Origin of the sequence: Proteus sp. G3927, from assembly GCF_963894685.1 — a bacterium.
In the GTDB taxonomy this organism is placed as follows: domain Bacteria; phylum Pseudomonadota; class Gammaproteobacteria; order Enterobacterales; family Enterobacteriaceae; genus Proteus; species Proteus mirabilis.
Window position 1 is genome coordinate 1 of the sequence record NZ_CAWQGX010000030.1, and the last position, 57,671, is coordinate 57,671.

Consider the following 57,671-nt stretch of genomic DNA (forward strand, 5'->3'; position numbering starts at 1 on the left):
AAGCCAGTCGAAGATACCAGCTGGCTGCAACTGTTTATTAAAAACACAGCACTGTGCAAACACGAAAGTGGACGTATACGGTGTGACGCCTGCCCGGTGCTGGAAGGTTAATTGATGGGGTTAGCGCAAGCGAAGCTCCTGATCGAAGCCCCAGTAAACGGCGGCCGTAACTATAACGGTCCTAAGGTAGCGAAATTCCTTGTCGGGTAAGTTCCGACCTGCACGAATGGCGTAATGATGGCCAGGCTGTCTCCACCCGAGACTCAGTGAAATTGAACTCGCTGTGAAGATGCAGTGTACCCGCGGCAAGACGGAAAGACCCCGTGAACCTTTACTATAGCTTGACACTGAACATTGAGCCTTGATGTGTAGGATAGGTGGGAGGCTTTGAAGTGTGGACGCCAGTCTGCATGGAGCCAACCTTGAAATACCACCCTTTAACGTTTGATGTTCTAACCTAGGCCCATAAACTGGGTCGGGGACCGTGTCTGGTGGGTAGTTTGACTGGGGCGGTCTCCTCCTAAAGAGTAACGGAGGAGCACGAAGGTTGGCTAAGCATGGTCGGACATCATGCGGTTAGTGCAAAGGCATAAGCCAGCTTGACTGCGAGAGTGACGGCTCGAGCAGGTACGAAAGTAGGTCTTAGTGATCCGGTGGTTCTGAATGGAAGGGCCATCGCTCAACGGATAAAAGGTACTCCGGGGATAACAGGCTGATACCGCCCAAGAGTTCATATCGACGGCGGTGTTTGGCACCTCGATGTCGGCTCATCACATCCTGGGGCTGAAGTAGGTCCCAAGGGTATGGCTGTTCGCCATTTAAAGTGGTACGCGAGCTGGGTTTAGAACGTCGTGAGACAGTTCGGTCCCTATCTGCCGTGGGCGTTGGAAGATTGAGAGGGGTTGCTCCTAGTACGAGAGGACCGGAGTGAACGCACCACTGGTGTTCGGGTTGTCATGCCAATGGCATTGCCCGGTAGCTAAGTGCGGAAGAGATAACCGCTGAAAGCATCTAAGCGGGAAACTTGCCTCGAGATGAGTCTTCCCTGTCGCTTTAAGCGACCTAAAGGAACGTTTAAGACTAAGACGTTGATAGGCTGGGTGTGTAAGCGTAGCGATACGTTGAGCTAACCAGTACTAATGAACCGTGAGGCTTAACCTGACAACACCGAAAGTGTTTTGTCAGAGAGACGAAACGATAAAGTCAGCTTGTTCAAGATTGAATTACTGGCGACTTACCGAAAGGAAGGAAGCGAGTGATTAAAACCGAATTTGCTTGGCGGCCATAGCGCGGTGGTCCCACCTGATCCCATGCCGAACTCAGAAGTGAAACGCCGTAGCGCCGATGGTAGTGTGGGGTCTCCCCATGTGAGAGTAGGGAACTGCCAAGCATTAAATTAAAGCCTTAATGTAAAAAGACATTAAGTGCGTAAAGAATAAGCGGAGCGGTAGTTCAGTTGGTTAGAATACCTGCCTGTCACGCAGGGGGTCGCGGGTTCGAGTCCCGTCCGTTCCGCCAACACATAAGAAAACCTAAGTCTAATGACTTAGGTTTTTTTTTGTTTAAAATTTAAAGTTGTCTACATTACCAGTGCTTATTTCATAATAATTCACCATTAAAGCTATTTTTTACAAAAATAGTTACACTTATTTATCATTATATTCTTTAAAAGGGTGAGGGGAGATCCCAGCTTTGGTATACTAGATAGGTAGCAAGAGATCCTATTGGTTATCTGAGGTTGCTTAATGGCGAAAAAACCGACTTATTCAGTACGTTTTGTAGCAGGTCAACCTGTAGAAAGGATTGAACCTAGTCTACCTTTAGGCCAAATAGAAGAGATGCTACCGATTGGGATGCCACTATATACAGAAGGCACTTTAAAAATTGCTGTTTGGAATATTTACAAACAGCAACGGGTCAATTGGCGTAGTATGCTGGAAACGCTTGCCACCGATACTCAACTATTACTTTTACAAGAAGCGCAAACAACACCTGAATTAGTTCGTTTTGCGGGTAAAAACCATTTAATTGCTGATCAAGTTCCTGCTTTAGCCTTTCAACAGCACCCTGCGGGTGTTATGACCTTATCAAGTTCTCATCCTATCTATTGTTGCCCATTAAGAGAAAAAGAGCCTTTTTTAAGGCTTGCTAAATCTGCATTAATTACGGTTTATCCACTTATTACTGGTGAGCATTTAATGGTGATAAATGTACACGCGATCAATTTTAGTTTCGGTGTTGATGTTTATCAAAGACAATTAAACAGCTTATCGACTCATATCATCGATCATAAAGGGCCTGTTATTTTGGCGGGGGATTTTAACGCCTGGAGTCGTCCAAGAGTTAATGTGTTAAAGCGTTTTGCTAGAAGATTAAAACTTAAAGAAGTGATCTTTGAAAAGGATTTACGCACTCGCGCTTTTGGTAAGCCACTTGATTATATATTTTATCGTGGATTATCACTAAATAAAGCGGAAATCTTAATCACAGATGCATCTGATCATAATCCTTTGGTGGCGACATTTTCTTAACTCGTGATGATAACATTCGTTAATATTAAAATATAAATATTTTAATATAATATGATTGTATTTATTATTGATTAGTATTATTACTCTATATTTAATTTATCTATCTATTTAATCTATTTGTTATATTAACGCGCTTTACTATACTTTTTTTGTCTATCTAATTCCCTACAAATATAGGAAATAATATGGCAACAAAAAATATAGTTATTATTGGCGGTGGTACGGGGGGTACTATTCTCGCTAATATCTTAGCTAAAAAATTAAATGATGAAATATTTTCAAAAAAAATAAAAATTACGCTTATTTCAGATAATCCATACCATTATTACAAACCTGCATTTATGTATATTGCATTTAACCTTTTCTTAAAAGAAGAGTTAATGCGATCACAAAGAAGTTTATTAAGACCAGAAATTGAATTTGTTATAGATAAAGCTGAAAGTTTCGATTTTAATAATAAAACAGTTTATTGTTGTTCTAAGAAAAAATATCACTATGATTTTCTCGTATTAGCCACAGGATGTGTTCCTCGTCTTGATAGAATTGAAGGTTTAGCTGAAGCTGGAAATCATTTTTATCAATATGAAGCTGCACGAAAATTAGCAGATAAAATTGCTACCATTGAAAAAGGGCGTGTATTTATCACGGTAACTTTCCCTGAAACGCCAAATGTACCTCACCAATGTGGTATTGCACCAATGGAAACAACCTTGATGCTGGATGAATTTTTACGTCAGCGACGGGTAAGAAGTAATATAGAAATTGTTTATACCTATCCTACCGTAGCTCAACTATTAAGAAATTGTCTTTTTATGCAGCAAGAAGTTTGTGAAGTACTTCCTGCGGTCTTTTCTGAACGAGATATCAAAGCAAAGCGTGGTTTTACATTAAGTCATGTTGATCCTGATAAGAAAATCGCCTATTCGAAAGAAGGAGAAGCAGAGCCTTTTGATATCTTAATGAGCACACCTCCTATAACAGCGGTAGAAGCCATTCGTAATACAGGATTAAGTGAATATAACAATGGTGAAGGCTGGCTACCGACCGACCCTGAAACATTACAGGTATATGGGTTAAATCAAGTTTATGTGTTAGGTGATACGGTTGATTTGCCTATTAGTAAGGCCGGTGGTAGCTGTCATAACCAAGCGGGTGTTATAGCTAATAATATTTGTGGTGAACTGCGTTATGGTTATCCGGCTGCAATTTATGATGGTCGAGTACAAGCTGTTGCCCAAATGGGATTATCAGCGGGTATGCCATTACAGTATGACTATAAACATGATGTTATTCCAACACCTCCAACAAAACTCGGTGGCATGTTACGTAACGGTTATAACCGGGGCTTATATTGGGCAACGGTCAGAGGATTATTGTAGGGGAATAAAATAATGAGTGAAAATAATTTAAGCCCAAATGAAAAACCGTTGTTATCTAATGAAGATAAAATTCATTTAGAACATTTACTAGAAAAAATAAGGCCTTTATTAGCATTAAAGCGCCTAGACAATATTGTTGATTTATTATCTTTAGCCTCAGATACCGTCGATATTATGGATAACGCAACGGTAGAAAAATTGGCGGTTGCTTTTGAAGAAACATTAATTCCGGTTTGGGAATTAACTACGGCCTTTAATATGGCTAAAAAAGAATCTCTTTATCAGGATAAAAAATATACCTTAGGTGCGACTTTTTCATTATTAAAAAATCCTGACACCTTAAAAGGATTAACTATTGTATTAAGGACATTACAAATTATTGGGGAAAATAATCAGAAAATAGAAGTTTAATTAATGTCAAGGAGATATAATGACGCAAAGTAATAAGTGTTTTAATACTCAAGCAATACATTATGGCTACTCTCCGTTAGATTATCAGGGGGCATTAGTGCCTCCTGTTTTTCAAACGTCCACTTTTGCATTTCCCACGGCTCAATATGGTGCTGATTGTTTTGCTGGGAAAGAAAAAGGGCATTTTTATACTCGTATATCTAACCCTACATTGGATTTATTAGAAAAACGATTAGCTCAGTTAGAGCAAGGAGACGCTTCTGTTGTTTTTTCTTCCGGTATGGGAGCTATCACTTCAACATGTTGGTCATTATTGCAGCCAGGAGATGAACTCATTGCTGATATGACCGTTTATGGTTGTACTTTTACTTTCTTTAATCATGGGCTGGCTAAATTTGGTATCACTATCAAACATGTTGATTTAACCGATCCTGAAAAATTAGCCGAAGCAATTACAGATAGAACAAAGCTTATTTTCTTTGAAACACCGGCTAATCCTAATATGCGGGTTAGTGATATTGAAAAGATCGCTAATATTGCGCATCAACATGATGTTTTAGTCATGGTTGATAGTACTTACTGTTCGCCTTATTTACAAAAGCCACTAACCTTAGGCGCGGATATTGTCGTACATTCTATGACTAAATATTTATCAGGTCATGGTGATGTGATGGCGGGCGCAATTATCACTAATTATCAATTAGCAGATAAAATTCGCGTTGAGGGCTTAAAAGATATGACGGGGGCTTGTTTATCACCTCATGATGCAGCACTCGTCTTAAGAGGGATAAAAACGCTTAGCATTAGAATGGAAAAAATTTGCCAGAATGCGCAGCGTATTGCGCAATTTCTTGAAAATCATCCTAAGGTGGCAACGATTTCATATCCCGGATTAAATTCTTTTCCTCAATATGAACTAGCCAAAAAGCAGATGGCGTTACCTGGTGGCATGATAAGTATGGAGTTGAATGGTGGAATAAAAGCTGGCAGAGAATTTCTTAATCGCTTAATGCTTTTTACTCGAGCAGTGAGTTTAGGTGACTGTGAATCATTGGCTCAGCATCCTGCGACTATGACTCATGCGACATACAGTGCACAAGAGCGTCAACGCCATGGTATTAGTGATGGATTAATTCGTTTATCAATCGGTCTTGAAGACGTTGATGATTTAATTGCTGATTTAACCCAAGCGCTAGCCTAATTGTATTGAGCGTAGATAATGGATAAAGAAAAGGCTGTGAATGACTCACAGCCTTTATTTTTCTTGATAACAGTAGATTATTTCTGCGTTATTCTTGGTTTGATACCAATATAGTAACCAACAGTTAAAATAGCCACCCATACTAACCCAACGATTAATGCCATTCGGGTTGATTCAAAGTAGCCTAAAATTGCTATCACAAATGCCATAAAAATAATGGTAATGGCGGGTGCTATTGGCCAAAATGGTACAGGGAATTTTAGTTTTTTCGCCTCTTCAGCACTCATTTGGCGACGCATAGCCACTTGAGAAAGTAAGATCATCAACCAGACCCATACAGTGGCAAATGTCGCGATAGAGGCAATAAGTACGAAGATTTTTTCTGGAATAAGATAGTTAAGCACAACCCCTAATAATAGCACTACTGACATCACTAATACGGTCATCCAAGGTACACCGTTACGCGTCAGTTTCATAAAGGATTTAGGTGCTTGCCCTTCTTGTGCCATGCCGTACATCATGCGACCAGCACCGAAAATATCACTGTTTATCGCAGAGATAGCGGCGGTGATCACCACAAGATTAAGAATGTTAGCGGCTGAATTGATACCCAGATTGGAAAAAATTTGTACAAATGGACTACCGTTATGGCCAATTTGTTGCCATGGGAAGATGCACATTAAAATAAAAATGGTCAGTACATAGAATAGTAAGATACGAAATGGCACCGCATTGATAGCTTTAGGGATCGTTTTTTCTGGATCTTTAGCTTCACTGGCGGTAATACCAATAACCTCAATACCACCAAAGGCAAACATCACAATGGCGAGTGAGGCAATAATGCCTTCTATACCATTTGGCATAAAGCCGCCAAACTCCCATAGGTTAGAAATACCAATTGGATGTTCTGTTTGCTGACCAAAGCCGTAGATCATTATGGCAACACCACCGATAATCATGGCAATAATCGCAGTCACTTTAACGATAGAGAGCCAAAATTCCATTTCACCAAATATCTTCACATGACATAAATTTAAGGCACCAATAAAACAGACTATGCCTAATACCCATATCCATTGGTCGACATCGGGAAACCAAAGTTTCATATAAAAACCAAATGCGGTGACGTCTGCAAGACAAACGATAAGCATTTCAAAAACGTAGTTCCAGCCAGTTAAAAATCCGGCTAATGGTCCCATATAATGGCTAGCATATTGTGAAAAAGAACCCGCCACTGGATGATGGACCGCCATTTCCCCTAATGCGCGCATAACCATAAATACTGCGGCACCACCAATAAGATAAGCAAGAAGTACAGCGGGGCCTGCTTTTTCAATCGCCGCGGCTGAACCATAAAAAAGCCCTGTCCCAATAGCAGAGCCTAGCGCCATGAAACGAATATGCCGCCCTGATAGTCCTCGTGAAAGTTTATTCTCTTTTTGCATCTAAAGTGTTTCCCATCTCTGTCCAACCGAAAAATCGGCTCTCTTTTTTTCAGTGTCTTTTCGCACGTTAGCTATCCAAAACAAAGCATGTACCTTATCATAAAGCCTCTTACGGTGAGACAGTTATCTGTAATAATCATCAGCATTCATTGGATATCAGAGTTTCTTATGCAATACCCCATTAATGAAGTGTTTCAAACCTTGCAAGGTGAAGGTGTTTTTACTGGCGTTCCTGCGCTTTTTGTTCGATTACAGGGATGCCCTGTAGGATGTAGTTGGTGTGATACCAAACATACTTGGGAAAAAGAAGAGAGCAAGAAAGTCCCTCTTGGAGATATTCCCATTAAAACACAAGAAAGTGATACTTGGGGTATAGCCACTGTCGAAGATATTTTATCACTTTTCCGGCAACAACGTTATAGCGCAAAGCATGTGGTGATAACGGGAGGTGAACCTTGCCTTTATGACTTACGGCCGTTGACGGAAGGCTTAGAAAAAGCAGGTTTTGATTGCCAAATAGAAACCAGTGGCACGCATGACATCCTCTGTAGTGAAGCAACATGGGTAACACTTTCGCCGAAAGTTGGTATGCGAGGTGGATTGAGTGTTTTATCTAGTGCGATTAATCGTGCCAATGAAATTAAACACCCTGTTGCTCGTGAAAAAGATATCGAAGCACTGGATGATTTACTGCGATTAAGAACTCAACAACCTATGGCGATCGTTGCCTTACAACCAATCAGTTGTAAAGAGAGTGCAACAGCGTTATGTATTAAAACCTGTATTGAGCGTAATTGGCGTTTTTCAATGCAAACACATAAATATTTAAATATCGCCTAGTGTGTCATTTATCGTTAAAAAAAATCAGCCTATGAGTGGCTGATTTTTTTAGGTGAAAATTACTCACCACGATAAATACATCCTGCGGTACATGTCTCTTTAACCATCACGGCGGATAACAGGGGGAGTGATGGTTTAACTTGTTGCCAAATCCATTTTGCCAGTACTTCGCTGGTTGGATTTTCTAAACCTTCAATGTCATTAAGATAATAGTGGTCGAGCCTATCAAGAGTCGGTTTAAATGCGGCTTTCACATCAGCAAAATCAATTAGCCAACCTGACTGCGCATCTACTTCACCAGTGATTTCTAATCTCACTAAAAATGAATGCCCATGTAAACGTCCACATTTATGGCCTTTGGGAACATGGGGTAAGTGGTGCGCAGCTTCAAACTGAAAATCTTTAAAGATGGTGGTTATCATCAAAACTCTCTTGACTTAAATAGTAAAAAAATACAGATAAAACGGTGTCTATTTAGTGTATCTGATTTAGTGTGTTACGCCTAATCGCTTAACCTTAGCGACTTATTATATTCTTTTTCGTTTATTCATTATATCGATAAAGGAAATCGGTAAATAAATTTAGTCTTTAAGGTTATTAGATAGAGCAAACCAGTCTTTAAGTCGTGCTCTGATCGTGCGATACCCTCTTATTCATTAAAAAAGTCCAACCACAATAACAGCACCGATGCAGTGCAATGTTTTTTTAAGGCAGGATCGATGAGCAATCAACCCCCATTATTATCAATGCTTCCATTAACACAGGAGCAATTGAATAAATTACAGGATGTGACGAAAGACTTAACTCCAGCCCAATTTGCTTGGCTTTCTGGCTATTTTTGGGGGCAATTCAATCAGCATTCATCCACTAAAGATGAACTGGTAAGTGTACAAAGTCAGGTTCCCCAACAAGAAACCATCACCGTGATATCAGCATCACAAACTGGCAATGCACGTCGTTTAGCTGAACAATTACGCGATAAATTGGTTGGTAATCAACTTAATGTTGAGCTCTATAGTGCGAGTGAATATAAATTTAAGCAGATCCACAAAACGACAACCTTAATTATTATTACCTCAACACAGGGGGAAGGTGAACCTCCTGAAGAAGCCATCGCATTTTATAAATATTTGCACTCTAAAAAAGCCGCGCCAATGAAGCAAACGGCTTATGCTGTACTGAGTCTCGGCGATAGTAGCTATGAACATTTTTGCCAAGCAGGTAAAGATTTTGATCATCAACTGGCGCAACTTGGCGCGACCAGTCTATTAGAAAGATTAGATGCAGATGTTGATTATCAAGCTGACGCTGATAAATGGATAACTCAGCTGACTGATATTTTAAAAATACGTGTACCTGAGCAAAACACTCAAGTATTGCAACAAACACAATCAGGAACAACCGACAGTGTCGATACCGCACGCTACCATCGTGATGCACCTTTTAGTGCCACTTTATTAACTAATCAGAAGATCACCGGTCGACATTCAGATAAAGATATCCGTCATATTGAAATCAGTCTAGCAGGCTCTGAATTGCAATATCTTCCCGGAGATGCACTAGGAGTATGGTTTAAGAATTCGGAAGAAAAAGTGGATGAGCTTATTACCCTATTATGGTTAACGGGGGATGAGCAGGTAAATGTTAAATCACAAACATTAACGTTAAAAGAAGCATTATTGCATCATGTTGAATTAACTCAAAATAGTGCACCAATTATTAAAGCGTATGCCCAATTATCCCGCCACGAAGAGTTATTATCGCTGGTGGTTGATAAAAGCAAACTTCAGCAATATGCGCAAACCTACCCAATTAATGAAATGGTACGTCAATATAGTGCGCAACCTAATGCTCAAGAGTTTATTGATATATTGCGCCCATTAACTCCACGTCTTTACTCCATCGCTTCATCACAACAAGAAGTTGATGATGAAGTTCATCTTACCTTAGGTGTTGTTCGTTATAACGTCGATCAGCGTGCTTATACAGGAGGTGCCTCAGGGTTCTTAGCTGATCAACTTCAAGAAGGCGATACAGTAAACGTTTTTATTGAACGTAATGATCATTTTCGTTTACCTGAAGATAATCAAGTCCCTGTGATTATGATTGGCCCGGGGACGGGGATTGCGCCTTTTAGAGGGTTTATGCAACAACGTGAAAGTGAAGGTGCGACGGGGAAAAACTGGCTCTTTTTTGGCAATCCTCACTTTGTAGAAGATTTCCTTTATCAAGTGGAATGGCAACGTTATGTCAAAAGCGGGTTGTTAACACGTATTGATTTAGCATGGTCGCGTGATCAAGCCGATAAAATTTATGTGCAAGATAAATTACGGGAGCAAGGTCAGGAAATTTGGCAATGGTTACAGCAAGGTGCTTATCTCTACGTTTGTGGTGATGCATCAAGAATGGCTAAAGATGTTGAACAAACATTGTTAGAAATAGTAATGACCCATGGCAATAAAAATATTGAACAAGCAGATGATTATTTAAGTGAGCTACGTTTAGCACGTCGTTATCAGAGGGATGTTTATTAAAATGAAATCACAAACTCAAGCGCCCTTAGTGGTTGAAGGAAAACTATCTGATAGTGAACGTATGAAAAAAGAGAGTAATTTCTTACGAGGCACTATTAGTGATGATCTACAAAATGGTCTAACCGGTGGTTTTGAGGGCGATAATTTTTTATTAATTCGTTTTCACGGTATGTACCAACAAGATGATAGAGATATTCGTGCCGAGCGTGCCCAACAGCTACTAGAGCCTCGTCATGCCATGATGTTACGTTGTCGTTTACCGGGCGGTGTCATCACACCAAAGCAGTGGCTAAGTATCGATAAGTTTGCTAGTGAAAATACGCTCTATGGCAGTATTCGTATTACTAATCGTCAAACTTTTCAATTTCATGGCATTTTAAAAGGCCATGTTAAACCGGCTCACCAAATGCTAGCGTCAACAGGCCTTGATGCTCTTGCAACCGCCAATGATGTTAATCGAAATGTGCTATGTACCTCAAACCCTGAACAATCTTCATTGCATCAAGAAGCTTATGAATGGGCCAAAAAACTATCCGAGCATTTATTGCCACGCACCCATGCCTATGCAGAAATTTGGTTAGATAAAGAGAAAGTGGCGACAACGGATGAGGAGCCTATTTTAGGTGAAACCTATTTACCTCGGAAATTTAAAACATCGGTGGTGATCCCCCCTTATAACGATGTTGACTTGCATGCCAATGACATGAATTTTATTGCCATCGCAGAAAATGGGCATTTGGTTGGTTTTAATGTGCTAGTCGGTGGCGGCCTTGCGATGACCCATGGTGATAAAAAAACCTTTCCGCGTTTAGCTAGTGAATTTGGTTATATTCCTATTGATAAAACATTAGCAGTCGCTGAAGCGATTGTGACGACGCAACGAGATTGGGGCAATCGTACTGAACGTAAAAATGCCAAAACCAAATACACCTTAGAGCGTGTTGGTATTGAAACATTTAAACAGGAAGTTGAACGTCGCTCAGGCGTTATGTTTGATATGATCCGACCGTATCAATTTACTCACCGTGGTGATCAAATTGGTTGGTTAAAAGGGGTTGATAACAAATGGTATCTAACCTTATTTATTGAAAGTGGTCGATTAATCGATAAACCTAATGCGCCGTTAAAAACGGGGGTTGCTGAAATTGCCAAAGTGCATCTTGGTGACTTTCGTTTAACAGCTAATCAAAATTTGATTGTTGCTGGTGTACCAGAGGCACAGAAAGAGCAGATTGAGGAGATAGCGCGTCAATATGGTTTAATTAATGATGAGGTTACACCGCTGCGTAAACATGCCATGGCGTGTGTTTCATTTCCAACTTGCCCATTAGCCATGGCAGAAGCGGAGCGTTTCCTTCCCGCATTTACCGATACCCTTGATAATATCATGGCTAAATACGGAGTCAGTGATGAGCATATTGTTGTACGTGTAACAGGGTGTCCTAACGGTTGTGGTCGTGCGATGTTGGCGGAAGTCGGACTGGTGGGTAAAGCCCCCGATCGCTATAACTTACATCTAGGAGGAAACCGCATGGGGACTCGCATTCCTAGAATGTATCGTGAAAATATTTCATCACAAGAAATCATTGAAATTCTTGATACTTTAATTGGTCAGTGGGCTATTTCACGTGAATTAAATGAAGGTTTTGGTGATTTTCTTATTCGCACTGATGTTATCAAACCCGTTGTTAATTCAGCCATTGATTTTTATGAAGTGCAGGAGGTGATATGAGTCGATTATCACTTTCTCAGTTGGTGTTGCTATCGATTGAAGAGCAGCGACTGGCGCTTGATGAAATCAACCAACAATTAGAGCAAAAAACGGCGATAGAGCGGGTGATTTGGGCTTTAGAACATCTACCTAACCAGTTTGTTTTAAGCTCAAGCTTTGGTATTCAAGCGGCAGTTTGTTTGCATTTGCTCACCAGACAATATCCCGATATACCTGTAATTTTGACAGACACAGGTTATCTCTTTCCCGAAACATATCAATTTATTGATGAATTAACCTCTTCACTACAACTTAATTTAAAAGTATATCGCGCTGAAATATCTTCATCTTGGCAAGAAGCACGCTACGGCAAACTTTGGTTGCAAGGGATTGAAGGTATCGAACGTTATAACCAAATAAATAAAGTTGCGCCAATGGAAAAGGCATTAAAGGAGTTACAGGCGAAGACATGGTTTGCAGGGCTACGACGCCAGCAATCAAAAAGTCGAGAGCATTTACCTGTTTTATCCATAGCGAAAGGTATTTTTAAGTTACTACCGATAGTCGATTGGGATAATAAACAAATTTATCAATATCTTAAACAGCATAATTTACCTTACCATCCATTATGGGAACAAGGTTATCTGTCTGTGGGTGATACGCATACGACACGCAAATGGCAAGAGGGAATGAGTGAAGAAGAGACGCGATTCTTTGGCTTAAAACGTGAGTGTGGATTACACGAATAATATTATTATTCATTATTAATATCGCTATTTATTTTGAGTGGGCAATAGAGTCATCTGTTGCCCTCTTTGCCGTGAGTAAAATAATAACCATTTGAAATTATTATATTTTTGCTTATTCCTTTCTGTTCCATCACATAGCTTTTTGTCATTTCATAACCCCGAATGCACCTTTTATAGTCGTTATTCATATAAGTAAACAATAAAAATGTGAGATACGCGTATGGATTACCTACCCTTATTTGTGGAATTAAAACAGCGCCCAGTATTACTGGTTGGCGGTGGGCATGTCGCTGCGCGTAAAGCCGTACTGTTATTAAAAGCGGGCGCTCGGTTACGTGTTATCGCGCCACAGTTATGTGATGAATTGCATCTTGCTTATCAGCAAAATCAAATTGAGTGGATTGCTGGGCAATATCAGGCAGAGCATTTACTTGGCATGATGTTGGTGATCGTGGCAACAGACGATAAGGTATTAAATCAACAAGTGTATCTAGATGCGCAAGCACGCCACATTTTTGTCAATGTCGTCGACTCTCAACCCCAATGCTCTTTTATCTTTCCTGCCATTATCGATAGAAATCCGATATTAATTGCCATTTCATCAGCGGGCAAAGCCCCTGTTTTAGTTCGTATGATACGGGAAAAGCTAGAGGCATTATTGCCTACCTCATTAGGGACTATGGCGACTATTGCGGGGAAATGGCGCAATAAAGTGAAACAAAAACTGACTGGTTTTCAAGCACGTTGCCGCTTCTGGGAGCAAGCGTTTAGCGGCAAATTTGCCTCATTAGTGGCAAGTGGTCAATTAATACAAGCGCAAGCACAGCTCGAACAACAACTGTCTCATCCAGATAGCCCACAAGGTGAGCTTGCTTTAGTGGGAGCTGGGCCGGGTGATGCCGGGTTATTAACCTTACGAGGTTTGCAAGTTATCCAGCAGGCCGAGGTGGTACTTTATGACAGTTTAGTCAGTGCAGACATCTTAGAACTGGTACGCCGTGATGCTGATAGAATTTGTGTGGGTAAAAGAGCGGGGCAACACAGTACGTTGCAAGAAGAAATCAATCAATTGATCGTGAAATATACTCAGCTTGGTAAACGAGTTGTCAGACTAAAAGGGGGCGATCCTTTTATTTTTGGACGCGGAGGAGAAGAGCTTGAAATTGCGGTACAACATGGCATTCCTTTTCAAGTTGTTCCCGGTGTTACCGCAGCTAGTGGGGCCAGTGCTTATGCGGGTATTCCATTAACTCATCGTAACTATGCGCAAAGTGTCACTTTTATGACTGGGCATTGCCAATCAGGGGGGATAGAGCCAGATTGGCAAGCTTTAGCGCAAGCTAATCATACGTTAGCAATTTATATGGGAACGACGAAAGCAGAACTTATTAGCCAGCGTTTAATTGAGCAAGGTCGTTCACCACTCACCCCTATTGCCGTCATTAGTTGCGGTACACGCCATGATCAACAGATCTTAACGGGAAATTTAACACAATTAGCGCAATTAGCTAAGCAAGCTCCCACCCCGGCATTATTAATCGTTGGAGAAGTTGCTGCATTACATCACCAACTTGCGTGGTTTGGTGATAGACAAACTCAACATACCTCTGCCATCCACTCATCTTTGGTTCATTTTGCCTAAACGAGGTTGTTATGAATGAAACACAATTAACTCATCTTCAGCAATTAGAAGCAGAAAGCATTTATATACTGCGTGAAGTTGTCGCTGAATTTGAAAATCCCGTCATGCTTTACTCAATAGGCAAAGATTCTTCGGTGATGTTGCATCTAGCACGTAAGGCTTTTTATCCGGCGAAATTACCTTTTCCTCTTTTACATGTTGATACGGGTTGGAAATTTCGTGAGATGTATGAGTTTCGCGATAAAACGGCCAAAGAGTATGGTTTTGATCTCAAAGTTTATCGTAATCCCCAAGGGGCACAATTGGGGATCAATCCCTTTATTCATGGTAGCGCCAAGCATACAGATATCATGAAAACAGAAGGTCTTAAGCAAGCTCTGGATAAATATGGTTTTGATGCCGCATTTGGTGGGGCGCGTCGTGATGAAGAAAAATCGCGTGCTAAAGAGCGTATTTACTCATTTAGAGATAGATCTCATCGTTGGGATCCGAAAAATCAACGTCCAGAATTATGGCAAAACTACAACGGCCAAATTAATAAAGGGGAAAGTATTCGCGTTTTTCCATTATCAAATTGGACGGAGCTAGATATTTGGCAATATATCTATTTAGAAAACATCGATATTGTGCCGCTCTATTTCGCTAAACACCGTCCAGTTATTGAGCGGGATGGTACCTTGATTATGGTTGACGATGATCGAATCGACCTAAAAGCTGGAGAGGTGATCACACAACAAAAAGTACGCTTTAGAACATTAGGCTGCTGGCCATTAACGGGCGCTATTCCTTCACAAGCAGACACATTACCCGCCATTATTGAAGAGATGTTAATTTCCACCAGTAGCGAGCGACAAGGGCGTTTAATTGACAGTGATCAGTCTGCTTCAATGGAACTTAAAAAACGTCAGGGTTATTTTTAATAGGAGTCACTATGGGACTTGCAGCCATCAAAACCAACCAACTGATCGCCGGTGAAATAGCACAATCAGGTGGTGTAGAAAATTATTTAAAAACACAACAGAACAAAGGGTTATTACGTTTTTTAACCTGTGGCAATGTTGATGATGGAAAAAGCACCTTAATTGGTCGCTTACTTCATGATACGCGGCAGATCTACGAAGATCAGCTCTCCACCTTACAAAACGAAAGTAAAAAGATTGGTACTCAAGGTGAAAAATTAGATCTCGCTTTGCTGGTGGACGGTTTAGCGGCTGAACGAGAGCAAGGGATCACTATTGATGTAGCTTATCGCTATTTTTCAACAGCCAAACGAAAATTTATTATTGCAGATACGCCGGGACATGCACAATATACCCGCAATATGGCGACAGGAGCATCAACGAGTACGCTTTCTATTCTGCTGATCGATGCTCGAAAAGGGGTACAAGAGCAAACTCGCCGCCATAGTTTTATTAGCACACTCCTTGGGATCCGTCACTTAGTGGTCGCGATTAATAAAATGGATCTACTTGATTATCAACAAGAGATCTTTGAGTCGATCCAACAAGATTACCTGCACTTTGCACAACAATTACCGCGCGATCTCACTATCGAATTTGTGCCTATCTCTGCACTGGAGGGGGATAATGTGGTATCTCCTTCATTAAATATGCCTTGGTATACAGGAAAAACCCTGCTGGCATTACTTGAAGATGCGCCGGTTAAATTTAAATTAGGGGCTAAATCTCAAAGATTGCGTTTTCCTGTACAGTATGTGAATCGTCCTGATTTAGATTTTAGAGGCTACAGTGGCACAGTTTCATCAGGCTCTCTTTATCAAGGACAACAAATCAAAGTATTACCCTCAGGACAGCGTTCAACCATTAAACGTATTGTGACTTTTGATGGCGATCTGACTCAGGCGCAAGTGGGTCAAGCGATTACACTGGTGTTAGCGGATGAAATCGATATTAGTCGTGGCGACATTATTGTTGATGCTAACGATACCACTGCTAATGTTAGCAATCATGCGTTGGTGGATATCGTATGGATGTCAGAACAACCGTTAGTACAGGGACAAACCCTTGATATCAAAGTAGCGGGCAAAAAAAGTCGTGCCAAAATAGAGAATATTCACTATCAAGTTGATGTGGATAAGCTCACTCAACAAGTGACCGAAAGTTTAGCGCTAAATGCCATTGGGCATGTTGAAGTGTTATTTGAAGAGCCATTGGTGCTGGATAACTATCAACTTAATGCACAAACAGGAGGGCTTATTTTTATTGATAGATTAAGCAATGTCACGGTGGGTGCTGGTCTTATTCGAGAAATTCGCGACAACGTGCAACCCACAACTTCCCAATACGATGCATTTGAAATTGAACTCAATCAGTTGATCCGCCGCCATTTTCCGCATTGGGGCGCAAGAGACTTACTGGGAGGAAAATAGTGACGATACATCAAGATATTGTCTGGCATCCTCATCAAATAGGGTTAAAAGAGCGTGAAGCACAACAGGTACACAAAGGATGTGTACTTTGGTTTACTGGGTTATCTGGCTCAGGTAAATCAACACTGGCTGATGCGCTAGAGCAAACCTTATATCAGTACTCGACACTCCATGCGCCTATCCGCACCTATTTATTAGATGGTGATAATCTACGCCATGGTTTATGCCATGATCTTGGGTTTAGTGAACAAGATAGGCATGAAAATATTCGCCGTGTAGGGGAAGTAGCTAAACTAATGGTTGATGCCGGATTAATTGTCTTAACAGCATTTATTTCTCCTTATCAGCAAGATAGACAACAAGTAAGAGAAAGGTTTGCTCAAGGGCGATTTATTGAGATCTTTGTTGATACACCTTTAGCCCTTTGTGAAGCACGTGATCCTAAAGGCCTCTATCAAAAAGCACGACGAGGCGAGATCAAACAGTTTTCCGGCATTGATTCACCTTATGAACGACCCATTGCGCCAGAAATTCATTTAGACGGCTCACTCGCGATTAATGAGCTTACACAACAAATCCTCGCTTATTTACAGCAACAACAAATTTACCGCTAATCATATCTCTACATCATTTTCTCTTATCTGGGAAAATATGTAGGGATAGAAGGGGTTTTTTAATAAACTGATTTGGCGGCAAATACATTGTAAATACCACTTCTTTACTCACCACTCCAGTAGATAAAAACGCGCTTTTAAGCATATAACTTATACTTTATCTGAAAAATAGCGTGATTGTTTATGTTAAGGGTGGGGGGAATACGAATATTCATGTAATATATCTGCGCGCTTTTGTGGCGCAGATGGGAGAGTTGTGGGATGATTAGCCCATTCATTTTGGGGGTGGTAATGGGGAAATTAACAGTCTTACTTCTGATCTTACTTGGTTTTCTACAATATTCATTGTGGTTAGGTAAAAATGGTATTCATGATTACAACAAAGTAAGTCAAGAAGTTGAATCTGCATTAGCGCAAAACGCACAATTAAAGTCGCGTAATGATCGCTTATTTGCGGAGATTGATGACCTCAATGGCGGGCAAGAAGCGTTAGATGAGCGTGCTCGTAGTGAACTTGGCATGATAAAGCCTAATGAAAGCTTTTATCGTATTGTTAATGATAAATCCCAACCACGTCGTTAATTTGTTGAATTAATAGTGTGCCTTGATATAAATACTATAATGAATATACCAAACTCTACTTTTCCTATTGTGGCGGTTATTCCCGCTGCCGGCATAGGTAGTCGAATGCAAGCAACCTGCCCGAAGCAATACCTTAAAATTGGCAGATTGACTATCCTTGAACATACTATTAATGCGCTATTAAAACATCCACGCATTTCGCAAATTATTGTCGCAATTAACCCAGAAGATGACTATTTTTATCACCTAGCCCTTGCTAAAGATAAACGAATTATTGTCGTTAAAGGAGGGGGACAACGTGCTGATTCGGTATTATCAGGGCTTCGCTATATTACAGAACATCTTGCGCAAAATACATGGGCGCTAGTTCATGATGCGGCAAGACCTTGCCTGTCCTTTAGTGATTTGGATAATCTTATTCAACTCATTGATGATAACCATCTTGATCCTCAATTTTGTGGCGGGATCTTAGCCTCTCCTGTGCGTGATACGATGAAACGTAGTCATCAACAAGATAACCATATTGAAAAAACAGTGGCAAGAGACACGCTATGGCATGCTTTAACGCCACAATTTTTCCCAGCGGCCTTGTTAAAACAAAATCTTGAAAACGCATTGGCACAAAACGTACCCATTACTGATGAAGCATCTGCGATGGAGTTTGGTGGATATGAACCCTTATTAGTTAAAGGCCGTGCGGATAATATAAAAGTCACACAACCAGAAGACTTGGCTCTTGCAGAATTTTTCCTCTCTCGACAAATTACCAGCATAAGGAACACATAATATGAGAATTGGACACGGTTATGATGTACATAAATTTGGCGGAGAAGGCCCAATTATTATTGGTGGTGTGAGAATTCCTTATGAACAAGGTCTACTAGCCCATTCAGATGGCGATGTTGTACTACATGCGGTGACAGATGCCATTTTAGGTGCTGTTGCGATGGGCGATATTGGTACATTATTTCCTGATACAGATCCGGCTTATAAAGGTGCGGATAGCCGAGTATTATTGCGCGAAGCTTTTTCAAGAGTGATGGCTAAAGGTTACCGTATTGGTAATCTTGATGTCACTATTATTGCTCAGGCACCTAAAATGCTACCTCATACTCCACAAATGCGTGTCAATATTGCTGAAGATCTCCATTGTCATGTTGATGATATCAATGTTAAAGCGACCACTACTGAGAAATTAGGTTTTGTAGGACGCAAAGAAGGTATCGCTTGTGAAGCGGTGGTGTTATTAATCAAAGAGTCTTTATCTTAATGAGTGATTTACCAGAACTTCATTGGCTACATGGCAAACCGACAGCGACAGGGCGATTAAAATCGACACCAGAAGATTTTAAGGTCAGCGAAGATCTCGGCTTTACCTTAGATGGTGAAGGCGAACACGTGATGGTTAGAGTCAGAAAAACAGGTTGTAATACGGCTTTTGTGGCTGAAAAGTTAGCTAAATTTGCCGGTATTCATCCTCGAGATGCTAGTTATGCAGGGCTCAAAGACAGAAATGCGGTTACGGAACAATGGTTTTGTTTGCGTATGCCGGGTAAAGAGATGCCCGACTTTAGTCAATTTACTTTAGAAGGTTGCGAAATATTAACAACCACCCGCCAGCAACGTAAGCTACGAATTGGTACATTAAAAGGGAACCATTTCACCTTAGTATTACGTGATATCTCCGATGTGACATCGGTGGAAACTCGTCTAGTAGAGATACAAAAACAAGGGGTTCCTAACTATTTTGGTGTGCAACGCTTTGGTCGTAATGGCGACAATTTACGTCAAGCATGGCGTTGGGCAACCAATGAAATTCGGGTAAAAGAGCGTAGCAAACGTAGCTTTTATCTCTCAGCAGCACGTAGTGCGATGTTTAATCATCTGGTGAGCCAACGACTTGAGCGTCATATTTATACTCAAGTGCTTTGTGGTGATGCGATGCAATTGCACGGTAAAAGAAGTTGGTTTGTGGCAGAAGAAGCAGAACTTGCCCAAACACAAACACGCTATGAAGAGCATGATATACATATTACCGCTCCATTGCCGGGTAAAGGTGACTTAGGTACACAAGCTCAAGCACTGATATTTGAAACCGACAGCTTAGCTGACTACGAAGCATTATGGTCATTAGCGCAACAAGAGCGAGTTGATACCACTCGCCGTGCGATTAATTTGCTACCAGAAAATATGTCATGGCATTGGCTAGATGATACTACGGTTTCTTTATCGTTCTTTTTGCCAGCAGGAAGTTTTGCCACTAGCGTTGTCCGTGAATTGATATTATTAGGGAATATTGATGCTGAAAATATTAGTGAGTAATGACGATGGTGTTATGGCAAAAGGGATACAGACACTCGCAAAAGCCTTACGCCAGCGTTATGATGTACAAATTGTCGCACCGGATCGCAATCGTAGTGCAGCATCCAATTCATTAACTATTGATAGACCGTTACGTAAACAGCGACATGAAAATGGTGATATTGCGATAGTTGAAGGTACACCCACGGATTGTGTCTATCTCGGTGTTAATCATCTCGTCAGACCGCGTCCAGATATTGTGGTGTCTGGCATTAATCATGGCCCTAATTTAGGGGATGATGTGCTTTACTCTGGTACTGTTGCTGCCGCTACAGAGGGCCGGTTCTTAGGTTTACCTGCGATTGCGGTATCACTTGATGGCGAAACGCATTTTGACACAGCAGCCCAAGTGACTTGTGATGTTTTAGCTATGCTACAACGAGTGCCTTTAAGAGCTGGGAATATTTTAAATATTAATGTGCCTGATATTCCGTTAGCGGAGATCAAAGGTTTTCGTATAACACGTTGTGGAAGTCGTCATGCTTCACAACATGTTTATACACAAACAGATCCGAAAGGAAATACCCTTTATTGGATCGGGCCTCCTGGCGAAAAAAATGATGTGGGGCCGGATACAGATTTTGCAGCGGTTGATGCAGGTTATGTTTCCATCACACCATTACATGTTGATTCAACAGCGTATAAAGCGCTTGAGTTATTAAAAGATTGGTTAAATAAAGCAGAGGTCGAAAAAACATGTTAAGTCGGTCAATGAAAGACTTACTGACAATGTTAAAACAACACGGCATCAATGATGAGCGTCTGTTGGAAGCTATGAGCAAAGTACCCCGAGAGCTATTTATTGATGAAGCGCTCTCCCATAAGGCTTATGAAAATACGGCTTTACCTATTGGTAATGGTCAAACTATTTCACAGCCTTATATTGTTGCTAAAATGACATCACTGCTTGAATTACAAGCAACGGATTCTGTGTTAGAGATTGGCACAGGCTCTGGTTATCAAACTGCAGTATTAGCAAACTTAGTGCATCATGTCAGTTCAGTTGAACGGATAAAAATATTGCAGTGGCAGGCAAAACGACGCTTTAAACACCTTGATTTACATAATATTTCGACTCGTCATGGTGATGGTTGGGAAGGTTGGGTATCAAAAGGCCCCTTTAATGCTATTATTGTTACTGCCTGTGCAACAGAAGTACCGCAACGACTCTTGATGCAATTAGCTGATGGTGGCAGGATGATCATTCCTGTCGGTGAACAGCAGCAGATGCTTAAGTTTATTCGTCGTTTAGGTAATGATTTTCACTATCAATCTATCGAGGCTGTACGCTTTGTCCCCCTAATTGCGGGTGAGTTAGCATAACTTCCAGATAAATCTGACCATTTTTTATTACTGCTTTTTTGTAGCTTGTCGTAATCTGCACTAATAAATGAAATATTTTCAAAAAATTGCAGTCTCTTTGTGTTACTCAACAAATTGCTAGACGCTAATGCCTTTTAAAAGGGAGAAGGAAGTATGAATTCAGAAAGCCCAATTAAGCATGTCCGCTGGGCAATCATGTGTTCGGTAATCGGATTTGCATTAACAGGCTGTGCCGACACGCCTTATCGTCCTGCACCGATAACCTCTGTCAATGATAGTTCGTCAAATCGTACCGTTTCTACATCACCTGTTACAACTAACAGTAATGCAGGAGTGGCAACACCTATTGAAAGAGGTTCAACTCCGTTACAAACAACGCCTCCTCCTTCTATTAGAGTGAATAACACAACCGCGCAGCCTCAAAGCCAGCCTCGTACGCAAAATGTTACCCCTCAAAATGTCAATACGGATGGTAGCGGACGCATTGTGTATAACCGTAATTATGACAATATCCCTAAAGGGAATTACAGCGGTAACACTTATACGGTTAAACGTGGCGATACAATGTTTTATATTGCGTGGATCACGGATAGTGATGTAAAAGATTTGGCCTCAATGAACAATATTCCAGAGCCATATAGCTTAAATGTTGGACAAGTACTTAAGATTGGTAACCGTCAAGTTAATACCGGTACCAATACCAATGTAAATACTTCAGTAATTAATAAACCAAGTAGTGAAGGCGTTCAGACGGCACAAACTAAGCCGTCAAATAATAATAGCTCAATGGGGCCGTTGATCACGAAACCAACAACAACGACACCGCCAAAGACAACGACTTCGACACCAACAACTTCGGCAACAACCAGTAATAACACAACGGCAACCTCTAAACCTGCAGCCGCAACAGGTAAATGGGTATGGCCAGCACAAGGTAAAATTATTGAGAGCTACTCAAATGCGCCTGGTGGTAATAAAGGTATTGATATTAGTGGTACACGAGGTTCACCCATTGTGGCAACAGCCGCAGGTAAAGTGGTTTATGCAGGGAGCGCATTACGAGGTTATGGTAATTTAGTTATCATTAAACATAATGATGAATATCTTAGTGCTTATGCTCATAACGATACAATCTTGGTACGTGAACAGCAAAATGTAAATGCAGGACAGCAAATTGCGACCATGGGAAGTACTGGTACTAGTTCTGTTCGATTACACTTTGAGATCCGTTATAAAGAAAAATCACTTAACCCAATGAGCTATTTACCTAAAAGATAAATAAACGCTTAACGTTGTTAGTGAATAATCTGAAAATTAAGCCCTTTTGTTAATATTAACAAAAGGGCTTTTTTAGTTATTAAATTAATTAAAACCTTGAAAATAAATTTCTTTCACTAAGTAAGATTGCTTAGTTGGAACGTAAGCAAAATGAGATATTTCTGTCAAATTATAGATAAGATTAAATTAGACTGTTGATTATCGAACAATGAATGAGTATGCTAAAAAACGTTAGTTAAAAGTATGAATAAAAATCTAATGTATTCAAAGATAGTGTATTGAATTAACTTATTGTTTTTATTATAGGTTTGTTTTTTGTCTTATCTTTAGAATAATATATATTATTGAATATTATTTTATTATTGCGGATTTTTGTTTATCTTTTTTTTGATGTACATTGTCACATATTGCTTGTTAAACAGTGAATATACGTATAGATAAATATACGTAAAATAATAATAATTGCTGTTAATAACTAATACTTATAGTTAATAAATATATTGAATAAACTATAAAGTAAATTAACAGTAAAACAGATTATGTTATTTTTTATTTTGTAATTCGTTACAAGGGAAAATCAGTAAACCCGTTGTGTCGTGACACAGCGATAAACTGGTAAATCGATCTCATTAAGAGCGTCGTTTACCTAAATTATCAAGGGTAGGAGCAGCTGATGAGCCAAAGTACGCTAAGAGTAGACGAGTTATATACTGATGATATTGATGAGAACATGGAAGAGTTCGATGAAGCAGCCGCAACAAAAGAGGCTGAAAATGAATCTGACGCTCAAGATGAAATTGAACTCATTGAAGGAGTCAATCAGCGTGCGTTAGATGCAACTCAGCTCTATTTAGGAGAAATTGGCTATTCTCCATTGTTGAGTGCTGAAGAAGAAGTATTCTTTGCTCGTAGAGCGTTACGAGGTGATATCCCGTCAAGACAACGGATGATAGAGAGTAATCTACGTTTAGTTGTTAAAATATCTCGCCGTTATACGAACCGAGGGTTAGCTCTTCTTGACTTAATTGAAGAAGGTAATTTAGGCCTTATTCGTGCTGTTGAAAAGTTTGATCCTGAAAAAGGGTTTCGTTTTTCAACCTATGCCACATGGTGGATACGTCAAACTATTGAACGTGCCATTATGAACCAAACCCGCACTATTCGTCTCCCCATTCATATCGTTAAAGAACTCAATGTCTATTTAAGAACCGCAAGAGAATTAGCACATAAGCTTGATCATGAGCCAAGTGTTGAAGAAATTGCGCAAACGCTGGATAAACCGGTCGATGATGTCAGCAAAATGCTACGTTTAAATGAACGTATTTCTTCTGTTGATACACCGATTGGTGGGGATTCAGATAAAGCCTTACTAGATATTATTTCAGACGAAAATGAAGAAGGGCCAGAAGCAACCATTCAAAATAATAACCTCAAGGAAAATATCGTAAAATGGTTATTTGAATTAAATCCAAAACAGCGCGAAGTATTAGCGCGTCGCTTTGGATTACTGGGTTACGAGGCTGAAACATTAGAAGATGTTGGTCGAGAAATTGGTTTGACAAGAGAGCGGGTTCGTCAAATCCAAGTTGAGGGATTACGTCGTTTAAAAGATATTCTGCAAGGGCAAGGATTATGCATAGAGGCACTTTTTAAGATGAACTAGTTGCTTTAGGTGCCCAATGCGTTATCAAGCCGATTAGTTAAATTAACTAATCGGCTTTTCTTTTGTTATTTATTTAGCTCTTTTAAGTGATAGAGCAATTCCAACGCTTGTTTTGGTGTTAATGAATCCGGATCAATTTTATTTAATGCTAATTCAACTTCAGAAGGCTCAATATCTGCTAATAACATTAGTTGTGACGTTTCTACATGGCTTGCCCCTGAATGACCAGATAGGGTTTCCAGCTCTTTTAATTTCTGCTTTGCACGGCGGATCACCTCTTTTGGCACACCGGCTAATGCCGCAACCGCTAAACCATAACTTTTACTGGCAGCACCTTCTTGAACACTGTGCATAAAGGCAATAGTCTCACCATGCTCTACCGCATCTAAGTGAATATTGGCAGTGCCTTCTAGTTTTTCTGGCAGTGTCGTTAATTCAAAATAGTGTGTGGCAAAGAGTGTCATCGCTTTAATGCGATTCGCTAAATTTTCGGCACAAGCCCAAGCGAGAGAAAGCCCATCATAAGTAGAAGTGCCTCGGCCAATTTCATCCATTAACACTAAACTGTTTTCAGTGGCATTATGAAGAATATTTGCGGTTTCTGTCATTTCCACCATAAATGTTGAACGACCCGAAGCCAGATCGTCAGAAGCACCCACGCGGGTAAAAATACGATCAATTGGGCCTATTACCGCTTTTTCTGCGGGCACAAAACTACCAATATAAGCCAGTAGAGTAATTAATGCCGCTTGACGCATATAGGTACTTTTACCGCCCATATTAGGGCCGGTAATAATGAGTAGACGGCGTTGAGGCGCGAGTTGTAGAGGGTTTGAGATAAATGGCTCACTCAGTACTTGTTCTACAACAGGGTGACGTCCACCAGTGATTTGAATACCTGTTTTTTCTGTTAATTCAGGGCGTGTATAATTGAGTGATTCTGCACGCTCAGCGAGATTAGCCAGAACATCGGTTTCAGCTAACGCTTCAGCACTGGTTTGTAAGGCGGTTAGATGAGGTAATAGTTTTTCGAAAAGCTCTTCGTAGAGCATTTTTTCAATTGCTAATGCTTTACCTTTAGAGGTTAATACCTTGTCTTCATACTCTTTTAGTTCAGGAATAATATAGCGTTCAGCATTTTTCAGTGTTTGACGACGCACATAGTGCATTGGAACTAAATTGCTTTGGCCGCGACTGACTTGTATGTAGTAACCATGAACCCCATTAAAGCCAACCTTTAAGGTATCAATACCCCATTTTTCACGTTCACGAACTTCAAGCTTTTCAAGATAGTCACTCGCACCGTCAGCCAGTGCTCGCCATTCATCTAATTCTGCATTATAACCAGAGGCTATCACCCCCCCATCGCGTACTAATACGGGTGGTGTTTCAACAATGGCATTTTCCAGTAATTCACGCAACTCATCAAACTGGCTGATACGCTGCTGTAATTCTTTAATATAGGGCATATCCGCCTGATCAAGCACTTGGTGGATATCTTGATATTGTTGAAAGGCATGGCGCATACGTGATAAGTCACGAGGACGAGCGGATCGCAATGCTAAACGAGCAAGTACCCGCTCTAAATCACCCACCTGACGTAAAAAAGGCTGTAATTCAAAATAGAGGGGTTGTAAGGCGCTAATGGCATCTTGGCGTTTAATTAATTGTTCACGCTGGCGTAAAGGGGTGTGTATCCAACGTTTGAGCATACGGCTTCCCATTGGGGTCACGCACAGATCAAGTACAGATGCCAAGGTGTTATCACAACCGCCAGCAAGATTTTGGGTTAATTCTAAATTACGGCGAGTGGCTGCATCTAAGATAATGGTATCTTGTGGACGCTCCATGGTAATGCTACGAATATGAGGCAACGCAGTGCGTTGCGTATCTTTAACATATTGTAATAAGCAACCTGCGGCACAAAGTGCAAGTCGGGCATTTTCAACACCAAATCCAGTTAAATCACGGGTTCCAAACTGTAAATTAAGTTGCTGTTTGGCGGTCTCACACTCAAATTCCCAAATTGGACGTCGGCGTAAACCTTGCTGACGCTCAATTAATGCCATTGACTCAAAGGTTTCTGGATAGAGTAGTTCTGCAGGGTGAGTGCGTTGCAGCTCGGCAGCCATACTTTCGCTATCCGGCATTTCAGTGACCCGAAAACGTCCAGAGGTAATATCTAAAGTGGCATAACCAAAAGCGCCATTTTTATCTTGCCAGATAGCGGCTAATAGATTGTCTTGGCGCTCTTCAAGTAGCGCTTCGTCCGTAACGGTGCCCGGTGTGACAATACGGATCACTTTACGCTCAACAGGGCCTTTGCTGGTGGCCGGATCACCAATTTGTTCACAGATGGCAACGGATTCCCCCAATTGCACTAATTTAGCCAGATAATTTTCAACCGCATGATGAGGAACGCCAGCCATAGGAATAGGTTGACCTGCCGACTGACCTCGTTTTGTTAATGAAATATCTAATAAGCGTGAGGCTTTTTTAGCATCATCAAAAAACAGTTCATAAAAGTCACCCATACGATAAAACAGTAAGATTTCTGGGTGCTCTGCCTTAAGCTTAAGATACTGCTGCATCATGGGGGTGTGGGATTCGAAATTTTGGCTGTCAGTCATGGTGTCGTCTTTCTTAACGTATTGAAGTTTATCTCGTTTGTGAGTATTGGTTGTTAAACTCTATCTGGTTTTATTTCACAAACATAATACGGCATCATACCATAAGGTTTCAGTGTGTTGCTTTAATCATCTAAATATCTTTGCCAATAAAAGTATGATTGATGGCTTATTTTTTTGGAAAAATAATAATAGTTATATCTTCTTATATGTCTTACTTAGCTCTACTTAGATGCAATAATGGGTACGCTCTTCCTTGATTATCCAACTCCGAACGTCCAGATATTTGAAAGCCCATATGCTGATAAAAACCGACGGCTTGCTGATTTTGTTCATTGACATCAACGCTTAAATTAGGATGAAGAGCTAATGCGTGTGATATTAACTGTTTTCCGATACCTAACCCGCGAGCCGATGCATCGATAAAAAGCGCCTCTAGATGACCGTCATGTAAAAACATAAAGCCGAGTGGGCGATCTTCTTGATTAGTAGCAACCCATACCGGTGTTTCGGAAAAAAAACCGATAACTTCTTTTTCAATCTCTTGGCGATCGTTAGCTGTCAGAAAGTCATGTGTAGCATCGACTGAATTTTTCCAGATTTGTATGATTTCTGGTGCTTCTGAGGTGCGTGATATTCTAATTTTTAACATTTTTTACCTTTAGATAGACCTATTATATTAAAATAAACTTATACTAATGATATTAATGTCATTTTTTCTGATAAAAAAGTTATTTTTAAGTGTTGGAGCTAATCTAGAGGATATTTATTTTTTATAAAATATTATCATATGGTTATAAATTAAAATATAAAGCCATCAGCCGGTATCGTTCTTACCTTAAACAATCCCTTTTTTAATAAGTCGGATAAATATGTGATCTATTACTAACTTTACTGTGCTAAGTTTGACGATATAAATATCCCATGTTAACGTCCTAGTAAACGTAGGGATTGTAATAGTACCTAGCTTACTACACAAAACCCATTTGTAGATGAAAAGTATTTTTTTGTCTACAAATGGGTTTTTGCGTTTTTAAGCCTTAATAAAAGAAAATTTTTGAGCATGCCAGATGAACATGAAAATTAAAAAAATATTAAATAACAGTGTTGTGATCTCTCTGGATGAAGCAGAAAAAGAAATTATCGTCATGGGAAAAGGGATTGCCTACGCCAAAAAAGTAGGTGATGAGATAACATCTGAACAAATAACCAAAAAATTTATCTTAAGCCCTAAAAATTGTCCGCAGAGAGTGCTCGATCTTTTATCGAATATTACGTTAGATTACGTAGAAATTGCGGACAATATTATTCAGTATGCAAAAGAAAAAATGACCTTAGATACACAAGATAGTATCTATATTGCATTGATCGACCATATTCAAGCCAGCATTGAACGGTATAAAGAAGGGACTTTTATAAGAAATAAAATATTGTGGGAGATAAAAAATTTTTATAGTGAAGAGTTTGATATTGGTCTTTATGGCTTAAAATTAATTAATGATAGATTTAACATTTCAATGCCAGAAGATGAAGCAGGATTTATTGCATTACATATCGCCAGTATTAGAACAAACGATAATATTCAGCAAACCTACAAAGTGACCCACTTTATCCAAAGCATTACTAATATAGTCAAATATTATTTAAATATAGAGTACGACATAGGATCGTTAAATTATCGTCGTTTTGTGACACATCTTCGCTATTTCTCCATCCGATTATTTTCACAACCTGAAAATGATCATGAACCTTTAGAAAATGAGTTACTCGATATAATAAAAAACAAATACCATCAACCTTATATGTGTTGTTTGAAAATAAGTAAATTTATTAAAGATAAATATAATTGCACCTTAGATGACAATGAAATTTTATATCTAATAATCCATATTGCAAAAATTGCAGAGGATAATAAAAAGATGAATAAATAAAAAATATGCCGTAATAATAAATCATTTAAATTTAGTTGGTTAGGCGATAACCAACTCTATCCATATATCTTTAATTTATTTTTACAGAATAAATAAAAGGCAATGCTATGAATTATAAAGAATTTGCAAAACAAATTCTCGCTATTGTTGGTGGCGAGGATAATATAAAGTCATTAGTACACTGCTCCACTCGATTACGTTTTACATTACATAATGAAGATAAAATTGATCCTTCAAAAGCCAAAGCAAATAGTAAAATATTATCTGATGTGATGAAGGGAGGACAATATCAACTGGTTATCGGTAATGATGTTGATAAAGTATTTAATGAACTAACAAAAATGATAAAAACAAATAATACTCCTCATGATAATAATAAAGACCAGAAGAAACAGTCTATCGTAAATAAAGTATTATCAGCAATTACTGGCTCTATCGCTCCGGTTATCCCTCTGTTAGCGGGTGCCGGTATGGGGAAAGTGTTACTTATTGTATTAACGATGCTAGGTTGGTTGGATAAAAGTGACCAAACCTATTATATCCTTAACTTTATCTTTAATACGGCCTTCTATTTTATGCCGGTATTTATTGGTTTCTCGGCGGCGAAAATATTTAATTGTAACCAATATTTAGCTGCAATGGTCTGTTTGGCGATGGTCAGTCCTGAATGGACAAGCTTAGTTAAAGCCGGTGAGCCTGTCGAGTTTATGCATATTCCTGTCGCTTTGGTTAAATATTCATCTCAACTGATCCCTGCTTTAATTACTGTTTGGATGATGTCTTATATAGAACGCTTTATTGTTCGTATTGTGCCAGAAATGGTTAAAGTATTTATGGTGCCTTTATTGGTGATTTTAGTTTCGACACCTATTGCGTTGATTGCGGTCGGTCCTGTCACTTCATGGTTCGCTCAATTAATTGCTGATGGGGTGATCTTAATCCAAGAGCACACCGGTTTTATTGCTATTCCATTATTAGTGGCTATTTATCCATGGTTAGTATCTATTGGTATGCATAAAGCACTTAGTCCTGTCAGTATTATGTTAGTGGAGCAAAAAGGTTTTGACCCGATTATTCGTGTTATGGCGCTATGCTCCAACATGTCTCAGGCTGCTGCTTCTTTAGCTGTTTCTGTGCGTACTAAAAACAAAACCTTAAAACAATTAGCTTTTTCTGCCAGTATTACCGCCTTTTTTGGTGGTATAACTGAACCCGCTATGTATGGTGTGAACCTCAAACTGAAAAAACCAATGTACGCTTGTATGATTGGTGGTGCTATTGCAGGATTATTTGCTGGTATTGTTAAGTTAAAAGCGTTTGTCTATGTCACTCCGGGGTTATTAAGTTTACCAATGTGGATATCTGATACAGATAACCAAGTAGTAAATGCAATAATCACCTTATTGATTGCCAGTGTAGCCACTTTTATTGCAACGCTTATTATTGGTTTTGATGATCCTACTGACGATCCAATCCGTGACGAAGAAGAAAATAATAAACAAGCTGCATCAACCAACAAAAAACCACAAATAGCGAATAGTAAATTACCTGTTGGGTTAATTTCACCTCTGCAAGGTAAAACGGTTGCACTTTCAGAGGTTAATGATGAAACATTTGCCTCTGGCATTATGGGACCTGGCATGGCAATTATCCCCACAACAGGAAAAGTGATTGCACCTGCAGATGGCGTTGTTGATATTACCTTTTCTTCTGGTCATGCGATTGGCTTAACACTGGTTAACAATATTGAAATGCTGATCCATGTGGGGATTGATACCGTTAACTTAGCGGGACAGCACTTCACATGCTGTGTCGTTAAAGGTCAGAAGGTGACAAAAGGTGATACGCTAATTGAATTTGATTTAGATGCGATAATAGCCGCAGGCTATGATCCAACAACGATGATCATCATTACTAATGATGATCATAAGCTAGACGTTGTTCAGACCGATAAAAAACATGTCGACCAAAATACAGTTTTACTAACCGTGGGTTAAAACAATATGAATAACAAGCTTATGGTAACTAACGATTATTGCGCGACTATTTTTAATGGAAGAATTAACAGAGGTACTTCTTCATGATCTATGCTGATTTACATGTTCACACAAACCATAGTGATGGTGTTTGTGAAATAAAAGATGTCCTTGAAAATGCATTTAGAAACGGCATTAAGACTATTGCGATCACCGATCACGATACTACCAATCATTACGACGAAATTTACCGAGAAGGGGAGCGTCTTGGATTAAATATCGTCAAAGGTGTTGAAATGAGTTGTTATGACTTTGACGTTTATAAAAAAGTCCATGTAGTGGGACTTTGGCTTAACGAAAAAACGCCCAACGTTGACAAGCTGTGTGATAACACTCTCAACTGTCGTGATCAGTTTCACCGAGAATTAATATTATCTCTCAATCAACAAGGCTACGATATTTGTTATGAAGATGCGAAAAAGTTCTCAAAATATAATATCGTTTTTAAAATGAATATATTCCAAGCATTGAGAGAAAAATATCCAGAGGAAATGACCAAAGAGCGTTATAAACAACTTTTTGGCTCTAAAACAAAAATAGAAACAGACTTAAAAATGGGGTATATCCCTGTTGATGAAGGAATTGCTGCTATCTTACAAGACGGTGGTATTCCTATACTTGCTCACCCATGTGTCTATGACAACTATGATGAAATAGAAAAATATGTCCAGTTTGGATTGAAAGGATTAGAAATAAGTCATTCTAGAATGAAACCTATCGACTATGAACTGACCCAAAACTATGCTAATAAATTTGGTTTGCTAAAAAGTGGCGGTAGTGACTTCCATGATCCTGCGTTACTTAAATTTGGCGATTTTGGCCTAAATCAAACACAATTTGAGACCTTAAAAAAGGACGCAAATAAATAAGTAATGATCTGACTTGATATAATGAAACGATTAAACGCCCAGATGGTTTATTGGGCGTTATCTTTAAGCCCCCATATTGTCTTTTCTCACATTATCCAACCCATTTTACATCTTCTTTTTCTGCTTGGTCGTCTGATTTTTAATCGACATTGTCAGTAAACCCTGTTACTAATCTTATTTTTGAGATAGACACCAGCTATTTTTATATCTGAATTAGTATGATTTTAAAAAAATTGATTTGCGAATTTGAGCAAAACCGATTTTTCTCATCATAATTTTTACCCACTTTGATGGGGATATCTAATCAATATAGCCGTGTTATTTTAAGCAAAATGAACGTTGTAATTATTAAAAAAACATCAATTACTTAATTTTATCTTATTGAGATGCTCTTTTTTTGATTGTAAATATATCGCAAAAATTAAAGCAAACTAAATTAATTTAACTTAAGTGAAAATAATTAACACGTAGTGCGTGTAAAATTGCATTTATTAACGAATTTAGACTAAGTAATTTTACTATTGAATTTATTCATTTTTTTCTACATGCATGAAACAAAAAATAGATAAATATTTAACAAACAATAGTTGTAAACTATCGTATTTTGATTATCTATCGTTTTAAACATGTTTACATAAATTGATAAGCAAACTATTGTCTCTGCAAATCAGATGTAAATCGTATTTTAAATTTTTCTATTTAAATTTATTAATGAGAATAAAGTAAGTGGTAATTTACATATACGAAGGTGGCTTTTCATGAATATCGATAAGAATAGAGGATCTGATTCTTTATTATTAAGGAAGAATATTGGAAATTTTATTAGAGAATCTCGTATACGTAAATCTCTAACAGGAGCCCAATTAGGCGAATTACTTGATGTGAGTCAGCAACAAATATCAAGATATGAAAATGGAATAACAAGTATCAATATTGAAACATTAGATATGATATTAAAATTATTGGATGCTGACTGGTCTGAGTTTTATCGAAAAGTTCTTGTCGTAGATATTATAAAACATAAATTAAAAAATAGTGATTCGTTTCCATTCTATTTGCGTGTTTAGATGATTTATATCATCTGTACAAATACAGTTTAAATTTTATATAAAAATTTAAATAGTCATAAGTTTTTAAAAGTAATGGAAGTAACAATATCATCTCTGGATGGGATGAGGATAATGTGTGTAACTATATATCATAGTTAATTTTTTAACGCTTTAATTCCTACGTTAAATATAAAGGTAAAAATATGAAATTGAATAAATTAGCGATGTTCGCTATTGCATCAATGGCTTTTTCTGCGACTGTTGCTCAAGCAGCTTCAGGTGATGGTACTATTACTTTCACTGGTAAAGTTATTGATGCACCTTGTGGTATTGCTACCGAAAGTGCTAACCAAGCTATCGATTTTGGTCAAATCAGCAAAAGCCTATTAGAGAAAGATGGTATTTCTCAAGTTAAACAAATCCCAATTAAATTAGTTAATTGTGATTTAACTAAAGCCGGTTCTGATACTGGTGCTGCTGGTTCTTATAAAGGCGTAAAAGTAACCTTTAATGGAAATACTATTACTGGTGCAACAGAAGAATTAGCAACAACTGGTAATACAGGGACTGCTATTGTTATTTCAGGAACGACAACTGGTTCAATGGTTAAATTCAATGAAGCAGGTGAATTACAAGCACTGGGTAATAATGATAATACGCTGATGTATACAGCTTGGGCTAAGAAAGCAACAAACGGAACAATTGCTGAAGGTGAGTTTAACGCTACAACAAACTTCACATTAGCCTATGAATAAAACATATTAAATTTAACGAGAGCAGTTAATCTGCTCTCGATTATTTAAGGCCAAAATCTATGTTTAAAAAAATCATAATATTATTATTTTTCACTAAAATCTTTTCAACATATGCAAGCGGAGCTGTATTGGATAAATATATCCCATCAGATAAAGTTTGGTGGCAAGGAACAGCAAAGTTTTTAGGAAAAGTAATTTCGCCTGCTTGCACATTAGATATGGATAGTAAATACCAATTGGTTGATCTAGGTACTATACCTGTTAATAAAATGAACAATAATGATGATTTGTTAGCGAGTAAAAAAATAAAAATAAAATTATCTGATTGCCAATTTATTAATAAGACTAAAAATATCGATAAAGTGAAAGGCGTTACTTTAACATTTTATTCAGATGTTAGTGGATCTAAAGCTGATTTATTTTCATTTAATAACAGTGATGAAGTCTATTTTAAAATAATAGATGAATATGGATATAGCGCTAATTCTGGAGAGTCATTACCATTAATATATGTTGATGGGGATAATACATATCTATATTACAAAATAGACGTTGTAAAAAAGTTGGATGTAATTACTCCTGGTGATTATTATGCAAGCGTTTTATTCAAAATAAATTATGAATGATTAGCTGCTTTCAACTTCTCATTAAAACTTTAAGACTTAAATAATTAAGGTTATTAGCCAATATGAACAGAGAGAATATGAGTGGAAGATCTACAAGCATTTTGGCAACTATATTATTTATAATTTATTCTCAAAATGTATATTCTGTAGAGTTTAACTTAGATGTTGTTGACTCTAAATCTAAAGATAATATTAACTTTGCTAGGTTTAGTGAAGCCGGTTATATTTTACCGGGTAAATATCAGCTAAACTTAGTACTTAATGGACAAGGGATCGGTTCATCAACATATACTGTTAACGTATTAGAAAGAGAAAACAAATCTCAAGATGAAAATAAAAAACTGTTATCTCAAGCCTGTTTAACAGGTGATATTATTTCATCTTTAGGATTAAAGGAAAAAATAGAAAATAATCTACCAACATGGAATGATGGAAAATGTATTGACTTATTAAGCCTAGATGGTGTTGAAGTTACAACAAAATTAAATGAAGGTATATTATCAATTAAAATACCTCAAATATGGCTTGAGTATACAAGTGCTACTTGGTTACCACCATCTCGCTGGGATGATGGGATCTCAGGTTTGATCCTTGATTATAATATTAACACCAATGTTAATATCCCTCATGAAGGAAGCAATACGCAAAGTATTTATTACAATGGTACTGTTGGTTATAACTTCGGTAGCTGGCGTATTCGTTCTGATTATCAAGGGAATTATAATCGAACCTCTGGTGATGCGGAAAACAATAAAGATTTATTAAATTTTACTCGAGTTTATGGATATCGCGCGATCCGCAGTTTAAAGTCTAACCTAACCATCGGTGAAAACTTTATAAACTCCAATATATTTAATTCCTGGCGTTATACGGGGATTAGTTTAGAAAGTGATGATCGGATGCTCTCTCCTCAACTAAGGGGATATGCACCACAAGTTACAGGGATCGCTGAAACTAACGCAAGGGTAGTTGTTAAGCATCAAGGACGTATTCTTTACGATTCAACAGTACCCGCAGGTCCATTTGCCATTCAAGATTTAGACAGTTCGGTGCGTGGTAAATTGGATGTTGAGATTATTGAGCAAAATGGAAAGACGAATAAATTTCAAATTGATACAGCCTATGTTCCTTATTTAACAAGACCGGGACAAGTTCGTTATAAGGTTGTTGCAGGACGCTCTAGAGATAAATTACATAATACAGAAGGACCTATATTTGGTACGACTGAAGCTGCTTTTGGTTTAAGTAATGCTTGGACTATGTATGGTGGTACCATTTTCGCCGGTGATTATAATAGTGTAGCACTTGGGGTTGGGCGCGATATGTTCGCTTTCGGTGCGGTATCTGCCGATATTACACAATCTTATGCACGATTACCTGATCGTGGCACTATGCAAGGTAAGTCATGGCGAGTCAGTTACTCTAAACGTTTTGATAATTTGGATGCGGATGTAACCTTCGCTGGATACCGATTTAATGAACGTAATTATATGACGATGCAAAATTATTTAGATGCACGTTATCGTGATGATTTTACTGGAAAAGAGAAAGAACTCTATACAGTAACCTTTAATAAAGGTCTTTCTGAATATAACACATCAATTGGGGTGCAATATAATCATCAGACATATTGGGATCAAAGTAATTCCGATTATTATTCTATTAACTTAAATAAATATATGGATGTTTTTGCAGTTAAAAATATTTCATTAAATTTATCTGCATCGAGATCTAAATACTATGGCAAAGATAATGATGTCTTCTTTGCAAGAGTCAGTATTCCATTAGAGAATAATAGAGGATTTATAAATTATGATGGCTCAAGAAATTCGGGGAACTATACGCATAATATAGGGTACTTTAATACCACTGAAGATAACTTAGCTAATTATAATTTAAATGTTTCAACGACATATGGCGATGATATGGATAGTAGTTCAAGCTTCTCTGGCTATTATGGACGCTATACTTCAATCGCTAATATTAATGCGAATGCTACTATCTCAAATAAAAATACCTCATCATTTGGTTTTTCTGCTAATGGGGGCTTAACGATTACCGCTAAAGGAGCAGCACTTCACCCAGATGGATTTAATGGTGGTACTCGCTTATTAGTTGATACTGAAGGTGTTGCAGGAGTACCAGTCGATGGTGGCCGTGTAACAACCAATAATTGGGGTTATGGTGTTGTTACCGATATTAATAGTTATTATCGCAATGAAACAACGATCGATTTAACTAAATTACCTAATAATATAGAAGCGACACAGGCGATTGTAGAATCTTCATTAACTGAAGGTGCTATTGGTTATAGAAAATTTGAAGTGTTAAAAGGTGAGAAGGCCTTTGCAATAATTAGGTTAGCTGATAACTCTTATCCACCATTTGGTTCAATAATTAGTAATGCTAAAGGGCGAGAGCTAGGAATAATTAGTGATGATGGTTTTGCTTGGCTAACAGGTATTAACCCAAATGAAGAAATTAGAGTATCTTGGGGAGCTGAACAACAATGTGTCGCTAAACTTCCAAATAAAATAGAACCGAGTAATAAGATATTATTATTGTGTGAAAAATAAATATCGGTAATTAATAAACGACAAAGGTCTTGAAATGAAAAAAATATCATTTTTATTATTAGGATTAATGGTTACATCAAACTCCTATGCAGCAATTTCTTTAGATAGAACAAGAGCTATATACGAAGGTGGGTCAAATGCATTAGTTATTAATATTACTAATGATAATAAACAATTACCTTATTTAGCCCAAACATGGATTGAAAATGATAAGAATGAAAAAATTGAGCTAGGGCCATTAATTGCCACACCATTAGTTCAGCGATTAGAGCCTGGTGATAAAGCGTTAATTAAAGTATCTGCGACACCAGATATTGAAAAGTTACCTAACGATAGAGAAACATTATTTTATTTTAATGTTAGAGAAGTTCCACCTAAAGCTGAAGACAATAATGTATTACAAATTGCCTTACATACAAAAATAAAATTGTTTTATAGACCGAAACAAATATTGAGAGAGCCAAATGCTATTTGGCAAGATCAATTAGTTTTAAATAAGCTATCTGACGGTTATGAAATAGAGAATCCAACACCTTATTACGTCACTGTATTCGGTATTGGTGGTTCAAAGAAAGAAGCGGTTGATTCTGAGTTTAATGCAGTCATGATTGCCCCTAAATCATCACAAAGGGTTAATAGTAAAGTGTACTCAACGCCATACTTATCTTATATAAATGATTATGGTGGAAGACCGACAATTAAATTTCAATGTCAAGCTAATCGTTGTGTAGCAGAGAAAAAATAAAAACTGATTTTGGAGATAGAAAGGTGAAGAATAGAAAATTTATTTTTATGTTGATGCTTTACATTAATGGCCTTTTTATTTCTCAAATTGGCTTTGCAGAACCTGTTGCTCGAGATAAATCATTCTTTAATATTAATAGAGCAAAAATTGATTTTTATAATCAAAATGAAAAAAATCAACATGGTTTTATATATATAAAAGGCTCATTTTTAAATGCTCCTTGTGAGCTTATTTCGAATGAAATTAGTTTAAAAGAGCTATACATAAAAGATATTGATGTCGTTATTGGTGGTTGTAATATTTATAGTGATTTTAAAAACAGCTCAAATAGTAAACCTGCGTTTACTAGTGTGTTAAGTTTCACAAATAAAATCAACGATAACGTAGAAAATATTGATATAAGAATGAATAGATTAAAGCATTATAAAGATAATGTTATTTTGAATTACCTCTTTTCAGATGAAATAAAGAGAAATATTCTTGACCGGAAGTTAAATATATTAACTCTTAAATTGCAGTATAATTAATTTAAGGTAGATCATATGGTTATTTATTTTTATAGAGAATGGGTAAAAATATTATTTTTTATGCTTATTTTTTTACCTGTTGCAAATGCGGCTACAACAATGAATTTTGATGGTACTTTGATTGATACGCCATGTAGAATTGATCAGCCAAGTTTAAATCAAAATGTGGTTTTTTTAAATAGCACACCAAGGGATTATTGGAAATATCCTGCGGTTAGACCTGCAGAAAAATTTACCATTAAACTGATCCAATGTGATGCAAAATCGTTATGGAAATCAGTGAAAATTAAATTTAATGGGCAGCCAGAGCCAGAGATGGGGGCTGAACAACAAAAGTACCTTACACTTTCTTCTGGCGTTAATAAAAGTAAGTTAGCCATTGGATTAATTGATATAGATGGAAACCAACGTATTACTTTAGGTGAAAACCATAACGGTGGAAATGGAACTCAACTTAACGATGGCACGATGTTGCTAACCTTTAATGCATTTGTTGAAGCGACACCAAAAGCAATACAGGAAAAAAGTGTTGTACCTGGAGTTTATAATGCCACGGTAGAATTTGAGGTTTCTTATGAATAAAAGTAAATATTTTATACTGCCTATTTTTTTATATTTACTATCAGGAACTGCACGGGCAGTTGATATAAATATAGCTATTACAGGCGCTATTTATGTTCCACCTTGTGTTGTTAATAATAATATCCCTATACAGTTTTCTTTTAATCAAATAATGACTTATAAAGTCGATGGTCAAACAAGCGCTATCACAAAAAATATTCCTATTACATGTACTTATTTTAAGGGCTCACCTTACGTCAAAGTATCTGGCATTCAGTTAGCTGGAGCGCCTGATAATGTGCTTAAAGTTTCCGCAGATAGCGTGAATTCAAATCGATTTGGCCTTGCCTTATATCAAGGAGAGAGTGTTGATGAGAATAATCCTTTGCGTTTGAATGGTTCAGCCCCTCGAGGTTATGCCATTACAAAAGGTTTTTCTAATACAGGGCAAGACAGGAGCCAATTTACTATTACTGCTGTTCCTTTTAAAACAGGTACTGCTGATTTATCTCCTGGAAATTTTACGGCCTCCGCATCATTAAGCATTGTTTATAACTAAACCTAAAACAGAGTCAATGATAAGTATCAGAGACTGAGGTTTATGTAATCCTAAAAAGTAGGACGGTTTAAATGAATAAGACATTAATAGGAATAGCTTTATTTTCTTTAGCCACACCATATGCGGTAGGCTGGCAACAAAATTTTTTGCATGTACCGTCAAATGGTAGTACTGCATCAGCAACAGCCCCTGCGCTTAATGTGACAGATGCTAACGCCAGTGGTGTAATTAAGGTGACCATACCTCAGGTTAAAGGGTGGCGGGTTATCGCTTCTTACTGTAGTGGTTCAGGCTCAATGGCAGAAGAAGGAAATTACCGCTATTGGATTAGATTGCCACAAACAAATACTTGGCAAAAACATTCATCAGGATTGAGCTATTATTTGTCCAATCTCTCTTGGACACTAGCAGGTACCAATAATAACAATAATCAGGTTTATGTAGGGCCAAATTATTATGCTAAGCAGTCACCGAGTGGTTGCCATAGTGTTGGAACCGTTTGGGGATTAGGTTCTGCAGTGCTTCCGTTAGATCGTTCTATGTCATTAACTGTGGCAGTGTCCAGAGCGACGGCTTATCCGGGATCATATAATTTAAATATTCCTTTTGCATGGGCTTATGAAGAAAATAAAGGGTCTGGTGGTAACAGTACGGGTTATCTTCAATTTGGTAATGCAATGAAGCCCTATATGAATAGTTATATTAATATTCCTGTGAGTATCACAAGTAAATGTAATATTAAAAACCAAGTTATTAACTTATCTCATGGAAATATGACCCCAGAAGAATCTATTAACAATGTGACGCCACCTTATAACTATCAACTAACGTGTGATTATGATGCATCAGTATCCGTTTCATTAATAGGAAGTGCACCTGTTTCTGGAAAAACGGAAAACTATACAAAATGTGGTAATGGTGGCTCTTGTGAGTTGAAATATAACGATACCGAATATAAAGGTAAATTTAAACTTAACGCAGGTGCTGCAAAAACATTTTCTATCACATCAACCTTTCATCCTAATGATATAAGAAACCCTGTTGAAGGTAGTTTTCAAGGAAGTGCTATTTTGCGGGTATTGGTTGACTGATCAGGCGCTTAATATTGTAAGTAAATGCCGTCATCATATTGAATAGCAATAGCTCTTTCTTGTTCTTACCGAATATAGAGCAGTGTATGAGCTATTGCTATTAGCTTTTTGTTTGTACTGATAATCAACTTTTATTCTATATCATCTAAAAACGCCGGAGATGGGACAAAGAATAATGTGCCCGTGACGGGGGTACTAAATTTTAGTAGTTTATCGGTATGTCCTTCAGGTGTTCCTGCAAACATATTTTCTAACATACGGTTTGTTGTTGAGAAATAGCGAGCATAACCAATAAAATAGGTACCATATTCATTTTTGGAGGGATTTGAAAACGGCATATTTGCTCGTACGATTTTTAAATCATCACCGTTTTCATCTTGAATATTAGTGACGACATTGTGTGAGCCTGGATCTTTTTCTTCATCAGTTAGTTCAACATCATTGAATTTATGCCTACCGATCACTTTTTCTTGCTCGATGAGAGATTGGTTTTCCCAAGCCGCCATATCATGAATGTATTTTTGTACAAATGCATAACTTCCACCGGTAAACAGTGGATCTTCATCACCAATAACCGCATAAGCGACACGCTCATCTTCAAACTCAGGATTTTCTGTTCCATCCACAAAGCCAATAATTGAGCGACCATCAAAATAGCGGAAACCATGTACTTCATCTTCTGAGGTGGCAATAGAGTTTAATTTTTGGCTAATAATTGCAGCTAATTCATAACAAGCGGATACCTTTAGTGCCCGTATGTGAAAAAACAGATCGCCAGGTGTCGATACTGCGGTATACACATCGCCGTTGATTTGCTTAAAGGTATTTAATTCTCGCGGTTTAGCTTGATTAGGGAATAGTTTAGACCATGCATCAGCACCAAATCCCATCACACAACTTACGTCTAATTCAGGGAAACGGGTTCTCATACTACGAAGAAGACCTGATAGATTATTACAAAAGTCGATAAGAGTAGGGCGGGTTTCCGATGAGTTAATAAGATTAAAGACTAGAAAATAAGCGTTCTCACAGGGGGTTTTTGTTACATCTTGATATTTCATAGTGCTTCCTAATAGATACGTGGCAGAAAATTTTGCTTAATGCGATATAAGTAAAAACTAAATTTAGTTTTACACCAAAGCATTTCCTTTTACAAAGCATGGTTTTTGATTTTTATCATTAAAGATGAATAGTAAATATTTTTTTGGTTGGAAAACAATCGAACTGTGATTTTTGTGATAAATAATGCTTTTTATATAAATTTGAAAAAATTCTTAGCTTTTCTTTAGAGTAAATCACTAACTTATACAGGTATTTAGAATATAGTATTGATGTTTTTTAGCCATAGTGTTGATTAAATAAGCATTTAGAGCTTATATACAGCTAGAATTTATTTTATTTTAATCAGAAAACTCATTTTTATTGAACATTAATATACGATTAACACTATATGAGTTATAAAAAAAACAAAAAAATATTTTATTTAAAAAAGAAAAATTTTATTTTTATTTTTATTTTTATTTTTGTTTCAATTTATTAAAAATAAGATTTATTAAAAGTAAAAAATATTGTTTAACTTATACTGTGTTTTATTAGTTAATAACACTATTTAATATTAAAATGTTATCAACATTATACTGTAATAACCGAAACTTGTTTATTTCAAATAATAAATAGATAATACTCGCGTATTGAGTTAATTAATCTTATTTCTATTATCTCAATGTGTTTAAAATAATTATTTGGAGAAATAAATGAGAAAAAGCTTTATTGCAATGTTGATTGCTACAACGTCTATTTTTGTCGCGAATAATGCATTAGCTGCAGATGGAACAATCGATTTTACAGGAGAAATTATCGATAACGCATGTGAATTAGCAGCTGGATCTGATGCTCTAAAAGTTAATTTAGGTAAGGTATCTAAAACAGCATTACCTAGTGCCGGAGTTACTGCTGCGGCAACTAAATTTACGATTAAATTAATTAATTGCCCTGCAACAGTAAGTACTGCATCTGTTAAATTTGATGCAGAGTCTTATTCTGGAGACGATACTGTTATTGCGCTAAAACAAGAGTCGGGAGTGGCAACAGGTGTCGGTATTCAAATTACGGATGATGCAAATACCGTTGTCCCTTTATTTACCGCATCTAAAACTTATCCATTAAAAGAAGGTGTTGAAAATAATTTAGACTTTAGAGCTCGTTATATTGCTAAAACAGATTCTGTCACTGCGGGTTTAGCAAATGCGAATGCAACATTTACTATTAATTATAATTAAAAATAACTAGGTAAGTCATAAGGTTTAAAGGGATTTAAACCTTATTATACAATCATTTTATGGTGATAATATGAAGTCTATTATTCTATTTTTTATTTCTTTATTTATTATTAATACATCTTATGCAGGTGTTATTATTAGTGGCACAAGGGTAATTTATAATGAAGGCAATAAGAATGTCAGCATTAACGTGAAAAACCCAGACAAAATGCCTTATTTGATCCAGTCATGGATAGATGATTTTGAGGAAAAAAAACAGTCAAAATTTACGATCACGCCACCTTTATTTAGATTGAATCCAGATAAAGAGAATACATTGAGGATCTTTTTAACAGAAGAAGGGCTACCAAGTGATCAAGAATCTCTTTTTTGGTTAAATATAAAAACGATCCCTGCTACAGAAAAAACAGAAAATTCATTACAAATTGCATTTAAAACGCAAATGAAATTGATCTATAGACCTAAAAGTCTAAAAGACGTTAATTTTGAAGAAGAACAAAAGAAATTATCTTGGTCAAAGGAAAGAGGGAAAGTCATAGTTTATAATCCCACACCTTATTTTATGAATTTTCAAACAATCAAATTTAATGGAAAATTGGTTGATGATGTTTCTTATGCTAAACCTTTTTCAACTAAATCATTTGATATAAATGATAATAATGAACATGGTCTTATAAGCTGGGAGCTTATTAATGATTATGGGGCTAATGTGGATTTATCCGAAGTTAGAATATAATAATTAGGTTTCTAATATGAAAATAAGTAAGGTATGTATTAGCCTCATTTTATACTTAGGCTATGCAGCTTTATTATATGCAGAAAATAATAATTTAGATGATATCTATTTTGATCCAGATTTTTTAGAGCTGCCAAATAAAGATATTATTGATTTATCTTCTTTTGAGAATAACCAACAGCTAGCAGGTGACTATTATGTTGATATTTATGTTAACACTAATTTAATTTTAACTAAAAATATTAGATTTGATAAAGATAAAAATAATCAGCTTAAACCTTGTTTATCAGTAAATGATCTAAATGACTTTGGGGTTAAAACAACAGATTATCCTGGGCTTTATTCTGAATATACTAGCTGTGTCAATTTGTCTGCGATACCAGAAGCTAAAAGTGAATTAGATTTTGATTCACAAAGGTTATATTTAAGTATTCCGCAAATTGCATTATCTAAAAACCCAAGAGGATATATAGAGTTAGATAATATTGATAATGGTATAAATGCCTTATTACTAAACTATAGTTATAGTGGTTCTAAAAACTATGATCGTAAGAATGGCAGTTCAAATACAACTTCAAATTATATAAATTTAAGACCAGGTTTAAATTTAGGACCATGGCGTTTAAGAAACTACACAACATGGTCGAGTACAAGTAATCAATCAGGGAAGTGGAACACCCTTTATACCTATTTATCTAGAAATATAAATAAAATAAAAAGTCAGTTAATACTAGGGGATGGGATATCTTCATCTGATGTTTTTGATAGTGTTCCGTTTCGAGGCATGCAATTATCAACAGATGATGAGATGTATCCAGAAAGTTTAAGAGGCTATGCGCCTATCATTAGAGGGATTGCAAAAAGTAACTCGCAAATAACCATCAAACAAAATGGATATACTATTTATCAAACTGAAGTGGCAGCTGGCCCTTTTGAAATTAATGATTTATATCCATCAGGTAGTAGTGGGGATTTATACGTTACGATTAAGGGTGCTAATGGTAGTGAGCAACATCAAATCGTACCTTTCGCCTCTTTACCTGTATTACAGCGTGAAGGTCATTTCACTTATAGCGTAACGGGCGGTGAATATCGTGCTTATGATAATAATGTAGATAAAACGAAGTTTGGTCAGTTTACATTAGTTTATGGTTTACCTTATGGCACTACTGCTTATGGGGGAAGTCAGTTGAGTCAAAATTATCAATCTTACTCCCTAGGTGTTGGGAAGAATTTAGGCTCATTTGGTGCTGTTTCTGTTGATGTTACACAGGCTAAGTCAACTTTTAATGATGGAAGGAAGCAACAAGGTCAGTCTTATCGGTTTAGATATAACAAGAATTTGAACAATATAGGAACCAATATTGCTTTAGCAGGTTATCGCTATTCAACGAGTGGCTTTTATAGTTTATCTGAAGTATTTGATAGTTTTCGTCGTACTCATTATAGCCCTGAAATTGAGCAACGCCGTCATCGTGCGGAGATAACGCTTAATCAAAATTTAGGTGATAAATATGGCTCTTTAGCTATCGGATATATACAAGAGGATTATTGGAACAGCAAAAGCAAAAAACAATCAGCAACACTTGGTTATAATAATAGCTGGCAAGGTATCAGCTATGGAATAAATTATACCTACAATAAAAATACAGTTAATCATTCTTATATTTCTGATCAGAAAAGACAAAATGATGATGAACATTTGTTGGCTTTTTCGGTGAATGTGCCCTTTAGCGTATTTGATAATACTTTTTATTATAATTTTAATGCGAATAGTAACAATAATAGTTCAAGTACAGGAAGTGTAGGTATATCGGCATCTCAGTTAAATAATCGACTAAATTGGAGTGTGCAACAAGCATTTACCAATCAAGATCAAGGATCTTCTGGAAATATCAATGCATCCTACAAAGGCCAACTAGGTGATATTACGGGGGGGTACAGTTATAGCAAAGATAATCATAATCTTTACTATGGTGTGAGCGGTAGCGTCGTTGCTCATTCTCAGGGAGTTGTTTTTGGACAGCAACTGGGAGAAACCGCGGCAATCGTAGATATTCCTAATGCGGGTGATATTACGATATTAAATCAAGCGGGAGTTAGGACTAATAACTCAGGGTATGCATTAGTTCCTTATGTCACACCATATCGTAAAAATACTGTCGAGATTGATACATTAAGATTGCCAGAGAATGCTGAAATGGAACTTACCAGTCAGACGGTTTTACCGAGTCGAGGGGCTTTAGTAAAAGCGAATTTTTCAGCAAATGTAGGCTATCGTGTATTAATGACGATAAATTTGGAAAACAAAAAGCCAGTACCATTTGGCGCTCAAGCTATTTTTAAAGACAATAGTCAGTTAAATAGTATTGTAGGTAATGATGGAGAAGTTTATTTATCAGGGCTAAAACAGAAAGGAAGTTTTACTATTAAATACAACAATGAAAGCTGTCAGGTAAATTATGATCTATCTGATATTCCAGATTATTTAGGACTCTATAAAACCACTGTAACTTGCTATTAATTAATTTAAATATCAAACATAGTTATTTTTATAGCTATTGATGTTTGCTACCTGTAGGAAAGTAAAATGATAAAAGTAATGAGGCTCTTCCTTCTTATAACTACTATTGGAATAAGTTTTTTTTCATCTGCAGGAAGTACTGTGACACTTCAATTTTCTGGAAATATAAAAGCCGCGACTTGTAATGTTTCTGGTAGTAAAAATATTAATATTGATTTGAAACAGATGCCAGAAAGTTTATTTAATAAAGTAAACTCTAGTTCTGTTTGGAATGATTTTAATATTAAGTTAATAGATTGTTCTCCGGGGGTAAATCAAGTAAAGCTGACTTTTTCTGGAACGCCTGATAATGCAGATGTGAATAATTTATATAAAAATGGGGGGACGGCAAAAAATATTGCCGTTCAATTACAAAATAAAAACAGTAATGGCGAAATTCCATTAGGTAATGGAAAAAATTTATATATCGCGGTTAATGGTAAACCATCGGTTACTGTTCCACTAAGAACACGAGCATTTAGTAAATTAGGTAATGCAACACCGGGGACGGTGTCCGCCAAAATAACAGCAACGCTTATTTATCAATAAAAAGAGGGTGTTATGTGGAAATCACTAACTTTATTTTTATTATTTTCATATTCTCCTATCGCATTAAGCAACACTGTTAATATTAATGTATATGGATCAGTAGTAGCCTCACCTTGTGAGTTAGAAACGAAAAACCACTTAATTGATTTAAAAAAAATCAATATTAGAAATATTAAAAATGGTCAAGCATCAGACTGGATAGATTTTTCTATAAAATTAAAAAATTGCCCAGTTAATACAGAGAAAGTCACTATGATTTTAAGAGGCCAAAGTGTTCCTAATTATTCGGAATATTTTATTAATAGTGGGACGGCTAAAGATATAGCACTAAATTTAGCAATGCAAAATAATAAAGGTATTGTAAAAAATAATGATAAATTAATGACGGCTGTTAATAAATATAACCATAATGCGGAATTTGCTTTATCGGCAAGAATGGTTGGCTATGGAAATAATATAACGGTGGGATCATTTAAGAGCCATCTTGAATTTACTCTTATTTATAATTAAATGTGTCATAAAGGGGTTTCAAGTGAATCGCTCTTATCCAGCATCAAAGATGGTAGGAAAAAAAATCGCTTATTACCGTAGGGTAAATGGACTCACATTAAGTGAATTGGCTAAGAAAATAGGTATAAGTCAACAGCAGCAATCAAGATATGAACGGGGAATTAATCGAGTGAGTCTAGATAGGCTTTATCAATATGCTTGTTTTTTCGGTATTAGTTTAAGTGATCTTTTTCAATTAGATGATGAAGAGAAAATAGAAATAGAAAATAAAATATCAAATATGGTGGGAAATAAAAATGAACCATTTGATGGGTAAAAGACTTTTTTTATTAGGTACAATCTTCTTTTTTTCTGCTGACGCCTTTGCAGCTTGTATTCAAAATCCTAATTTAAAAAATATTCAGGCTCGGATCCCCAATAAAACCTATTCAATTCAATATGATGATATAGGGACAAGAGTATTAGATGAGTTTCAGATTAATTATGCCAATGGGCCTATAACAACTTTTTCAGGTAACGATGGGCGGTGTGGGAACGCATCAATCACTGCCAATTATACTAATGGCTGGTTGCCTAATGCCAATAAAATAGCACAGACCAATATTGCGGGGATTGGGATACAGGTTAAATTTGCTGGAATAGGTGCATTAAATACAACGTATTTGAACCCAAAGGACCCAAGTGGCAATTCTTATCGACTTCTTACCCCTTATTGGACAGTCAAAATTATAAAAACAGGCAGAGTAACGCAATCAGGAAGCCTTCAATGGGGCAAGATTGCTCAAGCAGTACAAAATAATACACAACCTAAAAACACAACTTGGAACTTAACTTCACTTTATTTGCCTCTTAATGCAATAAAGATAAATTCATTAAAATGTACTACAAAATCATCAAATTATAATATTAATATGGGGACTTGGTATGATACTCAATTTAAAAATATTGGTGATGTCAGTAAAAGTGTAGATGTTCCTATTACATTAAACTGTGCGGCTGGCACTAACATTAAAGCGACAGTGACAAGTAGTGCTGGATATATAGATGTAAATACAGGGAAATTAAACTTATCGGGCACTAATCGAGCCACTGGTGTTGCCATTCAGTTATTAGATAAAAACAATAACCCGATAAAACTAAATACAAAAAATAGTCTACAAAATGGGGTCTCCTCCGGTGATTATATATTTGGTTGGAAAGCAAGATATATAAAAACAGGTAATAAAATAACGCCTGGTAGTGCTAACTCAACAGCAACAGTAAATATCTTATATGAGTGATAATAATATATTTTTCGATATGGTTTTGTCATTCGAGGCGATTATGAATAAAAAAATATCAAAGATAGTTGGCGCAAGAATAAAAATGTTAAGACAACAACATGGTATGACGGGTAGTGAGCTTGGTGCTTTATTAGGAGTAAGCCAGCAACATCAATCACGCTTTGAAAATGGGGAGTGCAATATTCATGTGGATGTAATTTACTTATTATCTTATATTTTTAAAGTTAAATTAAATTATTTTTTTCAGGATATAAATGACTGTTTTGATCAAGAAGGAATAGCCTATAAAGAAAGTTATTACCATTCTGAGACGATTGTCGAAAAGTGTGAACTTTGGCGCTAGTTAATATGATGCCTAACAGACTGATTAGGCATCATATTCTTGTTTTTATTATTTTACCAATACCCCAGCACCTTCCACCATAAACTACCAAGGGTTATCCAGATAATCAGGTTAACAATGCTCATAACAAAACCTGCTTTCCACCACTCACCTAAGGTCGCGTAGCCTGAGCCGAAAATAATCGGTGCAGTACCTGTACCGTAATGAGTTAAAGACATCATTAATGAAGAAGAGAAAGCTAAAATAAGTCCTAATAACATTGGTGGCGCGCCAAGGGCTAAACCTGCGGCATAGAATGCAGCAAACATGGCGGTAATATGAGCCGTGGTGCTAGCAAAGAAATAGTGAGAATAGACATAAATCAGCACGAGCAATATCATACCACTTACCCAGCTTATCCCCATACTATCAATACCGGCACCAACACTTAATGAAAGCCATTTAATTAGACCTAATTTTCCTAAAAAAGAGGCCATCATTACTAATGCGGAAAACCAAACCACGGTATCCCATGCGCCTTTGTTTTTTAAAATATCATCCCAATTTAATACGCCAGTACATAATAAGATTGATAAACCAATAAAAGCCGCAGTAGTCGCATTAATACTAAAAGCATCACCAAATAATAGTGCGGGTATTCCTGCCCACATAATTAATAACAGTGCAAATACTCCCAAAGTGATTTTTTCTGGCAATGAAATAGGGCCTAATTGAGCTAAACGCTCTTTGGCAAAGTGGGGAGCATTCGGCGTATGGGTTATCTCTGGTTTATATAAAAAGTAGATCACAATCGGCATTAAAAATAATGAAACAATGGCGGGAACAAAAGCCGCTATTGCCCACATTGACCAAGTTAACTCATTTTCAGACCCTGTTTCACCGATAATTAAGCTTACAATAAGAGGATTAGGCGCGGTTGCAGTAATAAACATCGCTGAGGTGATAGGATTGATATTATAATTGACTAGCGATAAATAACGACCAATCTTACCACTAGTACCCTCTTCGGGTTTTGAATTAAAGCTATCGGCAATAGATCGCATTATTGGGTGAATAATCCCGCCACCTCGAGCTGTATTACTTGGCGTAACAGGGGCGAGGATCGTTTCTGCAATAGCTAGGGAATAAGCGATACCAATGGTTTTTTTACCAAATAACGAAATAAAATAGTAACCAATTCTAGCACCTAATCCGGTTTTATTAAGACTCATTGAAACCATAATAGAAATACCGATTAACCAGATAAGATTGTTGGAAAAGCCACTTAATGCATCATTAATCGCCCCTTTAGTTGAGTCTGGGTTAGTGACGCCTGTTGCGGCAACAAGCGCAATAGCAATAATGGATACTGCCCCTATAGGTAAGGCTTTGCCGATAATAGCCGCAATAGTACCAACAAACAGAGCTAACAAGTGCCAAGCATTGGGATCTACCCCTTGGGGAACAGGGATAACAAACCAAATGATAAGGGTAATAGCAACCGCAATTAAGGTAGGCATAGGTCGTAATGGAGTTAATTTATTCATCAGGTTATTCCATTAAAAACAGGTGTAAGAAATAATTGTAAGTGACAGATTATGTAAATAAGTATTTTTATTAATTATAATCTTATTAACATATTTTTAAATATACATTGATTAATATCATAAAAATAAAATTAAATCTTAACATCTTGGTTTGTAATTAAGTTTTTAAGTAACTATTTGTTTTATAGTCATTATTGTTTAGGTGATTTATTGTTTACTCAGGCTAGTTGTTTTGTGTTAAATTAATTTAAATAGTAATAATCTTTTTAATTATCCCTGTTTTTTTATTCTTTATTGTGTTATGTAATTAAAAATAAGCATCACAGAATTAAAATAATTTCCATTTTTATTTATATTATATTGCTATAATTAATGGTTATTTTTATTTTACTAAAATATCAGCCTATAATATATTATTAGCGTGAAAATAGATCATAATATATGTATCATAATTTCCGAAGCTGAAACAATTCAGTTTTTATATAATGACAATTAAATAGGTAATAGGCGATGAAGTATGATCTAAATGACCTCTATTATTTTGTTAAAGTGGTGGAGTTTGGCGGTTTTTCACAAGCGGCCGAAACGTTAGGTATTCCTAAATCAAAACTTAGTCGTCGTATTGCTGATTTAGAAGAGAGACTAAAGGTCTCGCTGATCTATCGTTCAACTCGTCAATTTCATGTCACTAAGATAGGGCAAACTTTTTACCAACAGTGTAAAAATGTCGTTGAACAAGCGGAGATTGCTCAAGAGGTTATTTGTTCAGCACAAGGGCACCCTCACGGCACGATAAAACTCTCTTGCCCAGTTGCATTACTGCAAATTTATATTCAAGATATTTTGGTGGATTTTATGGCAAAATATCCTGATATCAATATACAAATTTTAGCGATTAACCGCCCTGTGGATGTGATCAGTGAAGGTCTTGACTTAGCTTTACGAGTTAGAGCATTACCTTTGGATGATTCTGGCTTAACGATGAAAATATTAGGCTATTCTCGCCGTGTTTTAGTTGCTAATCCGCTATTATTTGCAACCAACAGTGCGCCTGATTCTCCAGAGCAACTTACTGATTATCCTATTTTAGCTAATAGCGAACATTCGCAGCAGTATACGCTAACGCTTACCCATAATGATGGTACCGTTTCAACGCAACATGTTACACCTAAATTAGCGACAACGGATGTGATGACCTTATATAAAGCAACATTAAAGGGACTTGGGATCACGCGTTTACCATTGAGTGTCGTAGAGAAAGAGTTAGCAGATGGCTCTTTGGTGGAAGTCTTACCACAGTGGCGTTTTCCTAAAGATGTTATTCATGCCGTGTATCCGTCACGAAAAGGTTTATTACCCGCTATTCAAGTGTTATTAGATTATTTAGCGCAGAATATGGCTCCATATAAAGAGTAAAAAATAGATATAAACGACTGCTCTAAGTGAGCAGCCGTTTGTTATAAAAGTTATAGAGCAAGGAGAGTATTAATCATATTTCGTTTGGGATACGACCAAATTTACCTTGGTTAAAGTCATCAATAGCTTGCCTAATTTCATCTTTGCTGTTCATCACAAATGGACCATAACCAACTACAGGCTCATTAATTGGCTCTCCGCTAAGATATAACACAACCGCATCTTCAATGGCTTCAAGATTAATTGAGCCACCTTGATTATCTAAAATAACCAAATCGCCCGTATTTAATTGAGTTTGGCTATCAAGATAGGCGCTACCATGGAGTATCACTAATCCCACATAGCGATCTTTTTTGCTTGGTAAGGTCGTAGATTTACCACTTTTCAATTGAATATCCCAAACGTCAACAGGTGAAAAGGTTTTTGCCGCCCCTTGAGTTTGATGATATTCCCCCGCAATCACGCGCAGTTGTCCGGCATCATTCGCTAATGGAAGCACTGGAATAGCACTCTCTTTGAGTAACTGATAGCCAGCAGGCGCTGATTTAGCATGAGATGGGAGGTTTACCCATAACTGCACCATATCAAGTATGCCTCCCGCTTGGTTAAAGGCATCAGAGTGATACTCTTGATGTAATATACCTGATGCTGCGGTCATCCATTGTACATCTCCAGGGCCAATCACTCCTCCTTCACCTGTAGAATCGTGATGTGCCACTTCCCCTTTATAGACAATAGTCACAGTCTCAAACCCACGGTGAGGGTGTTCGCCTACACCACGGTTATGGCCTTGAGAGGCAGGGAAATCAGTCGGGCCGGCTCTGTCTAATAATAAAAATGGATTTAAATATTTACCATGATCACCATAACTAAATAGTGAGCGTACATGGAAGCCATCACCGACCCAATGTTGACGAGGCGCTTTATAAACACCAATAATTTTTTTCATAATGATATTCCTATAAAATTTCTATAGGTGGTATTCTAATGAGCTATATTGATTTGAGTAGAGGGGAAAATAGGTTTCATTATTCTAAAAATAGAACAATGACAAAAGTGTTTCAGTGTTCTATTTTTAGAATAGTGTTTATCATTATTGCTACTACCGACTTTTTAATTAATTGACTATTGTTAATTATATCGAGAGCGAGGAGATAATTAACGCTATTTCCTTATATCTTCTTCATATTGTTAATAATCGTTTTTGTTAATTAGAAGGAATAAATAAATGAGTACTCCTGCAAATTTCAATGGTCAACGTCCAGTTATTAATCCAGATGATGCTGTTATGTTATTGATCGATCACCAAAGTGGTTTATTCCAAACCGTTGGTGATATGCCAATGACGGAATTACGCGCTCGTGCTGCAGTATTAGCAAAAATGGCAACATTAGCGAAGATGCCAGTTATTACAACGGCTTCTGTCCCTCAAGGTCCTAATGGCCCATTAATTCCAGAAATTCATCAAAATGCACCACATGCTAAATATGTTGCCCGTAAAGGTGAAATTAACGCATGGGATAACCCTGAGTTTGTTGAAGCTGTGAAAGCAACGGGTAAAAAGCAATTAATTATTGCTGGTACTATTACGAGTGTTTGCATGGCGTTCCCAGCAATTAGTGCTGTTGCTGAAGGTTATCAAGTTTTTGCTGTGATTGATGCATCAGGAACGTATAGCAAAATGGCAGAAGAAATTACCTTAGCACGTATTGTTCAAGCCGGTGTTGTGCCTATGGATACGGCAGCAGTGGCTTCTGAAATGCAAAAAACTTGGAACCGTGCAGATGCCGCTGAATGGGCTCAAGCTTATACCCAAATATTCCCTGCTTATCAGTTATTAATTGAAAGTTATAGTAAAGCTCAAGATGTTATAAAGAATAATGAAACTTTAGATTCACAACGTTAATTTGTTCTTGAATTTATTTAAAACTTATTAATTTTAAAATGCCTATAAATATTATTTTTATAGGCATTATTTTTGCTTTTTTTTCAATAATATTATTTTTAGCAGGGGTGTAAAAGTAAAATGTAGACTTATGTTTATTTATATGAAAATTATTTAAGGCACTTTATTTATTAATAAAGTGCTTTTTATTTGTTGATAATATCGGCTAACTGCGTTATGTTACTTGTTTGTTAAATTTCTTATAAATTCCTTGATTTGTCATACCATTTGGTATGGCTAATTATATGATTAATTTATTTTATATAAATTAATTTACTCAATATGGTGTTTTTTATTTTTACTCATCTCACTCATTATAATTTATTTAATAAATAGCGACTGATTAAATAAAAATTTTTTACAATAAATAACTGTGACTTTAATCACTCTACTTTTTGATATTTATTCAGTATGTTTGTATACAGAGTTTCAAACATGTCTATCTCGAATTTTATTTATATTACTTAAGCTATTAAGTAAATAGGCTTCTTATTATCAAAAAAACGAAATGCAACTAGATATGTGCAGTTACATATATTAAATGCGTTAAGGATATTATAATGATCCATGCTTTTATTAAAAAAGGGAGCTTTCAGGATTCCGTCAGCCTGATGATAATTTCCCGAAAATTAAGTGAAGCCCCTGAGGTGGAAGAAATTTCCGTCATGATGGGAACACCAGCGAATAAATCTCTCCTTGATGTCACCGGTTTTTGGCATGACATTTTTAACGAAGCGACACCTAATGATATCTGTGTTTCGATTAAAGCTGAATCAGACGATCCCGCTATTATCGAGACTATCTCCAGTGCGTTAGAAGAAGCCTTAGCTGATATTGCTAACGGTCAAAAAAGTGGTAATAAATTAACCACTGTACGTAGCTGGCGTACGGCTAAACAAAAAAGTCCTAACGCTAATATGTTGCTTATTTCTATTGCCGGTGAGTATGCGGCAGAATTAGCTGATACGGGATTAGAAGATGGCTGTAATGTGATGCTATTTTCCGATAACGTCTCTATTGCTGATGAAAAAGCATTAAAAGAAAAAGCCGCCGCTAACGGATTGATAGTCATGGGGCCTGACTGTGGTACGGCAAATATTGCTGGCGCACCTTTAGCCTTTGCTAACATTGCACCGAAAGGCTCTATTGGTATCGTTGGTGCATCAGGGACAGGAATTCAAGAGATCACCTCACAAATTGTATTACAACGCCAAGGGGTTTCTCATGCAATAGGTCTGGGGGGACGAGATCTCAGCGAGCAAATTGGTGGCATTAGTGCTATCACGGCTATTAATATGCTGGCGGCAGATCCTCAAACCCGTGTGATTGCTTTTGTTTCTAAACCTCCCGCGCCTGCAGTACGTGAAAAAATCATTGCAGAAATGAAGCGTCATAATAAACCGATAGTGGCGCAATTCTTAGGAACAACACCAGAGAAATATCAAGACGATAATATCTATTTTACTCGCACCTTAGACGAAACGGCGCGTATTGCGGCTACGTTAGCACGTGTTGAAGATAGTGCTGCTCAGTTACCTAAAGTGACAGGTAAAAAGATTATTGGATTATATGCGGGTGGAACATTAGCGGCAGAATGCGCGATGTTGTTATCTGAGCAACTCAATGTGGCGGTAGATAACGAACATAAGCAAGGTACGATGCTAGATGCACAAGGGCATAAAATTATTGATATGGGCGATGATTTTTATACCCAAGGCAAACCCCATCCAATGATAGATCCTTCTACTCGCAATAAATTTATTAGTGAATTAAGTAATAAGCATGATATTGGCGTATTACTGGTCGACTTTGTGATTGGTTATGGTGCAACGTCAGATCCAGCAGGTGCATTAATTCAAGAAATTAAAAAATTAAATGAAAAACGTGGTGAAGCTAATCCACTGATTACTATCGCCACTATTACCGGTACGCAGGAAGATCCTCAAAACCGTAGTGAGCAACAAAAACAGCTACAAGATGCAGGTATTATTGTGATGGATACCTTGCCAGAAGTCGTACTGTTAGCCAAAGAATTAATCCAGCCACATCCAGTAGAAGCCGCTGCTGAAATTTCACCACTTTTAAATGGGATCTCCGTGATCAACGCCGGATTACGCAGTTTTGCTGACGATCTGCAATCCAGTGGTACGCCTGTTGTTCATTATCAATGGGCACCTGTCGCAGGTGGTAATAAAAAACTGGCTGAAATATTAAAGAAATTGAAATAAGGAATTGCAGATATGTACTCAACTATCGAACAAGCGAATGAAGCAGTTATCGAACGTATCCGTGAAGCCCGTCCTCACTGGTGTGATGTGAGTTTAGCAAAAGAAGTAGTACCAACTTTAGCAACAGGAAAAAAATTACTGCATGCAGGACCTCCTGTAACTTGGCAAGAAATGAGTGGCCCTGTCCGTGGCGCCTGTATTGGTGCTAGCTTATTTGAAGGTTGGGCTGAAAATGAAGCACAAGCCTTGGCTATGTTAGAGGCGGGAGAGATTGAGTTTATTCCTTGCCATAATGTCAATGCCGTAGGGCCGATGGGCGGTATTACTTCTGCTCATATGCCAATGCTAGTGATTAAAAACCATGTTCACGGTAACTATGCTTACTGCAATATGAACGAAGGTATTGGTAAAGTGATGCGTTTTGGTGCTTATGGTCCTGATGTACAAGAACGTTTGCATTGGATGCGTAATAGCTTAGCTCCAGTATTAAAAGCAGCTTTAGCCACCATTGAGAATGGGATAGACCTTACGGCAATTATGGGTCAAGCCATTACGATGGGAGATGAATTCCACCAACGTAATATTGCAGCTTCTGCACTATTGTTACGAGAGCTGGCGCCAATTCTTAGCACATTGGATTTAGATGCGGCTGAGATAACCAAAGTGACCAAATTCCTCAGTATTACTGACCAATTCTTCCTTAATTTAGCCATGGCTTATTGTAAAGCGGCGATGGACGCAGGAGCACAAATTAAGCAAGGTACGATTGTGACGGTAATGACGCGTAATGGTAGTAATTTTGGCATCAAAATAAGTGGTATGGGTGATCAATGGTTTACAGCACCTGTTAATACGCCACAGGGATTATTCTTCTCTGGTTTTAGCCAAGCAGATGCCAACCCTGATATTGGTGATAGTGCTATTACAGAAACTTTCGGTATTGGTGGTGCAGCAATGGTTGCAGCTTCGGGAGTAACCCGCTTTGTCGGGGCATCGGGTGGTATGGATGCAGCACGTGAAGTGACAGAAGAGATGGCTGAAATCTACCTTGCTCGTAATATGATGCTACAAATACCGACTTGGGATTTCCAAGGTGCGTGTTTAGGTTTAGATGCTCGTCGAGTTGTTGAAACGGGTATTACACCGCTAATTAATACGGGTATTGCTCATAAAGAGCCGGGGGTTGGGCAAATTGGCGCAGGAACGGTACGTGCACCTTTAGGCTGTTTTGAAAAAGCGATAGTGGCATTAGCAGAAGAATTAGGCATTGAAGCTTAATCACGTTTTGTAATAACACGGTCGTCAGGGGGCAATATGCAAATTCAAGCACTTCAAACCAGTCAGCATATCTTTGCTTTTGAAGGTGAGTTTAAATGTGTCGGCATTTATGAACATGCTTTGAATTTTATTTGCCCTCAGCAACGCTTAATCACTTTTCATCGTCAAGGAAGAGGATTAAGCCCGATGGGGTGGCTACTGAAACAAGCCGATTTTGATTCTCTGGCTAAGCAGTGTCATCCCGCTTTGAAAATGCGGATGAAAAACAATCAAATCGCAATCGCAGATAATATGACATTGATTGCCGGTGATAGTGAAAATTTGCGTTTACAAGATAAAGCGACATTAGATTTACGATGGTTAGAGAGTTTTTTTTCTCTATTATCTCCGGTGATAGCGACTGGACTCTA

At 37.4% G+C, this 57,671-nt stretch carries 52 protein-coding genes, 1 tRNA gene and 2 rRNA genes (1 of these 55 running past the window's edge); 48 read left to right on the forward strand and 7 right to left on the reverse strand.

Annotated features, from left to right (window positions below; all coding sequences use genetic code 11):
• The 7 genes from AACV00_RS13200 to AACV00_RS13230 form a co-directional block, all read left to right on the forward strand.
• Positions 1–1,161, forward strand: a 23S ribosomal RNA gene (locus tag AACV00_RS13200); the annotation flags it as partial.
• 113 nt (positions 1,162–1,274) lie between these two features.
• Positions 1,275–1,390, forward strand: a 5S ribosomal RNA gene (gene rrf, locus AACV00_RS13205).
• 51 nt (positions 1,391–1,441) lie between these two features.
• A tRNA-Asp gene (locus tag AACV00_RS13210) sits at positions 1,442–1,518 on the forward strand.
• A 227-nt stretch (positions 1,519–1,745) separates the two neighbouring features.
• Positions 1,746–2,531, forward strand: coding sequence for an endonuclease/exonuclease/phosphatase family protein (locus AACV00_RS13215; protein ID WP_004244368.1), 786 nt, complete (start codon positions 1,746–1,748; stop codon positions 2,529–2,531).
• Positions 2,532–2,716: 185 nt separating this feature from the next.
• Positions 2,717–3,910, forward strand: a complete 1,194-nt coding sequence (locus tag AACV00_RS13220) for an NAD(P)/FAD-dependent oxidoreductase (RefSeq protein ID WP_004250259.1) — start codon at positions 2,717–2,719, stop codon at positions 3,908–3,910.
• Between the two features lie 12 nt (positions 3,911–3,922).
• Complete coding sequence (locus tag AACV00_RS13225; protein ID WP_004248702.1) at positions 3,923–4,321, forward strand: hypothetical protein; 399 nt, start codon at positions 3,923–3,925, stop codon at positions 4,319–4,321.
• A 19-nt stretch (positions 4,322–4,340) separates the two neighbouring features.
• The gene (locus AACV00_RS13230) at positions 4,341–5,522 is read left to right on the forward strand and encodes a methionine gamma-lyase (protein ID WP_004244365.1); all 1,182 of its coding nucleotides are present in this window, start codon (positions 4,341–4,343) and stop codon (positions 5,520–5,522) included.
• A 77-nt stretch (positions 5,523–5,599) separates the two neighbouring features.
• On the opposite strand, the gene AACV00_RS13235 is transcribed toward AACV00_RS13230, so the two are convergent.
• The gene (locus tag AACV00_RS13235) at positions 5,600–6,967 is read right to left on the reverse strand and encodes an amino acid permease (protein WP_004248701.1); all 1,368 of its coding nucleotides are present in this window, start codon (positions 6,965–6,967) and stop codon (positions 5,600–5,602) included.
• 168 nt (positions 6,968–7,135) lie between these two features.
• Between AACV00_RS13235 and queE the strand changes: the two genes are divergently transcribed.
• Positions 7,136–7,807 (forward strand): 7-carboxy-7-deazaguanine synthase QueE, encoded by a 672-nt coding sequence (gene queE, locus AACV00_RS13240; protein ID WP_004248700.1) that lies wholly within the window; start codon positions 7,136–7,138, stop codon positions 7,805–7,807.
• A 59-nt stretch (positions 7,808–7,866) separates the two neighbouring features.
• Here the strand turns inward: queE and queD are convergent, their stop codons facing one another.
• Complete coding sequence (gene queD, locus AACV00_RS13245; protein WP_168713146.1) at positions 7,867–8,232, reverse strand: 6-carboxytetrahydropterin synthase QueD; 366 nt, start codon at positions 8,230–8,232, stop codon at positions 7,867–7,869.
• Between the two features lie 294 nt (positions 8,233–8,526).
• Here queD and cysJ point away from each other — a divergent pair, with 294 nt between their 5' ends.
• From cysJ to rpoS, 15 genes are all read left to right on the forward strand, one after another.
• Positions 8,527–10,341 carry an NADPH-dependent assimilatory sulfite reductase flavoprotein subunit gene (cysJ, locus tag AACV00_RS13250; RefSeq protein WP_161680359.1) on the forward strand — a complete coding sequence of 605 codons (1,815 nt, stop codon included), beginning with the start codon at positions 8,527–8,529 and terminating at the stop codon, positions 10,339–10,341.
• 1 nt (position 10,342) lies between these two features.
• The gene (cysI, locus tag AACV00_RS13255) at positions 10,343–12,073 is read left to right on the forward strand and encodes an assimilatory sulfite reductase (NADPH) hemoprotein subunit (RefSeq protein WP_202608927.1); all 1,731 of its coding nucleotides are present in this window, start codon (positions 10,343–10,345) and stop codon (positions 12,071–12,073) included.
• Positions 12,070–12,801, forward strand: coding sequence for a phosphoadenylyl-sulfate reductase (locus tag AACV00_RS13260; RefSeq protein ID WP_012368298.1), 732 nt, complete (start codon positions 12,070–12,072; stop codon positions 12,799–12,801). The genes cysI and AACV00_RS13260 overlap by 4 nt, the downstream gene beginning before the upstream one ends.
• Positions 12,802–13,021: 220 nt before the next feature.
• The gene (cysG, locus tag AACV00_RS13265; RefSeq protein WP_004248695.1) at positions 13,022–14,443 is read left to right on the forward strand and encodes a siroheme synthase CysG; all 1,422 of its coding nucleotides are present in this window, start codon (positions 13,022–13,024) and stop codon (positions 14,441–14,443) included.
• A gap of 11 nt (positions 14,444–14,454) precedes the next feature.
• Complete coding sequence (cysD, locus tag AACV00_RS13270; RefSeq protein WP_004244356.1) at positions 14,455–15,363, forward strand: sulfate adenylyltransferase subunit CysD; 909 nt, start codon at positions 14,455–14,457, stop codon at positions 15,361–15,363.
• A gap of 11 nt (positions 15,364–15,374) precedes the next feature.
• On the forward strand, positions 15,375–16,832 hold the full coding sequence (gene cysN / locus AACV00_RS13275) for a sulfate adenylyltransferase subunit CysN (protein ID WP_036900301.1): 1,458 nt from the start codon (positions 15,375–15,377) through the stop codon (positions 16,830–16,832).
• The gene (cysC, locus tag AACV00_RS13280) at positions 16,832–17,446 is read left to right on the forward strand and encodes an adenylyl-sulfate kinase (RefSeq protein WP_004248692.1); all 615 of its coding nucleotides are present in this window, start codon (positions 16,832–16,834) and stop codon (positions 17,444–17,446) included. The genes cysN and cysC overlap by 1 nt, the downstream gene beginning before the upstream one ends.
• A gap of 291 nt (positions 17,447–17,737) precedes the next feature.
• Entirely contained in the window at positions 17,738–18,028 is a 291-nt protein-coding gene (ftsB, locus tag AACV00_RS13285; protein ID WP_026090399.1) for a cell division protein FtsB, read from the forward strand.
• 39 nt (positions 18,029–18,067) lie between these two features.
• Positions 18,068–18,814, forward strand: a complete 747-nt coding sequence (ispD, locus tag AACV00_RS13290) for a 2-C-methyl-D-erythritol 4-phosphate cytidylyltransferase (RefSeq protein WP_004244352.1) — start codon at positions 18,068–18,070, stop codon at positions 18,812–18,814.
• 1 nt (position 18,815) lies between these two features.
• Entirely contained in the window at positions 18,816–19,298 is a 483-nt protein-coding gene (gene ispF / locus AACV00_RS13295) for a 2-C-methyl-D-erythritol 2,4-cyclodiphosphate synthase (protein ID WP_004248690.1), read from the forward strand.
• Positions 19,298–20,350, forward strand: a complete 1,053-nt coding sequence (truD, locus tag AACV00_RS13300; RefSeq protein ID WP_124725178.1) for a tRNA pseudouridine(13) synthase TruD — start codon at positions 19,298–19,300, stop codon at positions 20,348–20,350. The genes ispF and truD overlap by 1 nt, the downstream gene beginning before the upstream one ends.
• A complete protein-coding gene (surE, locus tag AACV00_RS13305; protein WP_004244347.1) occupies positions 20,328–21,092 on the forward strand; it encodes a 5'/3'-nucleotidase SurE in 765 nt (254 codons plus the stop codon). The genes truD and surE overlap by 23 nt, the downstream gene beginning before the upstream one ends.
• Positions 21,086–21,712 (forward strand): protein-L-isoaspartate(D-aspartate) O-methyltransferase, encoded by a 627-nt coding sequence (locus AACV00_RS13310; RefSeq protein WP_004244345.1) that lies wholly within the window; start codon positions 21,086–21,088, stop codon positions 21,710–21,712. Before surE ends, AACV00_RS13310 begins: the two co-directional genes overlap by 7 nt.
• Positions 21,713–21,865: 153 nt before the next feature.
• Positions 21,866–22,990, forward strand: a complete 1,125-nt coding sequence (gene nlpD / locus AACV00_RS13315) for a murein hydrolase activator NlpD (protein WP_004244344.1) — start codon at positions 21,866–21,868, stop codon at positions 22,988–22,990.
• Positions 22,991–23,663: 673 nt separating this feature from the next.
• Positions 23,664–24,653, forward strand: a complete 990-nt coding sequence (gene rpoS / locus AACV00_RS13320) for an RNA polymerase sigma factor RpoS (protein ID WP_004244343.1) — start codon at positions 23,664–23,666, stop codon at positions 24,651–24,653.
• Between the two features lie 65 nt (positions 24,654–24,718).
• On the opposite strand, the gene mutS is transcribed toward rpoS, so the two are convergent.
• Complete coding sequence (mutS, locus tag AACV00_RS13325) at positions 24,719–27,283, reverse strand: DNA mismatch repair protein MutS (protein ID WP_004250269.1); 2,565 nt, start codon at positions 27,281–27,283, stop codon at positions 24,719–24,721.
• Positions 27,284–27,494: 211 nt separating this feature from the next.
• Positions 27,495–27,932 carry an acetyltransferase gene (locus tag AACV00_RS13330; protein WP_161680363.1) on the reverse strand — a complete coding sequence of 146 codons (438 nt, stop codon included), beginning with the start codon at positions 27,930–27,932 and terminating at the stop codon, positions 27,495–27,497.
• Positions 27,933–28,350: 418 nt separating this feature from the next.
• Between AACV00_RS13330 and licT the strand changes: the two genes are divergently transcribed.
• The 12 genes from licT (at position 28,351) to AACV00_RS13390 (ending at position 40,605) form a co-directional block, all read left to right on the forward strand.
• The gene (gene licT, locus AACV00_RS13335; protein ID WP_081213225.1) at positions 28,351–29,211 is read left to right on the forward strand and encodes a BglG family transcription antiterminator LicT; all 861 of its coding nucleotides are present in this window, start codon (positions 28,351–28,353) and stop codon (positions 29,209–29,211) included.
• Between the two features lie 107 nt (positions 29,212–29,318).
• Positions 29,319–31,208 (forward strand): beta-glucoside-specific PTS transporter subunit IIABC, encoded by a 1,890-nt coding sequence (locus tag AACV00_RS13340; protein WP_049213556.1) that lies wholly within the window; start codon positions 29,319–29,321, stop codon positions 31,206–31,208.
• 83 nt (positions 31,209–31,291) lie between these two features.
• Positions 31,292–32,116, forward strand: coding sequence for a PHP domain-containing protein (locus AACV00_RS13345; RefSeq protein ID WP_004244334.1), 825 nt, complete (start codon positions 31,292–31,294; stop codon positions 32,114–32,116).
• A 758-nt stretch (positions 32,117–32,874) separates the two neighbouring features.
• Positions 32,875–33,183 (forward strand): helix-turn-helix domain-containing protein, encoded by a 309-nt coding sequence (locus tag AACV00_RS13350; protein ID WP_004244333.1) that lies wholly within the window; start codon positions 32,875–32,877, stop codon positions 33,181–33,183.
• Between the two features lie 185 nt (positions 33,184–33,368).
• Positions 33,369–33,920, forward strand: a complete 552-nt coding sequence (locus tag AACV00_RS13355; protein ID WP_004244332.1) for a fimbrial protein — start codon at positions 33,369–33,371, stop codon at positions 33,918–33,920.
• Positions 33,921–33,979: 59 nt separating this feature from the next.
• Positions 33,980–34,546, forward strand: coding sequence for a fimbrial protein (locus tag AACV00_RS13360; protein ID WP_004248677.1), 567 nt, complete (start codon positions 33,980–33,982; stop codon positions 34,544–34,546).
• Positions 34,547–34,623: 77 nt separating this feature from the next.
• Positions 34,624–37,122 carry a PapC/FimD family outer membrane usher protein gene (locus AACV00_RS13365; protein ID WP_004248675.1) on the forward strand — a complete coding sequence of 833 codons (2,499 nt, stop codon included), beginning with the start codon at positions 34,624–34,626 and terminating at the stop codon, positions 37,120–37,122.
• A 34-nt stretch (positions 37,123–37,156) separates the two neighbouring features.
• The gene (locus tag AACV00_RS13370; protein WP_004244325.1) at positions 37,157–37,867 is read left to right on the forward strand and encodes a fimbrial biogenesis chaperone; all 711 of its coding nucleotides are present in this window, start codon (positions 37,157–37,159) and stop codon (positions 37,865–37,867) included.
• Between the two features lie 23 nt (positions 37,868–37,890).
• Entirely contained in the window at positions 37,891–38,394 is a 504-nt protein-coding gene (locus AACV00_RS13375; RefSeq protein ID WP_004248673.1) for a hypothetical protein, read from the forward strand.
• 15 nt (positions 38,395–38,409) lie between these two features.
• Positions 38,410–38,976 carry a fimbrial protein gene (locus tag AACV00_RS13380; RefSeq protein ID WP_004244323.1) on the forward strand — a complete coding sequence of 189 codons (567 nt, stop codon included), beginning with the start codon at positions 38,410–38,412 and terminating at the stop codon, positions 38,974–38,976.
• Positions 38,969–39,514 (forward strand): fimbrial protein, encoded by a 546-nt coding sequence (locus AACV00_RS13385; RefSeq protein ID WP_004244322.1) that lies wholly within the window; start codon positions 38,969–38,971, stop codon positions 39,512–39,514. The genes AACV00_RS13380 and AACV00_RS13385 overlap by 8 nt, the downstream gene beginning before the upstream one ends.
• A gap of 71 nt (positions 39,515–39,585) precedes the next feature.
• Entirely contained in the window at positions 39,586–40,605 is a 1,020-nt protein-coding gene (locus AACV00_RS13390) for a hypothetical protein (RefSeq protein WP_004244321.1), read from the forward strand.
• A gap of 131 nt (positions 40,606–40,736) precedes the next feature.
• Here the strand turns inward: AACV00_RS13390 and AACV00_RS13395 are convergent, their stop codons facing one another.
• On the reverse strand, positions 40,737–41,666 hold the full coding sequence (locus AACV00_RS13395) for a Dyp-type peroxidase (RefSeq protein WP_004244320.1): 930 nt from the start codon (positions 41,664–41,666) through the stop codon (positions 40,737–40,739).
• A 693-nt stretch (positions 41,667–42,359) separates the two neighbouring features.
• Between AACV00_RS13395 and AACV00_RS13400 the strand changes: the two genes are divergently transcribed.
• From AACV00_RS13400 to AACV00_RS13435, 8 genes are all read left to right on the forward strand, one after another.
• Positions 42,360–42,884: a fimbrial protein gene (locus AACV00_RS13400; RefSeq protein WP_004244318.1), complete on the forward strand. Its 525-nt coding sequence runs from the start codon at positions 42,360–42,362 to the stop codon at positions 42,882–42,884.
• A 70-nt stretch (positions 42,885–42,954) separates the two neighbouring features.
• Positions 42,955–43,620, forward strand: a complete 666-nt coding sequence (locus AACV00_RS13405) for a fimbrial biogenesis chaperone (RefSeq protein ID WP_004244317.1) — start codon at positions 42,955–42,957, stop codon at positions 43,618–43,620.
• Between the two features lie 16 nt (positions 43,621–43,636).
• Entirely contained in the window at positions 43,637–46,144 is a 2,508-nt protein-coding gene (locus AACV00_RS13410; RefSeq protein WP_161680365.1) for a fimbria/pilus outer membrane usher protein, read from the forward strand.
• A gap of 66 nt (positions 46,145–46,210) precedes the next feature.
• Positions 46,211–46,732, forward strand: coding sequence for a fimbrial protein (locus AACV00_RS13415; protein WP_161680367.1), 522 nt, complete (start codon positions 46,211–46,213; stop codon positions 46,730–46,732).
• A 12-nt stretch (positions 46,733–46,744) separates the two neighbouring features.
• On the forward strand, positions 46,745–47,242 hold the full coding sequence (locus AACV00_RS13420; RefSeq protein WP_004244312.1) for a fimbrial protein: 498 nt from the start codon (positions 46,745–46,747) through the stop codon (positions 47,240–47,242).
• A 22-nt stretch (positions 47,243–47,264) separates the two neighbouring features.
• Positions 47,265–47,558, forward strand: a complete 294-nt coding sequence (locus AACV00_RS13425) for a helix-turn-helix domain-containing protein (protein WP_036920127.1) — start codon at positions 47,265–47,267, stop codon at positions 47,556–47,558.
• Positions 47,539–48,522: a fimbrial protein gene (locus tag AACV00_RS13430; protein ID WP_129623595.1), complete on the forward strand. Its 984-nt coding sequence runs from the start codon at positions 47,539–47,541 to the stop codon at positions 48,520–48,522. The genes AACV00_RS13425 and AACV00_RS13430 overlap by 20 nt, the downstream gene beginning before the upstream one ends.
• Complete coding sequence (locus AACV00_RS13435; RefSeq protein ID WP_004244307.1) at positions 48,515–48,868, forward strand: helix-turn-helix domain-containing protein; 354 nt, start codon at positions 48,515–48,517, stop codon at positions 48,866–48,868. The genes AACV00_RS13430 and AACV00_RS13435 overlap by 8 nt, the downstream gene beginning before the upstream one ends.
• 53 nt (positions 48,869–48,921) lie before the next feature.
• On the opposite strand, the gene AACV00_RS13440 is transcribed toward AACV00_RS13435, so the two are convergent.
• Entirely contained in the window at positions 48,922–50,394 is a 1,473-nt protein-coding gene (locus AACV00_RS13440; protein ID WP_012368283.1) for an anion permease, read from the reverse strand.
• A 510-nt stretch (positions 50,395–50,904) separates the two neighbouring features.
• Between AACV00_RS13440 and AACV00_RS13445 the strand changes: the two genes are divergently transcribed.
• Complete coding sequence (locus tag AACV00_RS13445; protein ID WP_161680369.1) at positions 50,905–51,810, forward strand: LysR substrate-binding domain-containing protein; 906 nt, start codon at positions 50,905–50,907, stop codon at positions 51,808–51,810.
• A gap of 73 nt (positions 51,811–51,883) precedes the next feature.
• Here AACV00_RS13445 and AACV00_RS13450 read toward each other — a convergent pair whose 3' ends face one another.
• The gene (locus AACV00_RS13450) at positions 51,884–52,759 is read right to left on the reverse strand and encodes a pirin family protein (protein ID WP_017627887.1); all 876 of its coding nucleotides are present in this window, start codon (positions 52,757–52,759) and stop codon (positions 51,884–51,886) included.
• A 279-nt stretch (positions 52,760–53,038) separates the two neighbouring features.
• On the opposite strand from AACV00_RS13450, the gene AACV00_RS13455 reads away from it, so the two are divergent.
• The 4 genes from AACV00_RS13455 to AACV00_RS13470 all read left to right on the forward strand — a co-directional run.
• On the forward strand, positions 53,039–53,716 hold the full coding sequence (locus AACV00_RS13455; protein WP_004244302.1) for a hydrolase: 678 nt from the start codon (positions 53,039–53,041) through the stop codon (positions 53,714–53,716).
• 599 nt (positions 53,717–54,315) lie between these two features.
• A complete protein-coding gene (locus AACV00_RS13460; RefSeq protein ID WP_004244301.1) occupies positions 54,316–55,983 on the forward strand; it encodes an acyl-CoA synthetase FdrA in 1,668 nt (555 codons plus the stop codon).
• A 12-nt stretch (positions 55,984–55,995) separates the two neighbouring features.
• Complete coding sequence (locus AACV00_RS13465) at positions 55,996–57,261, forward strand: YlbE family protein (protein WP_161680371.1); 1,266 nt, start codon at positions 55,996–55,998, stop codon at positions 57,259–57,261.
• 36 nt (positions 57,262–57,297) lie between these two features.
• Positions 57,298–57,671, forward strand: partial view of a DUF2877 domain-containing protein gene (locus AACV00_RS13470; protein ID WP_161680373.1) — the start only. Its footprint extends 451 nt past the window's final position; the window shows 374 of its 825 coding nt (coding positions 1–374); its start codon is at positions 57,298–57,300; its stop codon lies off the right edge, out of view.

Bases quoted from the DNA above. Each gene is read 5' to 3' on its own strand.
- AACV00_RS13215 (WP_004244368.1), top strand. From the start codon at position 1,746: ATGGCGAAAAAACCGACTTATTCAGTACGTTTTGTAGCAGGTCAACCT.
- AACV00_RS13220 (WP_004250259.1), top strand. From the start codon at position 2,717: ATGGCAACAAAAAATATAGTTATTATTGGCGGTGGTACGGGGGGTACT.
- AACV00_RS13225 (WP_004248702.1), top strand. From the start codon at position 3,923: ATGAGTGAAAATAATTTAAGCCCAAATGAAAAACCGTTGTTATCTAAT.
- AACV00_RS13230 (WP_004244365.1), top strand. From the start codon at position 4,341: ATGACGCAAAGTAATAAGTGTTTTAATACTCAAGCAATACATTATGGC.
- AACV00_RS13235 (WP_004248701.1), bottom strand. From the start codon at position 6,967: ATGCAAAAAGAGAATAAACTTTCACGAGGACTATCAGGGCGGCATATT.
- queE (WP_004248700.1), top strand. From the start codon at position 7,136: ATGCAATACCCCATTAATGAAGTGTTTCAAACCTTGCAAGGTGAAGGT.
- cysJ (WP_161680359.1), top strand. From the start codon at position 8,527: ATGAGCAATCAACCCCCATTATTATCAATGCTTCCATTAACACAGGAG.
- cysI (WP_202608927.1), top strand. From the start codon at position 10,343: ATGAAATCACAAACTCAAGCGCCCTTAGTGGTTGAAGGAAAACTATCT.
- AACV00_RS13260 (WP_012368298.1), top strand. From the start codon at position 12,070: ATGAGTCGATTATCACTTTCTCAGTTGGTGTTGCTATCGATTGAAGAG.
- cysG (WP_004248695.1), top strand. From the start codon at position 13,022: ATGGATTACCTACCCTTATTTGTGGAATTAAAACAGCGCCCAGTATTA.
- cysD (WP_004244356.1), top strand. From the start codon at position 14,455: ATGAATGAAACACAATTAACTCATCTTCAGCAATTAGAAGCAGAAAGC.
- cysN (WP_036900301.1), top strand. From the start codon at position 15,375: ATGGGACTTGCAGCCATCAAAACCAACCAACTGATCGCCGGTGAAATA.
- ftsB (WP_026090399.1), top strand. From the start codon at position 17,738: ATGGGGAAATTAACAGTCTTACTTCTGATCTTACTTGGTTTTCTACAA.
- ispD (WP_004244352.1), top strand. From the start codon at position 18,068: ATGAATATACCAAACTCTACTTTTCCTATTGTGGCGGTTATTCCCGCT.
- ispF (WP_004248690.1), top strand. From the start codon at position 18,816: ATGAGAATTGGACACGGTTATGATGTACATAAATTTGGCGGAGAAGGC.
- truD (WP_124725178.1), top strand. From the start codon at position 19,298: ATGAGTGATTTACCAGAACTTCATTGGCTACATGGCAAACCGACAGCG.
- surE (WP_004244347.1), top strand. From the start codon at position 20,328: ATGCTGAAAATATTAGTGAGTAATGACGATGGTGTTATGGCAAAAGGG.
- AACV00_RS13310 (WP_004244345.1), top strand. From the start codon at position 21,086: ATGTTAAGTCGGTCAATGAAAGACTTACTGACAATGTTAAAACAACAC.
- nlpD (WP_004244344.1), top strand. From the start codon at position 21,866: ATGAATTCAGAAAGCCCAATTAAGCATGTCCGCTGGGCAATCATGTGT.
- rpoS (WP_004244343.1), top strand. From the start codon at position 23,664: ATGAGCCAAAGTACGCTAAGAGTAGACGAGTTATATACTGATGATATT.
- mutS (WP_004250269.1), bottom strand. From the start codon at position 27,283: ATGACTGACAGCCAAAATTTCGAATCCCACACCCCCATGATGCAGCAG.
- AACV00_RS13330 (WP_161680363.1), bottom strand. From the start codon at position 27,932: ATGTTAAAAATTAGAATATCACGCACCTCAGAAGCACCAGAAATCATA.
- licT (WP_081213225.1), top strand. From the start codon at position 28,351: ATGAACATGAAAATTAAAAAAATATTAAATAACAGTGTTGTGATCTCT.
- AACV00_RS13340 (WP_049213556.1), top strand. From the start codon at position 29,319: ATGAATTATAAAGAATTTGCAAAACAAATTCTCGCTATTGTTGGTGGC.
- AACV00_RS13345 (WP_004244334.1), top strand. From the start codon at position 31,292: ATGATCTATGCTGATTTACATGTTCACACAAACCATAGTGATGGTGTT.
- AACV00_RS13350 (WP_004244333.1), top strand. From the start codon at position 32,875: ATGAATATCGATAAGAATAGAGGATCTGATTCTTTATTATTAAGGAAG.
- AACV00_RS13355 (WP_004244332.1), top strand. From the start codon at position 33,369: ATGAAATTGAATAAATTAGCGATGTTCGCTATTGCATCAATGGCTTTT.
- AACV00_RS13360 (WP_004248677.1), top strand. From the start codon at position 33,980: ATGTTTAAAAAAATCATAATATTATTATTTTTCACTAAAATCTTTTCA.
- AACV00_RS13365 (WP_004248675.1), top strand. From the start codon at position 34,624: ATGAGTGGAAGATCTACAAGCATTTTGGCAACTATATTATTTATAATT.
- AACV00_RS13370 (WP_004244325.1), top strand. From the start codon at position 37,157: ATGAAAAAAATATCATTTTTATTATTAGGATTAATGGTTACATCAAAC.
- AACV00_RS13380 (WP_004244323.1), top strand. From the start codon at position 38,410: ATGGTTATTTATTTTTATAGAGAATGGGTAAAAATATTATTTTTTATG.
- AACV00_RS13385 (WP_004244322.1), top strand. From the start codon at position 38,969: ATGAATAAAAGTAAATATTTTATACTGCCTATTTTTTTATATTTACTA.
- AACV00_RS13390 (WP_004244321.1), top strand. From the start codon at position 39,586: ATGAATAAGACATTAATAGGAATAGCTTTATTTTCTTTAGCCACACCA.
- AACV00_RS13395 (WP_004244320.1), bottom strand. From the start codon at position 41,666: ATGAAATATCAAGATGTAACAAAAACCCCCTGTGAGAACGCTTATTTT.
- AACV00_RS13400 (WP_004244318.1), top strand. From the start codon at position 42,360: ATGAGAAAAAGCTTTATTGCAATGTTGATTGCTACAACGTCTATTTTT.
- AACV00_RS13405 (WP_004244317.1), top strand. From the start codon at position 42,955: ATGAAGTCTATTATTCTATTTTTTATTTCTTTATTTATTATTAATACA.
- AACV00_RS13410 (WP_161680365.1), top strand. From the start codon at position 43,637: ATGAAAATAAGTAAGGTATGTATTAGCCTCATTTTATACTTAGGCTAT.
- AACV00_RS13415 (WP_161680367.1), top strand. From the start codon at position 46,211: ATGATAAAAGTAATGAGGCTCTTCCTTCTTATAACTACTATTGGAATA.
- AACV00_RS13420 (WP_004244312.1), top strand. From the start codon at position 46,745: ATGTGGAAATCACTAACTTTATTTTTATTATTTTCATATTCTCCTATC.
- AACV00_RS13430 (WP_129623595.1), top strand. From the start codon at position 47,539: ATGAACCATTTGATGGGTAAAAGACTTTTTTTATTAGGTACAATCTTC.
- AACV00_RS13435 (WP_004244307.1), top strand. From the start codon at position 48,515: ATGAGTGATAATAATATATTTTTCGATATGGTTTTGTCATTCGAGGCG.
- AACV00_RS13440 (WP_012368283.1), bottom strand. From the start codon at position 50,394: ATGAATAAATTAACTCCATTACGACCTATGCCTACCTTAATTGCGGTT.
- AACV00_RS13445 (WP_161680369.1), top strand. From the start codon at position 50,905: ATGAAGTATGATCTAAATGACCTCTATTATTTTGTTAAAGTGGTGGAG.
- AACV00_RS13450 (WP_017627887.1), bottom strand. From the start codon at position 52,759: ATGAAAAAAATTATTGGTGTTTATAAAGCGCCTCGTCAACATTGGGTC.
- AACV00_RS13455 (WP_004244302.1), top strand. From the start codon at position 53,039: ATGAGTACTCCTGCAAATTTCAATGGTCAACGTCCAGTTATTAATCCA.
- AACV00_RS13460 (WP_004244301.1), top strand. From the start codon at position 54,316: ATGATCCATGCTTTTATTAAAAAAGGGAGCTTTCAGGATTCCGTCAGC.
- AACV00_RS13465 (WP_161680371.1), top strand. From the start codon at position 55,996: ATGTACTCAACTATCGAACAAGCGAATGAAGCAGTTATCGAACGTATC.